A 57,671-nucleotide genomic window follows, 5' to 3' on the forward strand; every position below is an offset into this window, starting at 1 on the left:
AAAAGATAATGCGAAAGCTTAATGATAAATAAATAGATTACTATTGAAACTCAGGGGGAAATGAAAATGGGAACAATCGTATGCCAAGTATGTGAAGGAACAATTGGACATTTTGAAGATGAAAAATCAACAGTACTATACGGGAAATGTGGATCTCATTGCGAATGTGACCATAAAGAACATACAAAAGCTTAATAATAAGAAAAAGCGCCTACATGTGTAGGCGCTTTTTTAATAAATTGTAGTTGTATGACCAACTGTTGCAACGATTGCATCATCCCTAATCGGAATAAAGCTTATGGAGGTCTGTGGTGTACTAGAAGAAGCGTATTGGCTCATTATACGACTATCGATACGGGTAATAGTATCGGTCAAGAAAGCTGAAATAAAAGCGTAAGGGACTCGTCGTTCATTTAATGAATAAATAATTTCTTCTTTTGTTTTTACACCTACGCCATGCCCGTAAAAAAAGAAATTTCCTAAATAGATTGTATTTTCTCCTTGCCATTCAATCGTAGCTGGATTTACTTGTGGGTTTTTAAAGTAAACGAGGTCACCTGGAACAAGATCGCCACCGTTTTTTGTTATAAGCCTTAGATCTTGGTCGTAGTCCCATGTATAAAGTAAAAGGTTTGCAAATAGACGATTGAAAGTTTCTTCCTCATACAATGATAGTAAAGCTTTATAAAAAATAATGATCATAGCGGTTGCGCATTCAGTTCCATATAGTTTTCCGTTTTTGAAAATATCCTGTATGGCAATAGAAGGTGGTATGTTTGGAAGAAGCTCGAATCCCCCAAGAGACGTTCTTTTCCAATACTGGGGGTTGCAAAAGGATTGTTGAAATGTACGAAACTGAAATCCACTTTGAAAAAGCTCTAGTGCAGAGATAATAATATTAACTCGTAAATTGAGATCAAAGCTGAGTTCATCAGCTGTTCGGAAGGAATAAACTTCTTGATTTCCTGCCATTATTGATAAAATTTGTTGTTTCTCTGCTGCAAATGGCTCATATTCATTTGTAATATAAGGATGTACAATAGAACGGCCTATTACAATCATAATAGTATCCCCACCTATACGTTACATTCTTAAGTATCGTATGAAGAAAAGGAAAAAAGGTGAAAAAAAAGCCTATCAACTGATAGGCTTGTACTCTTTAATAACACGTAATGTTTGTAATGTCATATCTTCAGGACCTTGTACAGGTAAACCTGCTTCTAAGTTTTTACGAATATACTCTAAGTTTTCTTGTGTAATAATTTCCCCCGGAGTAAAGATTGGAATCCCTGGCGGATAAACCATAACAAAATCAGCTATAATACGACCCGCTGCATTTTCAAATGGAATGACTTCTGTTTCCGAATAAAAAGCATCTCGAGGAGAAAGTGCTAGCACTGGAATTTCTGGAATCTCTACTTGTACTTGAACACCTTTATCTGCCCTATTTCTAAATGTTGCTGCTAAATCTTGTAATGCTGCAATAAGTGTATTTGTATCACTTTCTGTATCTCCCAAAGTGATAAGACATAGTATGTTGTATAGATCTGAGAGTTCTACTTCAATGTTATATTGCTCTCTAAGCCATACTTCAGCTTGGTGGCCGGTAATACCTAGATCTTTTACAGATACAATTATCTTTGTAGGATCATAGTTAAAGGTAGCATCTGTACCTAACATTTCTTTTCCAGGACAGTAAAGATGCTCAATAGAATTTATAGCATCACGAACATGCTCAGCTAATTGTATTGTTTGTTCTATGAGTGCTGTTCCTTCTGTAGCAAGACGTTTTCTCGCAACATCAAGGGATGCTAACAAGATGTAAGAAGTTGATGTAGTTGTAAGCATGCTAATAATAGATTGGACATGCTTTACATTCACTAAGCCTTCTTTCACATTAAGAATAGAACTTTGAGTTAAAGAGCCTCCTAATTTGTGAACACTTGTTGCTGCCATATCCGCACCAGCTTGCATCGCTGACATAGGTAATTCATCGTGAAAATGAATATGAACACCATGAGCTTCGTCGACTAGTACAGGGATGTCATAAGAATGTGCTAATTGTACAATCTGTTCTAAGTCTGCAGCAAACCCAAAGTACGTTGGGTTAATAACAAGTAAGCCCTTTGCATCTGAGTGCTCTTCAAGTGCTTTTTTGACAGATTGAATTGTGATTCCATGAGAAATACCGAGCTTCGGATCGATTTCAGGATGCATGAAAATCGGTTTTGCACCTGAGAAAATAATAGCTGACATTACTGATTTATGCACGTTTCGTGGTACTAGGATTTTGTCACCAGGACCGCAAACGCTCATCACCATTGTCATAATAGCGCCACTTGTACCTTGAATAGAAAAGAAAGTATGATCTGCACCGAATGCGGCTGCTGCTAAATCTTGTGCTTCTTTAATCATACCTTTTGGATGATGTAAATCATCGAGTGGCGCAATATTAATTAAATCAATTGCTAATGCATTATGCCCAATAAATTCGCGAAATGTAGGATCCATGCCCTGTCCTTTTTTATGACCAGGAATATGGAATTGAATTGGATTTCGCTTACTGTGCTCAACTAAAGCGGTAAACAATGGTGTTTCGTATTGGGACAATCTATACACCCCTTCTTCTTCATAATATTTAGTGTAATTTGTTTTATATAATCCTGCTCTAAAAAAGTGTAGCCCTTTTTAGAATAAGGCTTGTTTTTCTGCCATTCAAAAAATCGTTTTTGAGATGGTAGCTTCACTTTATTTTCTATAAAACAAAAGCATTATATCACCAATAATTATAGATGTATAGAAAAAAATCTTTTTAAGGTGAGTATGTTTAATAGTTAGCCTCAACTAATGAATAGAGGAAGACAATTCCATTAAAATGAATAAATAGTGTATAATGCAGAGTGGCTATAATGAAGAATAAAATATTCTCTTTAAGATAGCATAATGAAACAAGAAGAAATGATAAATGAGGTGCGAAATGGAATATCAATATCCGTTAGATTATGATTGGTCAAATGAGGAAATGGTTACAATGGTGAAGTTTTATGAAGCGATTGAGAAAGCTTATGAAAAAGGAATTATAAGAGAAGAGTTAATGGGTTTATATCGTCGTTTTAAAGAGATTGTTCCATCGAAAGCAGAAGAAAAGAAAATTGATAAAGAATTTCAAGAAGTAAGTGGATACTCTATATATCGTGCTATTCAAAGGGCAAAAGAAGTCGAAGAACAAAAGCTTGTAAAAATGTAAAAAATATTTTGAAAAATAAAAACTGAAGTGATATAATGTGATAACAACTAAAAACGGACAATATAAATTGTCCGTTTTCTACTATCGATTACAAAGTGCATATAAAGGAAGGAGTGATTGCATCGTAGATTCAATCTTAGCAAGGAATTGTTCGTTGGTCATTGCTGAAAACTCCTCTGGTGATATATGAATACCAACTAATAATTCTGCTTTTTTTACAGTAGCTAATCGTTCAATCATCTTTTGTAAGTCTTCGGTTTCAAGTGTTTTATGTAATTTCACACTTGGTTTAGTATGGTCAATGGACCAAACGAAGTCATTTGGAATATTTGTTTTTAAATCATTTAAATGTTCTAAGAAGGCATGAGCCGTCTCAACTTTTTGTGGACACTCATAGATTAAACCAAAGTATATGAAGGCATGAGTACCCCATAAGCCGATTTGGAAATGCGGTAGCATTTTATATCCTCGTTTATTTGTTGAAAAAGCAACCCAAGTATCGTTTGGTGGATTGACTTTGCGGCGTGCGTGTTTTGCAACATGATAAAAAAAGTTCTCATCAGTTTGTTTGGATAAGTATTCTGCAAATTGTTCCCCTAAAGCTTCTAGCTTAGGATGAATGTTCGTTTTAATTGCACTCATTCGTTCTTCGAGACCATCAACTGTAAAGACATCAAAATCAGTTGACTTGAATGTTTGAATTGTCATGATTGTTCCTCCAACTCCTATTTTGCTTTTATTTTAGCATAGCTTGTACTATTCATAAAAAAAACAGCACAAAAAAATTTAAATAAAAAAATATAATTTTGTTGCATAGATGATTTATCCAACATAGTATAGTATAAAACAAAAAATCAGAAAATTGAATTAATTCTAGTCCGAGGGCAGACGAATATTGGGAGGAGGCAAATAATATGAGACAGGTGATTAATGCGTTAAAGAGAACAGATGCTGAAAAGAGAATACCGGTGCTACGTTTGGAGCTAGATTATGAATTAGCAACTTTATATGATGCGATGATGGAAGATGATAACCAGAAAAAAGAAGAGTGTGTACAAAAGTTAGAAGTGTTAAGACTTGAAATGATTCGTTTAGAAGCGTAATAATAGTATATGTATAAAAAATTAGTTGGTGCGAACCTTATAAAGGGTTCGTTTTTTCTGTGAACAGTATAGATCGGAGTGTTTAAACATGCAAGAAGTATGGAAAGACATCGATGCACACGCCAAACGGTGGATTCGGGATGCAGGAGAGCATTTAATGGCATCAATGAAAAAAGCACTTATTATAGAAACAAAATCAAATGCAGCTGACTTAGTTACAAATATGGACCGAGAGATAGAACAGTTTTTAATTGGGAAAATTAAAGAAACATTCCCGAATCATAATATTTTAGGAGAAGAGGGTTATGGAGACGAGATAACGTCTTCTGACGGGGTTGTTTGGTTAATTGATCCAATTGACGGCACGATGAACTTTGTTCATCAAAAAAGAAATTTTGCGATTTCAATTGGGATTTATGAGAACGGTATCGGAAAGATTGGACTTATATATGATCCAGTGCATGATGAACTATATCATGCAGTCAAGGGATCTGGAGCTTTTTGTAATGATATATCAATTCCTCCATTGGAAAAAGGAACTGTAGAGCAAGGTATTGTAGCTTTAAATGCGATATGGCTTACAGATAATCCATTGCTTAATATGGAAAGTATGATGGCACTTGTTAAGAAAGCAAGGGGCACAAGGTCATATGGCTGTGCAGCGTTAGAGATGGTATACGTTGCAACAGGAAGAATAGATGCATATGTAACGCCGAGATTATCACCATGGGATTTTGGCGGAGGGCAGATAATTGTAGAAGAAGTTGGAGGTAAGGTGACGACATTCTCTGGAGCGCCACTTTCTATCATAGAGAAGAGCAGTGTGTTAGTTGCAAAACCAGGAGTGTATGAAGAAGTGTTATCGTTTATATGAGAGCAACAAAAAAAGTAAGAGGCTGTGTATAAGCTTCTTACTTTTTAGCGTTATTGTGATTTGCGCATTTTTCTTTTTGTTACAAAACCGTATCCAACTGTAACAAATGTGCCGATAATGCAAATAATAATACCGATTGGACTATTTTCAGCAATCATAATGCCGATACCGATTAAGAAAATAACACCGATAATTGCAGTTAATAAAAAGCGATATTGAATGTGTTCCATTTCTTCACCCTCCAATCTCATTTTACTTTCACAAAAGTAAGAATACAACTATATTTTCATTCTTGCTTTTATTTTAATTGCTATTGTATCCCCTTCGCTCTTATAATAGAGAAGGATTAAAAAGACATTAGGAGTTGGACATGTTGAAAAAACGACAAGATTTACGTAATATAGCAATTATTGCCCACGTTGACCATGGTAAAACAACACTTGTTGACCAGTTATTACGTCAAGCGGGGACTTTCCGTGCGAACGAACACGTTGAAGAACGCGCAATGGATTCAAATGATCTAGAAAGAGAACGCGGTATTACAATTTTAGCGAAAAATACAGCGATTCACTATGAAGATAAAAGAATTAACATTTTAGATACACCTGGTCACGCTGACTTCGGTGGAGAAGTAGAACGTATCATGAAAATGGTTGATGGTGTTTTACTTGTTGTTGATGCATATGAAGGTTGTATGCCACAAACACGATTTGTTTTAAAGAAAGCTCTTGAGCAAAACTTAACTCCAATCGTAGTTGTAAACAAAATTGACCGTGACTTCGCTCGTCCAGATGAAGTAGTTGATGAAGTAATCGACTTATTCATTGAGCTTGGTGCAAACGAAGATCAATTAGAGTTCCCAGTTGTATTTGCATCAGCAATGAACGGAACAGCAAGCTTAGATTCAAATCCAGCAAATCAAGAAGAGAATATGAAATCATTATTCGATACAATTATCGAACATATTCCAGCACCAATTGATAACAGCGAAGAGCCACTTCAATTCCAAGTAGCACTTCTTGATTACAACGACTACGTTGGACGTATTGGAGTTGGTCGCGTATTCCGCGGTACAATGAAGGTTGGACAACAAGTTGCTTTAATGAAAGTAGACGGAAGCGTGAAGCAATTCCGCGTAACGAAATTATTCGGTTACATGGGATTAAAACGTCAAGAAATTGAAGAAGCAAAAGCAGGGGACTTAGTAGCCGTTTCTGGTATGGAAGACATTAACGTAGGTGAAACAGTATGTCCAGTTGAACATCAAGATGCGTTACCATTATTACGTATTGATGAGCCAACACTACAAATGACGTTCCTTGTAAATAACAGCCCATTTGCAGGTCGTGAAGGTAAATACATTACATCTCGTAAAATTGAAGAGCGTCTTCGTTCACAATTAGAAACAGATGTAAGTTTACGTGTAGATAATACAGATTCTCCTGATGCGTGGATCGTATCTGGACGTGGGGAACTACATTTATCTATCTTAATTGAAAACATGCGTCGTGAAGGTTATGAATTACAAGTATCTAAGCCAGAAGTAATCATTAAAGAAGTTGATGGCGTAAGATGTGAGCCTGTAGAGCGCGTACAAATCGATGTACCTGAAGAATACACTGGTTCTATTATGGAATCTATGGGTGCACGTAAAGGTGAAATGTTAGATATGGTGAATAACGGAAACGGTCAAGTTCGCCTTACTTTCATGGTTCCAGCACGTGGTTTAATTGGTTACACAACAGAATTCTTAACATTAACTCGTGGTTACGGTATTTTAAACCATACATTCGATTGCTACCAACCAGTACACGCTGGACAAGTTGGTGGACGTCGCCAAGGTGTTCTAGTTTCACTTGAAACAGGAAAAGCATCACAATACGGTATTATGCAAGTTGAAGACCGTGGTGTAATCTTCGTTGAACCAGGTACAGAAGTATATGCTGGTATGATTGTCGGAGAACACACTCGTGAGAACGACTTAACAGTTAACGTTGTGAAAATGAAACAACAAACTAACATTCGTTCTGCGACGAAAGATCAAACTTCAACAATGAAGAAACCACGCCTAATGACTTTAGAAGAATCATTAGAGTACTTAAACGATGACGAGTTCTGTGAAGTAACTCCAGAATCAATTCGTCTACGTAAAAAGATTCTTGATAAGAGTGAGCGCGAAAGAGCTGCTAAGAAAAAGAAATCTGTTGAAGCGTAAAAATAAAAAAACAACGCCCTTTATAAAGGGCGTTGTTTTTTTATTTTGTTTATTTTTTAGAATATTTACTCTTTTTTGTGGACAGTATTTTTTTTGCGAGTTACTCTTGTATTAAGTGTATAAAGAAAATTGCATTTTACTGCTAGGGGGGAAGAGTGTGTTAGAAAGGATGTCTTTTTTTGCAAAATTGTGTAAGGTAGATGAAAATCCAGAGTTAGGAATGTGGTTACTTTATGGGACGATTATTATATTAAGTGCTCTCGTTTATAATTTAGGGTTTGCTAGAAAGTTGTCTGTACTAAAAAATATTGTGATATACATATCATTAGCAATTGGATGCACAGTATTAACCTTTTTTGCTGTGTTTTTACCTGTTGGAGAAGGACTTGTTGTAGCGGCAATTGTACTTGGAATTTATAGACTGCGTTTGCGTCAAGCGAAACAACAAAAAGCAGGATAAGAAAGGGGAGTTTTCATGCGTTCAGTGCAAGATGCACTATATAATTGGTTAACAATTAAAACAGTTGCGGAAGCACGTCCAGATGATAGTGCTGCAAAAGAAACATATTTGTTATTTCAAAATATGGTATATGAAGAACATAAATTAAGAAATGTGGAAGTCGAAAAGAACGAGGAAATGTATTTAATTACATATGAAATAAATGGAGAACGGAAATCTGCAAGGTTTCCGTTAGAAGCCATTGATTGTTTTTTGGATCAGATGAATCGTGAACCAGAAAAATATAAATAAGTCCTTATCTATATGAGTAAGGACTTATTTACATTTTACCAATCATCTTCGATTTTTTTATCACGATATAATCGGAAATTACCACTTGCATGACGTTCCATTGTACGCTCTGCAATTCGTTCCGAACATTCCATGCACATATATGTATGAATAGGGCGATTACGCAGTTTTTTTGCCATAGGATTTTCATCATCTAACATATCTTTTTTATCACAAATCATACATTTGACTCTCATTTCGTCACCTCAATACGAATTCTATCAGTATAAGTATATCATGGAAGTATAATGTTTTTGAATAATAGTGGGAAAAAATAATATTTTCGCAATTCAAAAAATAAGTTATGATAAGGATATACCAAGTATATTTGGAGGTGAAAATATGGCGAATGTAGTAGAGCCTACCTTAACAGAGGATTTAGTACAAACGTTGCGTAAAGAGTGTATTGTTATGATAGCAACGACAGATTTCGAAAAACAAGTTCCTAACGTAAGTGCTATTTCTTGGGTGTATGCAGTGAGTAAAACTAGTATTCGATTTGCAGTAGATCAACGTTCACGTATTGTGGAAAATATACGTCATAATACAGGTGTGGTATTGACTATAATGGCGAATGAATCCGTATTTTCTATAAGTGGTGCAGGTGAAATTTTGACAGATAGAATGGAAGGTATTTCTCTAAAATTAACTGTAATAGAAGTAAAGGTGCAAGAAGTGCGTGATGTTATGTTTTATGGAGCGAAACTTGCAATTGAACCAACATATGAAAAAACATATGATCTTCGGGCAGCGAAAAAGCTGGATAACGAAGTCTTAGTAGGGATAAGAGAATTATAAAGATGCTAAATAAGAAATTCGTTTATTCACTTTTGTAGTCGGTTATTGTGATTTAACGTTAATAATTATAATAAAAAGTAATATATTGAATAGAAATGAATAAAGAATAAATAAAAGGTTTAATGACTATGATTTTCGATTCTACCTCGTTTACACGGTACATATAATTATAACAATGGTTCGTCCATATTTTATGGATGAAACCCTTGTTCTACAAATTTAAAAGTGGAGTCAGGGGGTAACAGGTTGGATAAAATTTATGTGTTAGATACGAATGTACTTTTGCAGGATCCTTTATCTATTTTTTCATTTGAAACCAATGAAGTAGTGATTCCAGCAGTTGTATTAGAAGAGGTTGATTCGAAAAAACGTTATATGGATGAAGTAGGAAGAAACGCTCGTTATGTATCTAAGTTAATAGATAAATTTCGTGAAATAGGAAAGCTGCATGAAAGTATCCCGCTAGAAAACGGCGGAACATTTCGTATTGAATTGAACCATCGTTCATTTGTGCAACTACAAGATATTTTTGTAGAAAAAACAAATGATAATCGAATTTTAGCTGTAGCAAAAAATCTATCTTTAGAAGAACAGGAAAAAGAGGACGGGAAGTCTGTTATTTTAGTAAGTAAAGATGTACTCGTAAGGGTAAAAGCTGATGCAATTGGTTTGAAGGCTGAAGATTATTTAAGTGATCGCGTAATTGAAGTAGAAAATATATATTCTGGTTTTTTAGAAGGATATATATCAAAAGAACAATTGGATTATTTTTATGAGAAAGGTGAATTGCCTCTATCTGAAATTGCGAATCATCCTTTTTACCCAAATCAATTTGTAGTAATGAAAGATGCATTAGGGGGCTCTAGTTCTGCGCTTGGCATTGTGGATCACTTAGGGAAGAAGGTAAAGAAACTTATTTTTCACAATGAACAAGTGTGGGGGATACGACCACGAAACGTGCAGCAAATTATGGGATTAGAATTGTTGCTTCGTGAAGATATTCCGCTTGTAACGTTAACGGGGAAAGCCGGCACAGGAAAAACGTTACTTGCGTTAGCTTCGGGACTTATGCAAACAGAAGACTTAGGGTTATATAAAAAATTACTTGTGGCAAGACCAATTGTTCCAGTCGGAAAAGATATCGGTTATTTACCAGGAGAAAAAGAAGAAAAATTAAGACCATGGATGCAGCCAATTTTTGATAACCTAGAGTATTTATTTAATACGAAAAAGCCAGGAGAGTTAGATGCTATTCTAGCGGGAATGGGTTCGATTGAAGTAGAAGCCCTTACTTATATACGCGGGAGAAGTATTCCAGATCAGTTCATTATCATTGACGAAGCACAAAATTTAACAAAGCATGAAGTGAAAACGATATTAACTAGGGTAGGGGAAAAGAGTAAGATTGTATTGATGGGAGATCCTCAGCAAATTGATCACCCATATTTAGATGAATATAATAATGGCTTAACGTATGTTGTAGAGAAGTTTAAAGAACAGCGTATTAGTGGTCATGTGAAGTTTGTTAAAGGAGAGCGATCTAATTTAGCTCAACTAGCAGCAGATTTATTGTAAAAAGGAGTGAGCTTAAGCTCACTCCTTTTCTTTAAATAATTGTAAATTTACGGATGTTACGGATTGGATTTTGTTGATTAGATCCATCATTGAAATAGAGATGAACAGGCCCGTCTTCTTTTAATGGTTTTCCTTCTTTTGAAAAGCCTAGTATAGCATTTTTGACAGTTTCTAATGGAAGTGTCATTGTATGATCTACCGTTTCAATTTCAACTTGCGTAGCGTCCTCTAAAATTTCAGCGTTAGCAAGGAATGGATGAAATGGTATACCAAATGTTCCAGTAATCAGCTGTTCTTTTTTATATTTCTTCACACTTTGTTGTATTGGAGGAAAAGCGGCACCATCACGGATTTCGCGATCCCAATGTTCTGAAGTGTTTTTTAAATAAGTTTCTAGTTCAGACGTGTTTTCTCTAGTTTCATCAAAGTAAGTTGTCAAATCTACTTTTCGATCATCAAAGATCCAAACAGTTGGATCAATAGTGATTGGAAAACGTACTTTTCCGTTAATAAATAAAATTTCGCTCATTGTTGTTCCCCCATTTGTGTTATACTCCCACTTTTCAGTATAATAGTATTAGACACTGTTGTCACAAAAAATGTTTCTATTGCAATTTATTAAAACTATCGCTAATATTAATAGATAGGATAGAGGAGAGTAGGACGGAAACGGAGGGAATCAATTTGGCGTCTGAGACAGTAGCAAATCATCAGGAAAAGGCACTAGCCCTTCTACAAGCGGATGCAGAGAAGATTTTAAGACTTATTAAGGTGCAAATGGACCATCTTACAATGCCGCAATGTCCATTATATGAAGAAGTGTTAGACACACAAATGTTTGGACTATCCCGCGAGGTCGATTTTGCAGTTCGCCTTGGTCTTATTGCAGAAGAACAAGGGAAAGCAATGTTAGGTGAGCTCGAACGTGAGTTATCTGCACTTCATGAAGCATTTACAAACAAACAACAATAACGGGTTCAAATAAGGGGGCTCAAACTAAATTAGTTTGAGCTTTTTATTTGTATAATAAAGCAGGAAGAATCAATGTACATATGGAATACAACAATAATTAAATTGAAACAGAAAGAGGAAATGAAATGAAAAAAGTATGGAAATCAATGGATTATTCATTGTTACTTCCTCTTGTTATCTTATGTGTGCTGGGGGTAATAATGGTATATAGTTCTAGTTCCATTGTTGCGATTTCGCGATTTGATAAACCAGCAAATTTCTTTTTTAAAAGACAATTAATTACTTTAGTTGCTGGGACAATAGTATTAATAATTATTGCTACTATCCCATATAAAGTTTGGAGAAAACGAATTTTTTTGTTGGGGAGTTACGGTGCTAGTGTTGCTTTATTAGCTGCAGCTGCCTTTTTCACTAAGTCAGTAAACGGTGCAAACGGATGGATATTTGGAATACAGCCTGCGGAATTTGTAAAGATAACGGTTATCCTCATATTAGCTCATTTTTTTGCGAAAAGACAAGAAACGAATACACCTGTTTTCAAAGGGTCAGGTCCAGTACTCATTGGTGTTGGTATAATCATGTTTTTAATATTAAAGCAAAATGATTTAGGTACTGATTTGTTAATTGCAGGAACAGTAGGAATTATGTTCCTTTGTTCGGGAGTACAGGTTAACTTATGGATTAAACGAATTGCTTTAACTTCTATAGTATGGATTCCGGCACTATATCTTCTTGGCAATTATGCATTAAATCCATATCAAAAGGCACGTTTTTCTGTTTTCCTTGATCCGTTTAATGATCCTCAAAAGGATGGATTCCAATTGGTAAATTCATTTATTGGAATTGCTTCTGGAGGGCTTAATGGTAGGGGATTAGGAAATAGTGTGCAAAAGTATGGTTATTTACCAGAACCACAAACGGATTTTATTATGGCAATTATATCGGAAGAACTTGGTTTTATAGGCGTAGCAATCATTTTGATTTGTTTATTGCTTATAATTATTCGATCATTTAGAGTCGCACAAAAGTGTACAGATCCATTTGGAAGTTTAATAGCTATCGGAATTGCAAGCTTGTTTGGAGTTCAAACGTTTATTAATGTTGGTGGTATGTCTGGAGTAATACCACTTACCGGAGTACCATTACCGTTTGTCAGTTACGGTGGTAGTTCTTTATTAGCTAATCTACTTGCGATGGGGATACTACTCAATATTGCTAGTCACGTGAAACGACAAGAGAAACAACAGAATGGATTAATGAAAGAAAAAGAACAAAATGGACCACATCTTGTAGTTGTAAAATAAAAACACATTGTGCTTTAGAGCATGATGTGTTTTTATTTTTAAGTAGTTTTAAATGTGATGTATTAATATATCTTTCGGTTAAACGATATATCACATTTAGTTTAATGTGATATACAATTAAGTTGTTAGAAAAGGAAGAGGTATGCTATACTATTTTTGTGAAACAAATTGCACAGAAAACTTATCATTTGTTAAAAAATAAGGTATGATGGATAAAAATAAAGTGAAGCTTTCTAAGTATAATATAATGTGGAAAGTGAAGAACTTCACGCTTTTTAAGGTGTGTATATATTTTATCTCTAGAGTGGTAGGAAAGTAGAGGGGGAAAATCATGACAAAGCTGCAACGTATTCAAAAAGTATTGGTAGCTAACCGTGGAGAGATTGCAATTCGTGTGTTTCGAGCTTGTTCGGAACTTGGATTAAAAACAGTTGCAATCTATTCTAAAGAGGATAGTGGTTCTTATCATCGCTATAAAGCCGATGAGTCCTATTTAGTTGGGGAAGGAAAAAAACCAATTGATGCTTATCTAGATATTGAAGGCATTATTGAGATTGCAAAAAGTAATCATGTAGATGCAATCCACCCTGGATATGGTTTCTTGTCAGAAAATATTCAATTCGCTAAACGTTGTGAAGAAGAAGGAATTATCTTTATCGGTCCGAAAAGTAAGCATTTAGATATGTTTGGAGATAAAGTGAAAGCAAGAACACAAGCGCAGCTAGCACAAATTCCAGTTATACCTGGTAGTGATGGTCCAGTAAATTCATTAGAAGAAGTCGAAAAATTTGCTGAAAAGTATGATTACCCGATTATTATTAAAGCATCCCTTGGGGGTGGCGGTCGTGGTATGCGTATTGTGCGTACTAGTGAGGAATTAGGAGAATCATATAATCGAGCGAAATCAGAAGCGAAAGCAGCCTTTGGTAATGATGAAGTTTACGTCGAAAAATTCGTTGAAAAACCTAAACATATAGAAGTACAAATTTTAGCAGATGAAGAAGGCAATGTTGTTCATTTATACGAGCGTGACTGTTCTGTACAACGTCGTCATCAAAAAGTTGTAGAAATTGCACCGAGTGTATCACTTTCAGATGATCTGCGTCAGCGTATTTGTGATGCTGCTGTGAAGTTAACGAAAAATGTAAATTATTTAAATGCAGGAACAGTAGAATTCCTTGTAAAAGATGATGAGTTTTACTTTATTGAAGTAAATCCACGTGTTCAAGTAGAACATACGATTACAGAAATGATTACGGGAGTAGATATTGTTCAATCACAAATTTTAATAGCTGATGGACATGCATTACATAGCAAAATGGTAGGTGTTCCGAAGCAAGAGGAAGTAGTTGTACATGGATTTGCAATTCAATCTCGTGTAACAACTGAAGATCCGCTAAATAATTTTATGCCGGATACAGGAAAAATTATGGCGTATCGATCAGGCGGTGGTTTTGGTGTACGTCTTGATACAGGAAATAGCTTCCAAGGTGCAGTTATTACACCGTACTACGATTCTTTACTTGTAAAAGTTACAACTTGGGCACTTACTTTTGAGCAAGCTGCTGCAAAAATGGAACGTAACTTAAAAGAATTCCGTATTCGTGGTATTAAAACAAATATTCCATTCCTAGAGAATGTAGTAAAACATAAAAACTTCTTATCAGGAGAATATGATACTTCATTTATCGATGCGTCACCTGAATTGTTCTTGTTCCCGAAACGTAAAGACCGTGGAACGAAAATGTTAAATTACATTGGTACAGTAACAGTAAATGGTTTCCCAGGGGTAGGTAAAAAAGAAAAACCAATATTCCCAGATGCTCGTATTCCATGTTTAAAACATTCAGAGCCAATCCAAAATGGAACGAAACAAATTTTGGACGAGCGTGGAGCGGACGGATTAGTAAAATGGGTACAGGATCAAAAGCGTGTACTTTTAACGGATACAACATTCCGTGATGCACACCAGTCATTACTTGCAACTCGTATTCGTACAAAAGATTTACATCAAATTGCGGAGCCAACAGCGAGAATGTTACCGAACCTATTCTCAGCGGAAATGTGGGGCGGTGCAACATTTGACGTTGCGTATCGTTTCTTAAAAGAAGATCCATGGGAACGATTACTAGATCTTCGTGAAAAAATGCCGAACGTGTTATTCCAAATGTTACTTCGTTCTTCAAACGCAGTTGGATACAAAAACTATCCAGATAATTTAATTCAAAAATTTGTGGAATGTTCTGCTCAAGCAGGCATTGATGTATTCCGTATTTTTGATAGCTTAAACTGGGTGGAAGGCATGAGAGTTGCAATTGACGCTGTACGAGACACTGGTAAAATTGCAGAAGCAACAATGTGCTACACAGGGGATATTCATGATCCACTGCGTAGTAAATATGATTTAAATTACTATAAAAATTTAGCAAAAGAGTTAGAAGCATCAGGAGCTCACATTTTAGGTATTAAAGATATGGCAGGCTTACTAAAACCAAATGCAGCATATGATTTAGTTTCTGCATTAAAAGAGACAGTGTCGATTCCAATTCATCTGCACACGCACGATACGAGTGGAAATGGTATATTAACGTATACGAAGGCAATTGAAGCGGGTGTTGATATCGTCGATGTAGCAGTGAGTTCTATGGCTGGTCAAACGTCACAACCAAGTGCGAACACGCTATACTATGCATTAGGTGGAAACGAAAGACAACCAGATGTTAATATAGATTCTTTAGAAAAACTATCTCATTATTGGGAAGATGTACGCAAATACTATGCACCGTTTGAAAGTGGTATGAATGCGCCGCATACAGAGGTATATATGCATGAAATGCCGGGTGGGCAGTATAGTAATCTTCAGCAACAAGCGAAGGCGGTTGGTTTAGGAGATCGCTTCGATGAAGTGAAAGTAATGTACCGCCGTGTGAATGACATGTTTGGAGATATTGTAAAAGTAACGCCATCATCAAAAGTTGTTGGTGATATGGCATTATTTATGGTTCAGAACCATCTGACAGAACAAGATGTTTTAGAGCGTGGACATGCGATGGACTTCCCAGGGTCTGTTGTTGAAATGTTCTCTGGTGATTTAGGTCAACCGTACGGTGGTTTCCCGAAAGAATTACAAAAGATTATTTTAAAAGGGAAAGAGCCATTAACAGTAAGACCAGGTGAATTACTAGAGCCAGTAGATTTCGAAGCGTTAAAAGAAGAATTATTCCATAAACTTGGACGCGAAGTAACGATTTTTGATGTAGTGGCATATGCTTTATATCCAAAAGTATTTATGGATTATGAAAAAGTTGCTGAGCTTTATGGAAATGTATCTGTACTTGATACACCGACGTTCTTCTATGGTATGAGACTAGGTGAAGAAATTGATGTAGAAATTGAACAGGGTAAAACATTGATGGTTAAACTAGTATCAATTGGAGAACCTCAGCCGGATGGAAACCGTGTTCTTTACTTGGAATTCAACGGTCAACCACGTGAAATTATCGTGAAAGATGAGAGTGTAAAAGCAACAGTTGCACAACGTGTGAAAGGAAACCGTGAGAATCCAAATCATATTAGTGCAACGATGCCAGGAACGGTAATTAAAGTAGTTGTAAAAGAAGGCGACGAAGTGAAAAAAGGCGATTCTATGGCAATTACAGAAGCGATGAAAATGGAAACGACAGTTCAAGCGCCGTTCAATGGTAAAGTGAAGAAAGTATATGTTAACGATGGTGATGCAATTCAAACGGGTGATTTACTTATTGAATTAGATCACTAAAATAAAAAAAGGGCTGTGTAAATACAGCTCTTTTTTTATTGCAAAAAAATCCCTTGCCAATTCGGCAAGGAATTTTAGTTTTATATTATTTTGTTTGTTTAGAAGTTGATGCAGCTTCTTTTGCATTCACTTTACTTCTTGTTCCTAACATAACTAAATAGCATAGTACAGCAAACAAGCAAGAAATAAATAGAGAATGTAACAATGCCATCGCTAAACTAGCGTTTGTAAATACAACTAAAACTCCTACTACAGCTTGAAGTGTAACAAGGATAAATGAAATGATCCATCCCAAATATACGACAGGTTGCTGTTTGTAATGGCGAATAGCGAGAATCATCGCGTATAGTATCCAAGCGAAAATTAACATCGCTGCAACTCTATGGCCCATTTGAACCCATTCATGTAGTTGAGTTGGCATAGGTCTGTTTTTGCTACATAAAGGAAAGTCTGGACAGGCTAAGCTAGCTCGTTCGTGACGTACTAAAGCGCCTGTGTAGACGACGATATAACTGTAAATTGTTACACCATAAATATGAAATTTCATTTTTTTGTCCATAATAAGTGAACGTGCATCAAATTTTTGGTCAATTTCAAAGATAAGACACGTTAATAAAATGACAGAAGCAAATGAAATTAAGGAAATACCGAAGTGGATAGCAAGTACAGCGGGCATTTGGCCCCAAACAACTGCTGCTGCTCCCATTAATGCTTGTGCAACTAAAAATACGAAGGATAAAATTGCTAACGTTTTTGTTTCACGCACATGTTTATAATATTTCCAGGACAAAATACAAAGGAGAGTGACAAGAATTCCAGCTGATCCTGATGTTAATCGGTGGCTAAGTTCAATAATAGTTTCCATTGATAAATTAGATGGAACAAATTCACCGTTACAAAGTGGCCATGATTTACCACAACCTTGACCAGAACCTGTTTTTGTAACTAAAGCGCCTCCTAATAAAACTATTAATAAATCAAGGCTTGTAATGACTGCTAACCATTTAATAAAGCGTTGCAATCTCTTTCACCATCTTTCTGCTATGAAGTTATTGCGAAATATTTTCATTCCATTATGTATAGAATAAAACGCGCTAGTTCCTATGATATATAAAAAATAATAAAATAGCAAAGAAATGGAGGAGGAAGGAAATGGGGAGAAAACAGGTGTAAAAACAGGGTTCCTAAGGAAAATTTTGGGTGAAAAATAGGCTATTTTGAAAAGAAATGGGGAGAATACGTGTTAAATAGGACAAAATAGTTTATTATAGAAGGTAACATCATGTTATGATAAGGACAAGTCAGAATGAAGTTTTTTATATTCGACACAAAAAGTTCATGTTTTCTTCACAAAATGTTCGGGAAATATGATTTAATATATTGGAGTATGAGCGTAGATTAGTAGTAGAATGGGTTAACAATGTTTCTACTGTAATAATATTGCTATATAGAAGCGAATTATTTCATTTGAAATATGCGCAAAAAGAAAGATGAAAGTTTTAAGAGGGGGTTAGAGTGATGAACCATGCAACAAGTGAGCTGCATGATGAGTCCGCTGTTACAAGTGTACCGGAAACAACTCGGTTACAAGATTTAAAAGCACTCGTTAAAATGGGGATTGTAAACTCAAATACACTTACTGTATTTACAGGATTTTGGTTGGCATTACACTTTAATGGATTAAGTGTAATGGACAATCTGGATAAGTTATTCTTTACAATCGTTGGTTCTGGATTAGTTATGGCAGGGGTATGTTGTTTAAACAACTACATTGATCGAGACATCGATCCATTAATGGAAAGAACAAAGACCCGTCCAACGGTTACTGGAAAGTATAAACCAGGATTTGCACTTACATTTGGACTAGTCATATTACTTCTTGGTTTTGTATTTTTATTATTAACAACACCAATGGCAGTCTTAATGGGATTTATTGGTGCTTTCACATATGTTGTTCTATATAGTTTATGGACAAAGAGAAAGTATACACTAAATACTGTTGTAGGTAGTATATCTGGTGCAGTTCCTCCTTTAATTGGATGGGCAGCAATCGATCCATCTTTAGGCCATCCAATTGCTTGGATGTTATTTTTAATTATGTTTATTTGGCAAATCCCACATTTCCTTGCATTAGCAATGAAACGTGTTGATGAATATCGAAATGCAGGAATTCCAATGCTTCCTGTAGTTCATGGATTTGAAATTACGAAACGCCAAATTATGATTTGGACAGTATGTTTATTACCACTACCATTTTATATGAGTGGACTAGGGATAACATTTATGGTAATTGCAACACTGCTTAACATCGGATGGATCGTTTTAGGATTTTATGGCTTCCGTAAGAAAGATGACATCAAATGGTCCGTGCAAATGTTTGTTTATTCCCTAAATTATTTAACAATCTTATTTGTATCAATGATTGTAGTTACATTCTTCTAAGACAACGACATAATTGGATTTCTTTACGTTGAGATTTACTTTACTTAACTATAAAGTACAATCTAATTCACAAGGAAAGTGGGGGTTGTTTGTATGAAGAAACAGTGGCGACTGCTTTCGTTCGTTTCACTGCTGGCTTTACTGTTAGGGGGATGCGGTAAAGCCTTTCAATCTACTTTAATTCCGCAAGGAGAAGTAGCAAAAATGCAATATGATTTACTTCTACTGGCGAGTGCAATCATGGTAGGAGTAGTACTAGTAGTTACTATTATTTTCTTATATGTAATTGTGCGTTTCCGACAAAAGAAAGGTCAGGAAGATTATATTCCAGAGCAAGTTGAAGGGAATCACAAGCTAGAAATTATATGGACAGTTATTCCGATTATTCTTTTACTAATCTTAGCTGTTCCAACAGTTACATATACATTCAAACTTGCTGATGTAAGTGCGATGGAGAAAAAGAATATTGATAAAGATACTATCGTTGTTGATGTAACAGCGAATCTTTATTGGTGGGAATTTTCTTATAAATCAGAAAAGATAGTAACTTCGCAAGATTTGGTCATCCCCACAGGTAAGAAAGTGTATTTAAATTTGAAGGGTGCCGATATTAAACACTCATTTTGGGTTCCATCTTTAGCAGGGAAAATGGATACAAATACAGACAATGTGAACAAAATGTGGTTAAAGGCAGATAAATCGGGCACTTATAATGGTTTTTGTACAGAATTTTGCGGCCCATCACATTCTTTAATGCAATTTAAAGTGAAAGCTTTAGATGAAAGCGAGTACAAAAAATGGCTTGCTGATATGAAGAAGATTGATGGGAAGAAAGAAGTAGCTTCAACAAAGGCGCAAGAGGGCCAAGAAATATTTAATAAAAGCTGTATTGGTTGTCACGCAGTTGGATCTAATGATAGTAGACCACCTTCCGCTCGTATCGCACCAAACTTAGCAAACTTTGCGGATCGCGATATGGTTGCCGGTATTGCCGAAAACAATGAAGAAAACTTAAAAAAATGGCTGAAAGATCCTGAAAATATGAAGCCAGGAAACAAAATGACTGGCAAATATGGCAACTTAACGGATGATCAAATTGATGCATTAAATGCATACTTACAAACGTTAAAAGTTGAAAAGTAAAGAGGGACTATTCGCGAAGGGGAGGTTGAAAACGTGAGTTCTGTAGCAAAAAAACAGGGGATGGGTGCTGTCATATGGGATTATTTAACGACAGTAGACCATAAAAAGATTGCCATTCTCTATTTAATTGCAGGTGGATTGTTTTTTGTAATAGGCGGAATAGAAGCTCTATTTATTCGCCTTCAATTAGCGATTCCTAACAACGCTTTTCTTGTTGGGGATGCTTATAATCAAGTATTAACGATGCACGGTACAACAATGATTTTCCTCGCAGCTATGCCACTCGTGTTTGCATTTATGAACGCCGCTGTACCACTTCAAATTGGTGCACGTGATGTAGCGTTCCCGTTTTTGAATTCACTCGGATTTTGGTTATTTTTCTTTGGTGGAGTATTTTTAAATTTAAGTTGGTTTTTAGGTGGAGCACCTGATGCAGGATGGACATCTTATGCATCTTTAGCTTTAGCCTCTAAAGGTCATGGTGTTGATTTCTATGTACTCGGCTTGCAAATCTCAGGTATTGGTACACTAATTGGAGGAATTAACTTCCTTGTAACCATTATTAATATGCGCGCTCCAGGAATGACGTATATGCGTATGCCGATGTTTACATGGACAACATTTGTAACATCTTCGCTTATATTATTCGCTTTTCCGCCGTTAACTGTAGGATTAGGACTTTTAATGTTAGATCGTTTATTTGGAACAAGTTTCTTTAATCCGGCATTGGGCGGGAATACAATTATATGGGAGCATTTATTCTGGATTTTCGGTCATCCAGAAGTATACATTCTTATACTCCCAGCTTTCGGAATATTCTCGGAAATCTTCGCAACATTTTCGAAAAAACGATTGTTTGGTTATTCATCGATGGTGTTTGCGACTGTATTAATTGGATTTTTAGGATTTATGGTATGGGCGCACCATATGTTTACTGTTGGACTTGGTCCAGTTGCTAATGCTATTTTCTCAGTTGCAACAATGGCGATTGCGGTTCCGACTGGTATCAAAATATTCAACTGGCTCTTTACAATGTGGGGCGGAAGTATTCGTTTTACGACACCAATGATGTGGGCAGTAGCTTTCATTCCATCATTCGTAATGGGTGGAGTTACAGGGGTTATGCTAGCATCTGCACCAGCTGATTATCAATTTCATGATAACTATTTCGTAGTAGCGCATTTTCATTATGTAATCGTTGGCGGTGTTGTATTTGGTTTACTTGCAGGAGCTCATTATTATTGGCCACTGATGTTTAATAAAGTATTAAATGAAACATTAGGAAAGATAACGTTTTGGCTATTCTTTATCGGCTTCCATTTAACTTTCTTTATTCAGCATTTCCTTGGCTTGATTGGTATGCCACGCCGTTACTACACATATCTTGAAGGGCAAGGGTTGGAAATGGGGAATATGATTAGTTCCATCGGAGCGGTGTTTATGGCTCTTGGAACGATTGTTCTTCTATTCAATGTAATTAAAACGACAGTATCAAAAGAAAAAGCTGGTCGTGATCCGTGGGATGCACGTACATTAGAATGGACAATGCCAGCACCGACACCAGAATATAACTTTAAACAATTACCATTTGTTCGCGGATTAGATCCGTTTTGGATTGAAAAACGTGAAGGTAATAAAGAAATGACAGCAGCGGAACCAGTTGGTGATATTCATATGCCAAATCCTTCGTTTTCACCATTTGTCATTTCTTTCGGATTGTTTATAGCGGCATTTGGTGCGATGTATATGCAGGGCGGAAAAGATAAGTTCTGGTTATTAGTAGCAATTATTGGTTTAATCATTACATTTGGCACAATGTTCCTACGTTCAGTAATTGATGATCATGGGTATCATATTCATAAAGAAGATTTAGAGGATAAGGGGGGCAAGGCATAATGCATGTAGATGAAAAATTAACGAATGAAACATTTCCAGCAGAGCCTGAAAAAGCAACCCTTGAAGGGAAAAATAAGTTTGTCGGTTTTTGGTTATTTCTTGGAGGCGAAACAGTGTTGTTCGCTTCCTTATTCGGAACATATTTAGCGTTAAAGAATTCTACAAATGGTGGACCAACATCTCAAGAGATGTTCCAAATGCCACTCGTTTTCATTATGACGATGCTTTTATTAACGAGTAGCTTAACGAGTGTATATGCGATGTATCACATGAAAAACTTTAACTTTAAGAAAATGCAGCTTTGGTTACTAGTAACAGTATTGCTAGGTTTAGGGTTTTTAGGATTTGAGATATATGAGTTTTATCATTATACACATGAATTTAAGCATACTATGAGAAGTAGTGCGTTTGGCTCTGCGTTTTATGCTCTTGTTGGTACACATGGACTCCACGTATTGTTTGGGTTATGTTGGATTTTAACATTAATCTTTAGAAATGCGAAGAGAGGTCTAAATTTATACAATGCACCGAAGTTTTATGTTGCATCGATTTATTGGCACTTTATTGACGTAGTTTGGGTGTTTATTTTCACTGTAGTATATTTAATGGGAATGGTGGGATAAACAATGGCGATAAAGCAAACGAATAATCCTAAAGTTGATCTTGTTTATCGGAAGAGAAAAAGTGCGGAGGAAATGAGGCATCAAGTTATTACGTTTGCATTAATGATTTTTTTAACATTAGTTGCATTTGTAGCGGTGGCGTATCCAAAAACTTTTAGTCCGATTTTCTCTGTACCGTTTATTTTACTATTAGCAGTGGTACAAGTAATTTTTCAATTGTATTATTTTATGCATATGAGTCATAAAGGACATGAAGCAGCAAGTTTCTTTCTTTACTCTGGTCTGCTAATAGGGTTAATTACAATTTTAGCTTTTATGACAATCGTGTGGATTTGAAAAGTGAAAAATAAGGGAGCTTGTGTTGTCACAGCTCCCTCTTCATATTATGAGATAACCTTACGAAGGTAGGTGTGAAAATGAGTAACTTGTGGATATTTGGTTTTCAGGCTTTATGGAGTCCAATCTTTTTATTATTTATGCTTTCGATTCTTATTGGGTACTTCTTAATTATTGGGCCATATAGAATGCGATTTGAAAATGCGACGAAGGTAAGTAAGAAGCAAATTTTTTATTTTACGACTGGTATTGTTCTTTTGTATTTTGTAAAGGGAGGGCCTATTGATTTAATTGGCCATATTATATTTAGTGCTCATATGTTTGAAATGGCAGTCATGTATATTGCAGTTCCACCGTTACTGTTGCTTGGTATACCAATTTGGTTATATCGTTACATTACTTCTTTTAAGTTTGTTCAAATTATATTAAAGGCATTTGCTAAACCGCTTATTGCGTTATTTGTATTTAACGGCCTGTTTTCTTTTTATCATTTACCAGTTGTTTTTGATACGGTAAAACAAAGTCAAATAGCTCATCCTATTTGTCTCGCTATATTGTTTTTTACAGCAATCATGATGTGGTGGCCGATGTTAAATCCATTACCAGAATATCAAACGTTAAGTGATATAAAGAAACTTGGTTATATGTTTGCTAACGGCATATTATTAACGCCTGCATGTGCGTTAATCATTTTTGCGACAGCCCCGTTATTTGCAACGTATACGGATCCGGCTGCTTGGATGAAAGCGATGGAACTATGTGTACCAGCGGGCACTTTATCAGATTTAAATATAACGGGACCAGAATTTTTGCACTGGATGCCAGTCGTACAAGATCAGCAAACTGGTGGTATCATAATGAAAATTGTCCAGGAAATAGTGTACGGTACAATTATAGGCTATGTATTCTTTAGATGGGCACGTAGAGAACGTGAAAAGGATAAGGAGCAGTTGCAACAATTGCCGCCGTATTTACAGATTAAGTAAAAAAGTGTATGGGATTCCATGCGCTTTTTCTTTTTAGCTACCTTAAAAAGATTGAATTTTCTAACTTTTTATGTTAAGTTAGTGTAGGCGTGTACTAAAAGTGGAGATAAAATTTACTACTAGCTTTCATGCGTAATAATTCCATATGTAGTGCAAGTTTTTTAGAGAGTTACAAATATATATTGTTATCTTTAATAAACACGAACTATTTTAAGGGGGAGTTTAAATGGGTAGTAGTGGAAGTATGGTAAAGCCGATTAGTGGTTTTTTGACAGCACTAATTCAATATCCAGTACCAGTAGTAGAATCGCGTGCAGACATTGATAAACAAATTCAACAAATCATAAAAACAATTCATTCGACCAAATCAGGTTACCCTGGTTTAGAATTGATAGTATTTCCTGAATATAGTACACAAGGGCTCAATACAAAAAAATGGACTACAGAAGAATTTTTATGCACAGTGCCTGGGCCAGAAACAGACTTATTTGCTGAGGCATGTAAAGAATCTAAAGTATATGGTGTTTTTTCAATAATGGAGAAAAATCCTGATGGTGGAGAGCCATATAATACAGCAGTTATTATTGATCCACAAGGTGAAATGATTTTGAAGTATCGTAAGCTAAATCCTTGGGTGCCAGTCGAGCCTTGGAAAGCTGGAGATTTAGGCTTACCTGTTTGTGATGGACCTGGAGGAAGTAAATTAGCTGTTTGTATTTGTCATGATGGCATGTTCCCTGAAGTAGCTCGTGAAGCGGCCTATAAAGGTGCAAATGTCTTAATTCGTATTTCTGGATATAGTACACAAGTTAGTGAACAATGGATGCTAACCAATCGTTCAAATGCATGGCAGAATTTAATGTATACATTGTCGGTAAACTTAGCGGGTTATGATGGCGTATTTTATTACTTTGGTGAAGGACAAGTATGTAATTTTGATGGGACTACTTTAGTACAGGGACATCGAAATCCTTGGGAGATTGTTACTGCTGAAGTATATCCAGAACTAGCAGATCAGGCTAGATTAGGATGGGGATTGGAAAATAATATATATAATCTAGGTTCAAGAGGATATGTAGCAACTCCTGGTGGGGTGAAAGAAAATCCATATACGTTTGTAAAAGATTTAGCTGAAGGTAAATATAAGGTTCCTTGGGAAGATGAGATTAAAGTAAAAGATGGATCTATTTATGGATATCCAGTAAAAAAAACGATTCATTCTTAGGGAAGGGAAATAAAACAAGCGCATCATATTGATGCGCTTGTTTTTGTTAATCAATAATTTGAAATTCTTTTAACTCTTTTTCGACATTTTGTAGGAGTTGTTCGCTTTTTTGAAGTACATTCGTTGGGAAAGTCTCATCATCACCATATTCAACGCCGTGAGGATAATAATGTTTTCCTAATAAGGGGGGAAGTAGTTTTACTTCAGCGTGTCTACTGCCAATGTCACCTTCAACAGCAACTCCTTGCACTCGTAAATAATAAACATCCTTTAATATTTCAAATTTATAATCGTATGTAACTCGCTCATAATCCCACTGTCCGGCAAGTACGAAGTGGTTGTTTTCCATGATTTCAGTTAAAAGAGTTAATTCAACGACGGCTCCATTAAATTTCGTATTTTTAAATTGCATATAATACCTCCTTTTTTAATGTTACACCATTATTTTTATAATAGTATGAATAATAAGAAAGTGCAATTCATATTGAGAGAAAAGGGATAATCCAGACTTTTTTCACAAAAATATGATATAGTGAAAAGAGTACGGTACACACAAAAAGAAAGAAAAGGATTTGTGTATATCTCAATTTTATGTTTTGTTCAGGAGGTATATCGTTTGAAGAAATTATTGCGTATCGTAATGATTACATTTTTAATTTTAGCTGTTGATTTATACGGGAAATTACTCGTTTCACAATATATATTAACCCCATCTCAATCAAAGCAAGAAAATAAAATTGTGAAAAAGAAAAAGCAAATTAAGGAAGACTCCTCAGACACTGTTTTAAATATGATTGGTGAAGACTCTGAAAACTTATTAGCGAAGTGGGGAGAACCCTCTCGAATAGAGCCATCTGCATACGGATATGAATGGTGGGTATACAACCAGGATTTAACTCAGTATGTTCAATTTGGAGTTTCTGAACGTAAAGTTGTAACGGCATACGCAGCTGGTGAACAAGTTAAGGTTCCACCTTATTATATAAATGAAAAATATGAAGAAGTATATAAAAAAAGTCCGCTTTCGCATGAAATTTCATTAAAAAGAGGGAAAAATAGTTATCAATTTGAGCTATCTGATACCGAAGTCATGGAACAACCGTTAATACCTGTAGAAGATGGATGGGCGCAATTGTATTTTGATCAATTTACACATGAGCTTGTTGGTGTTCGTTATATGGATGATGAAACTTTATTACGCCAAAGACCGTATCAGCTCGTTTATTCAGGTGAATTAATAGCAGAACAACCATTGACTCCAGAAAAAATAAAACAAGTAGAAAATGGGAATATGCAACAAATTTTTGATTTAACAAATATCATTCGAAGTCGTCATAAATTACCATTATTAACATGGGATCAGGAAACAGCAGATGTTGCTGTTGGTCACAGTAAAGATATGAAAGACAATAATTATTTTTCTCATGACTCACCTACATTAGGTACACTAGGAGATCGTTTGCAGCGCGGGAAAGTAGGATTTCAACTTGCTGGTGAGAACATAGCGGCGCAACATAGTGATGGAATTGCGGCAGTGCAAGGTTGGTTAAATAGTGAGGGGCATAGAAAGAATTTATTAAATGAACAATTTACAGGATTAGGTGTTGGTGTATACGATAAATTTTATACACAAAACTTTATTCGAAAATAAAGTGAAATTGTAAGCGGTGGGGTGTTAACATCACCAAATTAGTTACTTCGTATTCACTGAATTGTAGGTGGGAATCTGACCGTATGCAAATAGCAGAAAAAAAGGTGCATGAATCGTCTAAAAATAGGCGAACCATGCGCCTTTTTTTTCTTACTATATAGTAGATATACATGGAGAGGTGAGGATTATGCCAACAACAAAAGGACCGTTACATCCATCGGTTCAACAGTTTAAAGAATTTGTAAACCATCACCCTAAAATGGTTCATGAGGTTAGAAGTGGTCATAAAACATGGCAACAATTTTATGAAGAATGGTACTTACTTGGTGAAGAAGATCCAATATGGGCAACTTATAGACCGGATGGAGCGCCTGCGTTTTCTTCGGTAAAAGAAAATAAAAAAGAAAAAGATAATCGAACTGAAGAGGAAAAAACTGCTGATGTGATGGGGCAAATGCTTTCTTTTTTTAAAAAGTTGGACGTGGAACAAATGCAGAACCATTTAGCCAATGTGACGAGTGCAATTGGGAGCGTGCAACAAGTTATTCAGCAATTTCAAGGTAACCGTACGCAGGAAGAGCAAAGTACTTCAGAAAATAACCCGTTTTTCTTTCAAAAGGATTAGGGGGAAAGATGATGAGAGCAGAAATTATGGAGTTTATAAAGGCTGATGAGGATTTATCTCGCTATATTAGAGAGCAACCGTACTGGTATAGAAAATTAACACGAAATCCTGAAGAAAAAGAGGCTTTTGAGTTAGCGGCGATGCAACATTTCAAAAAAACAATACCAGATAAAGTGGAAAAGTTTCAAAATCAATTGGCCGTTGCTTCGATCATGATTGATATGTTTCAGTATATGAAGCAACAAAATGCAACCTAATTGGAAGTGAAAAATATGTCCGTCATGCAGAACTTTTGTTACAATAGAGGTTGATTATTTAAAAAGGAGTTGCAGCATGACGGAAATTTGTTTAGTACGACATGGACAAACTGATTGGAATTTTCAAGAAATTATTCAGGGGCGAGAAGATATTCCGCTTAATGAAGTTGGTAAGAAGCAAGCGAGTCAGAGTGCAGCTGCTTTACAAGAAGAAACGTGGGATATCATTATAAGTAGCCCGTTAATTAGAGCGCAAGAAACGGCTAATGAAATTGCAAAGACAGTTGGATTACAATCGATTTTATTAGATGAGCGATTTGTTGAACGGAATTTTGGAGAAGCTTCAGGGAAGCCGGTTGCGGCTGTTAGAGAGTTGATTGCTGAAGGTAAAGTAGAAGGTATGGAGCGAGATGAAGAGATTGTAGCTCGTTGCTTTGCTGCTTTAGAAGATGTTGCGACAACTCATTTTGGCAAACGTATTATTATTGTTGCTCACTCACACGCGATAAAAGCGATTTTACATGCCATTGAACCAGATGAAATTACATTTAAGACACCATTAAAAAATGCGTGTATTAGTTATGTGAAACAAAATAGTGGAAAGTGGGATGTTCTTAAATATAATATAGCGGAACATATTAATGTATAAGTGTGTACGGATATAGTGTAAAAATAGTTTCATTATATCTTTCTTTTGAGTAAGTCACTTCAATTAGTAGTTCTAATCTAAATGTGGTATGATGGATACTCGGAGGTGTCTCTCATGATTGTAGCGACGCTAGAAAGCGTATTAATATTAGATAAGGCAGAGCAGCTTGCAAAAGCGATTATCTGTTCAGATATAGCAGAAGATTATCGTAAGTATTATAGAGAATTACATGAAGATATGGAACTTCAGACGCTCATTCAGCAATTTACAGCGATGAAAGAACGGTATGAGGAAGTACAGCGTTTTGGAAAATACCATCCTGACTATACTACCGTGTCAATGAAAATGAGAGAATTAAAGCGTTCTGTGGACTTACATGATAAGGTTGCAGCTTTTAAAAGAGCAGAAACTGCTTTGCAGAAGTTATTAGACGAAGTTAGTGTAGCAATCGGTTCGGAAGTGTCTTCTTCCATTAAAGTGCCAACAGGAAATCCATTCTTTGATGCTGGTGGCTGTGGTGGAGGTTGTGGTACTGGCGGAGGTTGTGGTTGTAAAAAAACGGGGTGATGTACCCCGTTTTTTAGAAGTTGGAAGAAAACGTATACAGAGTTTGTCCTGTAATGTTATAAATTTCTGATTGGTTTTCATAGAATATAAAATATATGTTTTTAAAAGGAGAAGATGGAGAAGATTATGTTCGGGCAACGACAAAGTATGATTGTTTATTTACATTCATTGAAACATGCCAAGATTTTAAGGAAATATGGTAACATACATTACATATCAAAACGATTAAAATATGCTGTAGTATATTGTGATATGGAACAAATTGAGCATATGATGCATAAGTTGAACAAACTTCCTTTTGTGAAAAAGATAGAACAGTCGTATCGCCCGTATTTAAAAACGGAATTTGAAAATTCCCGTCCTGATCGAGCAAAAGAATACGATTATAGCTAATAGAAAAAATCCCCGGCTAAATTTAGCCGGGGATTTTTCACTTGAAATAACGTGTTATTTCATCGGAGGAATGAAATTGTTCATTCGTAAAATACCAATTAAATGATTAAAAAATAGTTCTTTTTCTGGGAAAGTTGTAGATGGTTTTACAGTAAAGGTAGCCACTTTTTTTCCGAGTTGTTCCGCCGTTTCTTCAAATAAAATGACACGTTTACTTTTTTTATTTTCAAATACAGGAATGCCTTCACGACATATGTATAATGGTTGGAAATCACCAGTAGTAGTTGGTTTTAATATTACAACAAGCGAACATACTTTTTTATCGTTTTTTATCGTTTCAAATTGTAACATATGTGCTATACGTTCTTGATTTGTTTTGGCAATTTCAAGTAATTCATATAAATCAGAGTAGCCTTCTCCAAGTTCTATAAAGCGTTGAATCATATCTTTTCCTCCTCTTTCTTTTACTGTACCATTTCACTTTTTAAATGAAAAGCACACAAAGAAAAAAAACCCTGCATAGCAGGGCCCTTCTTATACTAGCATGTACTAGTAAGAAGGCAAAGGGAGAGGAGAAACCGGAGGAAGAACTTATGGGGAAACGTAAGTCTTCTCCGCGGTTGGCAACAACATCGAAGGTGATGTTGTTATAATTATTTATGTCCAATCTAAATGAAGATATACATAATGAAATTAAATTTTATGTTGGGCTTTTTATTTTTCTTTTTTTTATTTTGTGATAGGATAAAAAAGATAAAGTGGAACTAATATACATATTGGGTTCATATTAGTGAATGATGAGATGAATACATAAAAATAACGAGAGGTTATTTGAGGCCGAGTTTTCCTATAGTTAGGTGAATGTGGTTTGTTAACGGTTACCGAAGTGGGAATGGCTTTCTATAATCGCTCGATAGATTGAAATAAAGGTAGTGACAACAGATGAGAGTAGTTTCAGGAAAATGTAAAGGACACCCACTTAAAGCGGTTCCTGGTAATACAACACGTCCAACGACAGATAAAGTAAAAGAATCTATTTTTAATATGATAGGTCCTTATTTTGATGGTGGTATCGCCCTTGATTTATTTGGTGGTAGTGGTGGTCTTGGAATTGAGGCTTTGAGCAGAGGGATTGATAAAGCAATTTTTGTTGATCGGGATAGTAAAGCGATAAAAGTAATTCATCAAAATTTAGAAAGTTGTAGAGTACAGGAACAAGCTGAAGTATATCGAAATGATGCTGAACGTGCAGTAAAGGCGCTAATAAAACGTGAAATGTCATTCGATCTTATATTGATAGATCCTCCATATAAAGAGCAAAAAATTGTATCTTTAATTAGTATAATGGATCAACATGGATTGCTACATAGTGATGGATTAATTATGGCAGAGCATGGTAATGATGTAGTTTTACCTAATTCAATAGGAAGGCTTGTAAAAGTACGAGCTGAGAATTATGGGATTACTGCAATATCGATTTATAAGTATGAAGGTGAGGGGACAGAATGACAAGTATAGCTATTTCTTCAGGAAGTTTTGATCCAATTACCCTTGGGCATCTGGATATTATTAAAAGGGGAGCAAAAGTATTTGATGAGGTGTACGTAGTCGTTTTAAACAATTCATCAAAAAAACCATTCTTTTCAGTTGAAGAGCGATTAGAATTAATTCGAGAAGCGACAAAGGATATCCCGAATGTAAAAGTAGATTCGCATAGTGGGCTATTAGTAGAGTATGCAAAAATGCGTAATGCAAATGCAATATTACGTGGTTTACGAGCAGTTTCTGATTTTGAATATGAGATGCAAATTACTTCTATGAATCGAAAATTAGATGAAAATATTGAAACATTTTTTATTATGACAAACAATCAATATTCATTTTTAAGCTCGAGTATTGTAAAAGAAGTTGCGAGGTATGGAGGAAGTGTAGTAGATCTTGTACCTCCTATTGTAGAACGTGCTTTAAAAGAAAAGTTTCAAACCCCGTTAAAGTGAACGGGGTTTTTCTTTATATGTGCGCAAAAATAATAAAATAACATATAAGTATAGACAAAATAATGTGAAAATTGGTCCATAATGTATAAAAGATGTCCAAATTTCATGTAGTATAGAAGGATGCTCGGATAAAAATACAGGAATATCTTTTGGCATAGGCGAGAAAGAACTCACTTTCTCATAAAATGGTGTCCAAAATACAAATGTAAAAATAGGGGCAAGAATACTTTGAATAATTCGTGCGAAAAAATAGGGTTTAAATCGGATATCTGTTTCAGCTAATATGCTAGCAACTTGTGCCTGAATAGAAAGACCACTAAATGCTAAAATGAAGCTTGTTACCATAGCTTGTTGTAAGAGCGGTGTTTCATTTATTTGACTAATCATTTGGCTTCCGAGTGTCATTTCGAAAATACCTGATAATATAGGTATACTAAAATCTGTACTTAGTTGGAAGAATGATAAAATATGTTGCATAATAAAAGAAAGAGCTGCTGTAATGTGAAATACAGTAATCATTTTATTTAACACAGAGAATAAAATAATAAATCCGCCAATCATAAGTAATGTTTGAATAGAAGAAACAATGGCATCCCCAAGTAATTTACCAATTGGTCTTTTTTCTTGTAAGCGTGTCTCGTGAAGGATTAAAAAAGGGTTTTGAAAGCGACGTTTTTTTGTAGTGTGTGTATTAATTTTGTAAGCGGTATTATCGCCGTAAAAACGCATAATTAATCCGACAGCAAAGTTACTGAAATAATGGGCAGCGGCTAATATAATTCCTAATTTCGGATTATTAAAAAAACCGATAGACACAGCACCGAAAATAAAAAGTGGATTAGAAGAATTTGTGAAAGAAACGAGGCGCTCCGCTTCAATCTGAGTTAAAAGATTGCTTTTTCGTAGTCTAGCGCTTAATTTGGCGCCTGCAGGGAAACCAGAAGCCATTCCCATCGCCCAAACAAATCCGCCTATCCCTGGAACGCGAAAAAGTGGGCGCATGAGTGGTTCTAATATAACGCCAATAAATTTTACAACACCGATACTAATTAGAAGTTCCGCAATGATGAAAAACGGTAGTAGTGAAGGGAATACAACTTCCCACCATATATTTAACCCGCGAATAGAAGCTTGCAAAGCGGCTTGGGGGTGGAGTACAAGAGAAAAGGTTAAAAATAGCGTTGATATGGTAAGGAAAGCGGTTTTCCATTTTTCATACATGTAAGTAAATCCCCCTTTGTCCCAAAAAACGTTCATTTCAGTATACGTGGATACGTAGTGAATTTAGACCATAAGTATGAAAAAGGAATGAAAAAAATTAAAGGGTGAGAAAAATGAAAGAACCAAAGATTGGTTTAGCACTTGGGTCTGGAGGAGCGAAAGGGTTTGCTCATATTGGTGTAATAAAGGTTTTAAGGGAAGCGGGTATCCCTATTCACATGATTGCAGGAAGTAGTATGGGGGCGCTAATAGGTACGTTTTATGCGGCAAGTAGCAACGTTGAAAGATTGTATAAATTGGCATCTGTTTTCAAGCGGAAGTATTATTTAGATTTCACGGTACCGAAAATGGGATTTATTGCTGGAAAACGTGTCAAAGATATGATTAAAATGTTTACATATAATAAAAATTTAGAAGAGTTAGATATCCCGACGGCTGTTGTGGCTACTGACATATTGAAGGGGGAAAAAGTGGTTTTTACAAGTGGGCCAGTTGCAGATGCGGTGAGGGCTAGCATATCTGTTCCTGGAGTGTTTGTACCAGAAAAAATAGATGGAAGATTATTAGTGGATGGTGGAGTCATTGATCGCATCCCAGTATCGGTTGTGAAAGAGTTAGGGGCCGATATTGTTATCGCTGTTGATGTATCTCCAATTAAGGTAAATGGCGATGTTACGTCCATTTATGACGTAATCATGCAAAGTATTGAAATTATGCAGCATGAGCTTGTAATGAATCGGCAAATTGCATCGGATTTAATGATGCGACCAGCTGTAGAGCAATTTAGTTCACGTGCTTTTACAAACATTGAAGACATTATTCGAGTTGGAGAAGTAGAAGCAGAAAAACATATTTCAAATATTTATTTATTAATTGAGCAGTGGAAGGAGAAACATAATGTTTAAGCGTTTTCGGTTTATATATGCAATCTTAATAGGGGTTATATTGGCGATGTTACTTGTTTACGTACGTTTACCGTATTATATAACAAAACCAGGAATGGCTGCCAAATTAGAGCCTTATGTTCAAGTTGAGGGTGGAACGAAAGAATCTGGTGATTTTATGCTTGTTACGGTTTCAATGGGACCAGCAAATGTGGTGAATTTAATAGCGGCACAGTTTAATAAATATACACATATTTCGAAAGCGGAAGAAATATTGCAAAAAGGTGAGAGTGATGAAGAATATCAATTTCGCCAAAATTATGCGATGAAAGATTCACAAAATGCAGCAATTTATAATGCATATAAACGTGCAAATCGCTCAGTATCTTTTGAAAATAAAGGTGTATTAGTTGCTGGTGTGGCAAAAGGAATGCCGTCAGAAGGAAAGCTTAAGCTTGGTGATGTTATTATAGCTGTTGACGGAAAAACGTTTGAAAAGACGGAGCAATTTATTGAATATATGACAGGGAAAAAAGAAAATGATGCTGTAAGTATTGAGTACATGAGAAATGGAAAACAATTGAAAGAGAATTTAAATGTAAAGACGATTCCTAATGGGAATGGACGTGTCGGTATAGGTGTTTCTATCGTTACGGAAAGAGAATTAGTGGTCGATCCGAAAGTGAAAATTAATTCTCATGAAATTGGTGGACCATCCGCAGGTTTAATGTTCACATTAGAAATATATAATCAACTTGTGGAAGAAGACTTAACGAAAGGACATGAAATAGCTGGAACAGGTACAATTAATGAAAAAGGAGAAGTGGGCCCGATTGGTGGTATAAATCAAAAAGTGGTGGCTGCTAGCGATGCTGGGGCTGAAGTGTTCTTTGCGCCAAATGAAAAAGGTGTGGAGAAATCGAACTATAAAGATGCACTTGAGACTGCAAAGGATATTAAAACAAAAATGAAAATTGTACCAGTGGATACGCTGGATGATGCGTTAACATATTTAGAAAAGATGGATAAGGAAAAAACCTCTCTGAAATAGAGAGGTTTTTTATAGGAATTTTGTAGTTGTTTCATCATAGCGAATAGGATGGTGTGTTATATCCTGTTTTAATAGTTGTGTGCGTAACGGTTCGTGCATGATGGAGAAATATACAGAGTTTGCTTTTTTCTCTATATCTAAAGCGGCATGGTCGAATGTTTTTGTATGAGTAAGGATTGGAAGTTCGATTTTTTTCTTATTTTTTGAAAGGTAAGTTTGTCCTTTTTGTGACATGCCTAGCAGGCGAATATATGGTGCGTGTTGTTCTATATTTGCGCTACGTATATCCTCTTTTGTTGTGTTTGTTAAAATGTGTGTACAAGCTCTTTGTAATCTAGTCCATGTATAACGTTTTGTTTTTAATGCTTCCATGAATGAATAGAAGGAGGAACTGTTTTGTATTTTTGATAAAATACGATGCTCTAAACCTTCTTCTATTTCATATATATGTCGTAAGTCCCCTGGAGACATCGTCATGAGTCTATATTTAAAAAATGAAAAGTATTGTTCCCAATTATGTAATATCCCGTAGTTTTGTTTGTAATTTGCTAAAAGCGAAGTGGTTGCCTGTGGGAGAAAAGGTTCAATTGTTGTAAATGATCCTTCTTCGCTAAAGAGTTGTTTTCGGATGCTTGTCGCGCTTGCAATATGTTGGTCATTAAATGTTTCATCGTGATAATGAGAGGCAAATCTTTTTATAGTTTGAGCTTGTATAGAGCTATTTTGTGACAGAATTGCTTTCATATATTGGAAGCCTAAAATATTATTTGGTTGTGACATATCTATGTTTTTTTCAGATGTTAAAATGTGTGAGAAAGCATCCGATGTTGCTTTTGCATAACTATTACCAGCGTCCATGAATTGTTTTACAAGGCAGTTAAAAGTCTCTTCTTCGTTTTTTTGTATGGAGATGGTATTATAAAAATTTTCGATTTGTCCATCCTCACTACCGAAACAAATTTCGGAAACACGTAGGGCATTTAAAATGGAAATAGCACCATTTGCGAAGGTTTCAGCCTTTTGTGTTGCAAAGACGTATGGAAGCTCTACAACAAGGTCTACGCCGTTTGCTAAGGCCATTTTAGTGCGATACCATTTGGAAATGAGTGCGGGCTCACCACGCTGTAAAAAAGGACCACTCATAACGGCAATTATTATATCGGATTGTGTTAACTTTTTTGTCTGTTGCACATGATAAAGATGACCGTTATGAAAAGGGTTATATTCAACAACAATACCACCAGCTTTTATGGTAATCTCTCCTTTCGATGTAGCATCTTTTTGAAAAACGTGATACTCTATATATTATTTACTATGATGACTTCATTATAGTGTAAAGAAAAAACATTGACAAATATAAAATGGCTAGCTATAATTTTGTTTGTTGCCTTGAGGTGATATGATATGAAATGGTCCATCCATCAATTGAATAAATTGAGAAATAAAGGATTGACATTGGATGAGATGGTAGATGTAAGTGAGCTAAAAGAGGTCGAGAAAGATATTCGTGAAATTAATCCTGTTCATGTAACGGGAAGAGTTGATTTTGGCTCCGGTAAGTTTACGTTTCATCTACATATAACTGGAAGCATGGTTTTACCATGTTCTCGCTCTTTAGTAGATGTGACATTACCATTTGACATTAAAACAACTGAGGTGTTCCAAACTTCACAAGAAGAATTTGAAACTGAAGCTGAAATTCATTCTTTAGAAGGAGAAGTACTTGACTTACTGCCCGTAATCAAGGAAAATATACTTTTGGAGATTCCAATGCAAATTTTCAGTGATGATGTTTCTGGTGGAGCACCGACGCAAGGTCAAGACTGGCAAGTGATTTCGGAAGAAGACAAAGAAAAGACTGTTGATCCAAGATTGGCAGGACTTGCAAAGTTTTTTGACAAATAATCGGAAGACTGGTTCAGGCCTTCATATGAAAATAACTATTTCTTTTAAGGAGGTGGGAAGAATGGCTGTACCTTTTAGAAGAACTTCTAAAACAGTAAAAAGAAAGCGTCGTACGCATTTCAAATTATCAGTACCTGGTATGGTAGAGTGCCCAAGCTGTGGTGAAGCGAAATTAGCTCACCGTGTATGTAAAGCATGCGGTACTTACAAAGGTAAAGAAGTAATCAGCAAGTAATTGCGGGAAAATAAACGCAGAAGATATCTTCTGCGTTTATTTTTTTTGTCTTAATCTTTAGTTGTTGTATTCTATCTTTTCTAGTAACTGCATATGCTTAATAAAAAATGCATAGGGAGGACTAGAGAGATGGCGACAACAAGACAAGATGCTTGGACTGATGATGAAGATTTGCTTCTGGCAGAAGTAGTACTCCGGCATATTCGAGAAGGTGGAACACAACTTTCTGCCTTTAAGGAAGTGGGAAAAAATTTATCTCGTACACCAGCAGCATGTGGGTTTAGGTGGAATTCTTACGTAAGAAAGCAATATAAAGAACGTATTGAGGAAGCAAAGCAACTTCGTAAAGTAGAACATTATGAAGTGAAAGAGACAAAGGTGTTAGAACCTACGTCAATTACGTTGAATGATGTTATTGATTTCTTGCAAAATTATAAAGATGAAAACTCTTTAACGGTGTTGCAACAACAAGTTGAATCATTACAAACAGAAAGAGAGCGCCTTCTGGAGCGATTATCAGTATATGAAGAAGAGTATAGAACATTACTTGATTATATCGATCAAAAAAGAAGTGTAATGGTAGCGGAAAGAAACAATGCTCGCTCGAATGAGAAGTTAGAGAAGCTTAAGAAATAAAAAACAGCTGTTATACAGCTGTTTTTTTATTTCTTAAGCCGATTCTTCGTTTGTAACCGCATTCAAATTTGTTTCTGGATGCCAAATATAAAAATCACCATCAGTTACTGATACGGGGTTGAAATTTAATTTATCCCAAAAACCAGCTGAATGAATACGTGCTATTGTTTTAATAGGAAATTGCATTTGTTTCGCATGATTTACAAGCATTTGCCCGAATCCTTGTTTTTGAAAAGTTGGTAATACTTCAAGTTTATAAAGTTCTAGGTAAGGACCTGTAATTTCGAATGGTTCTCCGCCGTTTCTTTTCATATATAGACTCATACGTGCGATTAGTGATCCACCATAATAAATGCCGTAAAATGGAGATTCACTGTCGTTTTCAATAATGTTTGCTTGCAATTCTTCCAGCATAGATAGTTCTTGGGCTCCGCACCCTTTAAATTTTTTGAATTCATCTAACGTTTTATAATTGATGAGCAAGCGCTCAACTTTTGGGAATCCCATTACATCACATCCTTTTGTTATCTTGTTGAATGCAGAAAAGTAAAAATATTTACAATAATAGTATAACTCATTTTTTTATTTTTATGAAGAAGATAGTATATTTCTTTTATTATTTTTTTGAGGATTTGCTAAACTAAGAGTATAAGTGTATTAATAGGCAGTATTATACATAGCGAAAAAAGAGAGTGTATTTGTTTGGCAGAGGACAACGAAATTATAGGGCGTGCTCATGTACTTTAAAAAGATATAAAAAGGAGGGGAGGCAAGGGCGCTTAATGTGAATCCCTTGTGTGAAAATGAAAATTGGAATTGTCGGACCAGGTGCTATTGGTCTATTGTATACATTTTATTTACAAAAAAGTAACCAAGATGTTACGTTGTTTACAAGAACGGCTAAGCAGGCTGAAGAGTTGAATGAAACAGGTGTAACTTGTATTAGAGATGGAAGATGTGAAACAGTATATCCATCTGTTTTACCGATAGAAAGTATGGTAGCACAAAATTTAGATTATATATTTATTTCTGTGAAGCAATATCATATAGATGACGTACTACCGTTTGTGGAAGGGGCATCATCATTAATCTTTTTGCAAAACGGAATGTCGCATCTTCAAAAGATGCTGAAAATAGGGAGTGAAAATATAGCTGTTGGTATTGTAGAACATGGTGCGAAAAAAGAGGGAGGGCATATCGTTCATCATACTGGGATAGGGGTAACAAAATTTGGAGTGGTTTGTGGTCAATCTATACATTTCAAGAAAATATTCCGTTATTTTCCTGTTACTTATTTTCCAGTTCAAATAGAAACGGATTGGGAAGAGATTATGCACAAAAAATTAGTAGTAAATGTATGTATCAATCCATTGACAGCACTATTGGGAGTTAAGAATGGTGAATTAATCACGAATCGTTTTTTTTATCAAATGATGGAGCAAGTGTTTCAGGAGGTCGCATTTCTTATTAGAGGAGAAAAAGAAATGGTATGGCAAATGGTACGAAATGTGTGTGAAGGAACGTCTCGTAATACATCCTCTATGTTAGCGGATGTAAGAGCGAATAGACAGACGGAAATTAATGCGATTGTTGGATATGTATTAGAAGAAGCTAAGAAACAGCAACTACCAGTTCCGACACTTCAATTTTTGTTCGATGCAATAAAAGGGTTAGAAACAAGAGTATAAGTGTTATTCTTTGCTTTTACGTGAAACATTGACTACAATGTGGATTGGTGAGAGAACTGGATACGAAAGGAAGAATTATATGGAGATAAAAGAAATCTCTGTTCCGCAACAAGGTGTTGTAGCGGACTATATGAACGGTAAAAAAGAGATACAGTCATGTTTTGATTATATGTTAACAGAAGATGCTTTTAAACAACGTTTACATGATTTGCGTGAAAGGGAGTTTTTCCGCCAAGATTTAGTAGCGCATTTATTAGAATATAATACAAAATTACAAGCGGGAGAATCTACACTTCAAAATGTAAAAGCGCTTGGAGATGAAAATACATATGTTGTTATAGCTGGACAACAAGCAGGGTTATTAACTGGACCGCTTTATACAATTCATAAAGTTATTTCAATTTTACAGCTTGCAAAGGAAAAGGAAGAAAGTTTAGGAGTTAAAGTTGTCCCTGTCTTCTGGATTGCGGGTGAAGACCATGATATGGATGAGATTAACCATACTTTTGTAGCGAAAAATAAAAAGATGAAAAAAACTATTTTTTATGACCGTAATCCGAAAAAGGCGAGTGCTTCTGAGTCTGAACTTTCTGTTGAAGATTGTAGAAATTGGATTGAAGAGATTTTTAAAACATACCCAGAAACAAATTTTACAAAGGATGTATTAAAATTTGTTGAAGATGCTTTGAAAAAATCGAATACGTATGTAGATTTCTTTGCTCATCTTATTACGAAAATCTTTGCTAATTCTGGTTTAATCCTTGTTGATTCACATCATCCTGAATTAAGAAAGTTAGAAATTCCATTTTTCAAGCGAATTATAAGTAAGTATAAAGAGATGCAAGAGGGGCTTCGTAATCAGCAAGAAGTAATTAAAGAACTAGGATACAAACCGATTATTGAAACGAAGTCTCATGCAGTGCATATATTCATGGAAATAGATAATGAACGAGTATTGCTTGAAGATCAACAAGGTAAGTTTGTTGGAAAGGATAGGGCGCATTCCTTTTCATACGAAGAGTTGATTGAAGAGATGGAGAGAAATCCGGCACGTTTTAGTAATAATGTTGTAACACGTCCTCTTATGCAAGAGTATGTATTTCCTACGCTCGCATTTATTGGAGGTCCAGGAGAATTAGCTTATTGGAGTGAATTACAACAAGTATTCCATACTGTCGGTTTTCAAATGCCACCTGTCGTTCCTCGTCTTACAATTACTTATGTGGAGAGAGATATAGCGACGGATTTATTTGATTTGCAATTGAGAGAAAGTGATCCGTTTTTAAATGATGTCGATAAATTGCGTGAAAACTGGTTGTCTAATCAAATAGAGGAACCGATTGATGATCATTTTGAAAAGGCGAAAAAAGAAATTGCCGATATTCATACATCTTTACAGCAATTTGTAAAGAAAATAGAGCCAGGGTTAGGTGCGTTTGCAGGGAAAAACGAATTGAAAATTAATGAACAAATTGAACTGCTGGAAAGAATGTTGAAAAGAAATGTTGAGAAAAAGTATGAGGTTCAGCTAAATAAATTCCGCCGTATACAATTCGCACTTCGTCCATTAGGTGCACCGCAAGAACGTGTGTGGAATGTATGTTATTATTTAAATCAGTTTGGTTTGGATTTCGTTGATCGTGTAATGGAAAACCCTTTTTCTTGGGACGGAAAACATCATGTTATAAAACTATAAAATCTTGCTCTTTGGAGCAGGATTTTATTTTTATTCCGTTGAATTTACTGTGAAGTGATTTTTTTCTGAATTATCAATCAAAAAAGTGTTAAATATGGCAATTGTGTTGGATACTTAAATATATGACAAAATAGCACAAAATGTAAACGTATTATTCGCTTTTTCGACAGTTTTTTATTTAAATTCCCGCAAAAGATGATAAAATTTAGTATATAATAAAAGAAAATAGCGATTTGTATAGTATGTTGCCTTTGTTGGTAAGTTAAATGAGTCGTTCTTTCGTATTATTTCATTCTCTAAGCGTGAAATATGTGTTTAGAGGAAGGGATACATTCAACATAATTAATTGGAAAAAGAGTAGGTGCAACAATGTTTAAACACGTAACAGTGCTTTTAAAGGAAACAGTAGACGGCTTAGATATAAAGCCAGATGGTACATATGTAGATTGTACACTGGGGGGAGGAGGACATAGTTCTTATTTATTATCCCAATTAACTGAAGGTGGAAAATTAATAGCGTTTGATCAAGATGAGATAGCGATTCAAAACGCGAAAGAAAAGTTCTCTTCATACGGTGAACAGTTTATAACAGTAAAGAGTAACTTCCGTTATTTAGCTGAAAAACTGCAGGAAATAGGTATAACAGAAGTAGACGGTATTTTATTTGATTTAGGTGTTTCATCCCCACAATTAGATACACCAGAACGAGGCTTTAGTTATCATCATGATGCACCGCTAGATATGCGGATGGATCAAGATGCCCCATTAACAGCGTACGATGTTGTAAATAGCTGGTCATATGAACAACTTGTAAGGATTTTCTTCCAATACGGTGAAGAGAAATTTTCAAAACAAATTGCAAGAAAAATTGAAGCTTATCGTGAGAATAAAGCTATTGAAACGACAGGAGAATTAGTAGAGCTAATTAAAGAAGGTATTCCGGCTCCTGCTCGCAGAACGGGTGGGCATCCTGCTAAGCGAGTGTTTCAGGCAATTCGTATAGCTGTAAATGATGAATTAAAAGTATTTGAAGAAGCATTGGAATCTGCTATTGAGATGGTTAAGCCAGGTGGAAGGGTTAGTGTTATAACATTCCATTCATTAGAAGATCGTATTTGTAAAACAACGTTTAAGCGAAATAGTACAACGCCACAATTGCCGCCAGGATTACCGATTATTCCTGATGAATTTAAGCCGAAATTAAAGCTTATTACAAGAAAACCGATTTTACCTTCTGATATAGAGCTAGAAGAAAATAATCGTGCGCGTTCTGCGAAGTTGAGAATCGCTGAAAAACGATAAAAGGGAGAGAGAGGTATGACTAATTTAGCTGTAAAGTACAAACAACAAGCGCAAGAAGAGGTGCAAATTCAAACGCCCCCACAGCAGATGGCTAAGCCGAAGGTTAAAGCGAAAATTACAAGAATCGAAAAACTGTTGTATGTAGCGTTTATTGGCTTTTTATTGTATGCCTGTGTCGCGTTTATTGGAAATAAAGCAGGCCTTTATCAAGTTAATGTAGAAGCAGCGACGATAGAAGAAAAAATTGTACAGCAGCAAAAAGAAAATCAAGAATTACAAGCTGAAGTAGAGAAGTTAAGTCGCTATGAACGGATCGCTGAAGTTGCAAAAAAACACGGGCTAGAAATTAATGCGAATAATGTGAAAGGCCTCAAATAAGGCAATAGGTGTGAAGGAACGATGAAGAAGAATATGACTAAATTTCATACCAATAAGGGAGCAGGTTATTTTATGATATTTTTCCTCCTGCTCTTTTTGCTGTTATTAGCCCGATTTTTTTACATACAATCAACAGGAACAGTTCATAATCAGGATTTAGATGCACTTGCTAAACAAAAGCATAGTAAAACAGGAGTTCTTGAAGCGAACCGAGGAACCATTTATGATCAAAACGGTCATGTGTTAGCGCAAGACGCAAACTCTTACAAAATGGTAGCTGCACTAAAAGGTGCTAACTCAGTTGAGAATAAAGAAGATACTGCAAAGAAAATTGCAGGAGTACTTGGAAAAGGCGAAGAGGATATTTTAGCTTCTTTAAACAAGGAAGGTAGAAGTCAAGTCGAATTTGGAACGTTAGGCAAGGATTTGACGAAAGAAAAGAAGGAACAAATAGAAGCGTTGAAGTTGCCGGGAATATCTTTTATTACAGAAAATGCAAGGGTGTATCCAAACGGTGATTTTGCATCTTACGTTATAGGTCATGCAAAACCAAATGAGAATGGAACCTCGGTAGGTCAATTTGGCATAGAGAAAAGCTTGGATAAATACTTAAGTGCTTCGAACGGAGAAGTAGCATATACAGGTGATCGTAAGGGTGTGTCCCTTGATGGGGGAAAAGTTAATGTAAAGGCACCTAAAAATGGAGATAACGCTTATTTAACAATTGATCAACGTGTCCAAAGTTATTTAGAAGACGCGATGAAAGCAGCAAGTAAGCAATATGAGCCAGAAAGTTTAATAGGGATTGTTGCAGATCCGAAAACTGGGAAAATATTAGCGATGTCTACTAAACCTAGTTATGACCCTAATGATCGCCAAATTAAATATTTCTTCAATGACGCGATTGCCAATGCATTTGAACCTGGATCAACAATGAAAATTTTTACGTTAGCGGCAGCTATTAATGAAGGTGTGTACAAAGGACAAGATTATTATCAATCCGGGACATATCAAGTCGGAAATAGGAAAATAAAAGATCATAATGGCGGTGCTGGTTGGGGCTCTATCACGTTTGATGAAGGGGTAGAGCGTTCTTCAAACGTAGCGTTTGCAATTTTAGGAGATCAAAAACTTGGTCCAGAACGTTTCCGAAAATATATTCATAGTTTTGGATTAGATGAAAAAACGAACATTGATTTATCAGGTGAAGGATCGAATACAATTTTATTTGATCAGCAAATACAACAAGTGACAACAGCTTTTGGACAAGGTTCCACTGTAACACCAATTCAGCTTGTACAAGCTGCAACGGCCATTGCAAATGATGGGAAAATGATGAAACCTTATGCAATTGATAAAATTGTAGATCCGATAACAGACAAAGTAAAATTAGAACATAAGCCAGAAGAAGTAGGAAAACCTGTTACAAAGGAAACAGCAGCGCAAGTAAGACAGTTATTAGAACGTGTTGTTACATCTCCGAAAGGTACAGGGACAGCTTATAAAATTGATGGATATTCAGTTGGTGGTAAAACAGGTACAGCGCAAATTCCGGATGGAAAAGGCGGCTATATGACAGGAAGACAGAATTATATATTCTCATTCTTAGGTATGGCACCAATGGACGATCCACAACTTGTCGTGTATGTAGCTGTTAAACAGCCGAAATTAAAAGATGACGAGAACGGCGCACAACCTTTAGCTGATATTTTTAAATATGTAACAAAAAATAGTTTAGAGTATTTAAAGATTAAGCCAAATGAAGTGAAAGATCCGAAAAAACATCTGAAAGAACAACAAACTACTGTTCCAGATGTAACTGGTAAAACGATGGCTGAAGCGGGGAAAGCGATTGATAAAGCAAAACTTCGTCCAATCGTACTAGGTGAAGGGAAAGTACAGCAACAAGTACCAAAAGCGACTGAACAAACATTAAAAGGCGACCGAGTCTTCTTGGTAGGAGATAAGCCTACAATGCCAAATATACAAGGATGGGCACTGCGTGATGTTATGAATTTAGCGAAGACATTACAGCTTAACTTGAAACCTTCTGGTACAGGATACGTAACAGAACAAAGTGTGGCGGAAGGAACATTATTACAACCTGGTACAGAATTAGGTGTCACACTCGTACCGCCACTCGAACCACAGCAAGAAGCAGAAAAGCCGTAATGGTAAAAGAGAATAAGTTCTAATTAAATAAGTACAAGCATATATTGGAACAAGCTAGGCGTAAGGGAGGCTTGTTCCGATATGCGTGTATCAAATGTAACAGTTAGAAAACGACTTATTTTTATACTTATATCAGGTATACTTATTTTCACTATTATCGATATTCGTCTTGGATATGTGCAATTTTTTCTTGGGAATATGTTAACGGATCGTGCGAAAGATTCATGGAGTCGTAATATTACTTTTGAACCCGAACGTGGGAAAATTTTAGACCGAAATGGTGTGGAACTTGCCACGAATAAAAGTGCTCCAACTGTCTTTGTTGTACCGAGGCAAATTGAAAAACCAGCAGAGACTGCAGAGAAGTTAGCTGCAGTATTAGGTGTGGAAAAAGATGAGATTTATAAAAGGATTACAAAAAAAGAATCGATTGTAAGGTTAGATAAAGGCGGAAGGAAAATATCACATGACAAAGCGAAAGAAGTACGAGGATTAAGTTTGAAGGGCGTGTATATCGCAGAGGATTCTATCCGGTACTATCCATTTGGAAACTTTTTATCACATGTATTAGGTTTTGCAGGTAGCGATAACCAAGGTCTTATGGGACTAGAAAAATATTATGATAAAGAGCTAAATGGGGACAAAGGTCATGTGCGTTTTTTTGCAGATGCGAAAGGACAAAGGATGCCTAATGTTGGTGATGATTTCAAAAAGCCAGAAGCTGGTTTAAATTTAGGATTAACAATCGATGCGCGTATTACAAGGATTATGGAAAGAGAAATGAATATTGCGGAGTCAACTTATAATCCTGACGGTATGATTGCGATTGCAATGAATCCTAAAAATGGTGAAATTTTAGGTATGTCTAGTCGACCGAGTTTTGACCCAGCGGATTTTCAAAGTGTCTCTCCAGAAGTGTATAACAGAAATCTACCTGTATGGAGTACGTATGAGCCTGGTTCAACATTTAAGATCATTACATTAGCTGCAGCATTGAATGAAAATTTAGTAGACTTAGAGAAGGATACGTTTTATGATGATGGAGCAGCTGAAGTAGGTGGAGCTAGATTGAAATGCTGGAAAGCAGGAGGTCATGGCAGTCAAACGTTTTTAGAAGTCGTTCAAAACTCATGTAACCCGGGATTTATTGAACTTGGTGATCGCCTTGGTAAAGACCGATTATTTAAATACATTCGTAATTTTGGTTTTGGGCAGAAGACTGGAATTGACTTGCAAGGTGAAGGCAGTGGGATTTTATTTAATTTAGATAAAGTTGGTCCAGTAGAGCAAGCAACAACTTCATTCGGCCAAGGGGTTTCTGTTACACCAATTCAACAAGTAGCAGCTGTAGCGGCGGCTGTAAATGGTGGAACATTGTATCAGCCGTATATAGCTAAGGAGTTTATTGATCCGAAAAATAATCAAGTTGTTAGTAAAAAGACACCTGTTGAGAAAAGAAAAGTTATTTCCAAGGAAACTTCAGAAAAAGTTCGTTATGCATTAGAGAATGTTGTAGCGAAAGGTTCTGGTAAAGGTGCTTATATTGATGGATATCGTGTAGGTGGAAAAACGGGTACTGCTCAAAAGGTGAAAGATGGTAAATATTTAGAGAATAATTATATAGTATCTTTTATCGGATTTGCTCCAGCGGATGATCCAGAGATTGTTGTGTATGTTGCTGTTGATAATCCAAAAGGGGTTACACAGTTTGGTGGAGTGGTAGCAGCTCCGATTGTCGGGAATATCCTTCGAGATGCGCTTCCTGTTATGGGAGTGAAACCGAGAAAAGAACAAGTTGAGAAAGAATATAAATGGGGCGATACACCAACTGTGGAAGTTCCGAATTTAATTGGAATGAAAAAGAAAGACTTACAAACACAACTCGTCGATTTGAAGCTTGATATAAGTGGAGATGGAGAGAAAGTAATTAAACAATCACCAGAAGCGGGAGCTAAAGTAAAAGAAGGCTCAAAAATTAGAATTTACTTCGGGAATTAAAGGTAACATAGTACGTTTTATGGTACAATTGGTGGAAGTGAGTTCTTTATAGAACAGTTACTTAATTTGAGACAGTAAGTGTCTCATTCATAAATAGGTCAGTAGCACTTACCTCCTTATATAGGAGGTAATGTGTTGCTTACTGAAAAAAAGATAAATAAACAATGTAGAGAGGGTTTAGTGAAATGAAGTTGCATACACTTGTATCATGTTTGCATGATTTTCCAGTTGTTCCAAAAGAAAATCCAGAAATCACATCTATAGAAGCTGATTCACGTAAAGTGAAAGAGGGAAGCTTATTTGTATGTATGAAAGGATATACGGTTGATAGCCATGATTTTGCTAAGCAAGCAGCGGCACAAGGAGCGGCTGCTATTGTTGCGGAAAGACCAATTGATGTTGACGTTCCAGTTGTACTTGTGAAAAATACTTTTCGTTCGTTAGCGGTTTTAGCTGATTATTTTTATGGTCAACCGACACACAAGTTACATTTAATCGGAATTACAGGTACAAATGGAAAGACAACAACATCGCATATTATGGATGAGATTATGCGAGCACATGGTCATAAAACAGGGCTAATTGGAACGATTAATATGAAAATCGGTGATGAAACATTTGAGGTGAAAAATACAACACCAGATGCACTAACACTTCAACAGACGTTTTCAAAAATGGTTGAACAAGGTGTGGACAGCACGGTAATGGAAGTTTCGTCACATGCGTTAAATCTTGGTCGTGTACACGGATGTGATTACGATGTAGCGGTGTTTACGAATTTAACACAAGATCATTTAGACTATCATAAAACGATGGAAGAATATAAACATGCAAAAGGGTTACTATTTGCACAGCTTGGCAATAGTTATAATCATAATCGTGAAAAGTACGCTGTGCTGAATAGCGATGATAATGTAACAGAAGAGTATATGAGAAGTACTGCAGCAACAGTTGTAACATATGGTATTGATACAACAAGTGACATTATGGCAAAAAATATCGTTATGACGAGTGGCGGGACTACATTTACGCTTGTCACACCATATGAAAGTGTAAATGTTACGATGAAATTAATAGGTAAATTTAATGTATATAACGTACTTGCAGCAACAGCAGCAGGACTTGTTTCGGGTGTGAAATTAGAAACAATCATTGCTGTTATAAAGGATTTAGCTGGGGTTCCAGGACGTTTTGAAGTTGTTGATGGAGGGCAAAATTATACAGTTATTGTTGATTACGCACATACGCCAGATAGTTTAGAAAATGTATTAAAAACTGCAAAACAATTTGCAAAAGGTGATGTGTATTGTATCGTTGGTTGTGGCGGCGATAGGGACCGAACGAAGAGACCGATAATGGCAAGTGTTGCAACAAAATATGCAACTCATGCAATTTATACATCAGATAATCCAAGAAGTGAAGATCCAGCGGCTATTTTAGATGATATGGTACATGGTGCAAGCGGGAAAAATTATGAAATGATCATTGATAGAAAAGAAGCAATACACCATGCAATCGCTAAAGCGAAAGCAGATGATATCATTATTATTGCTGGTAAGGGGCATGAAACGTATCAAATTATTGGTAAAGAAGTTCATCATTTCGATGATCGTGAAGTTGCTAAAGAAGCAATTACAGGGCGTTTAAACAACGAAGAGTAACAACGTGAGAGGAGGACTACATGTGCTTGAGCAAGGTTTATTAGTAACGGCTGGGGTAGCATTCTTAATTTCTGTTGCCCTTTCGCCATTGTTTATTCCATTTTTAAGAAAATTAAAGTTCGGACAGAGTATTCGTGATGAGGGACCGAAGTCACATCAAAAAAAATCAGGGACACCGACAATGGGTGGTATCGTCATATACGTATCTATGATGGTAACTTCACTTATTATGGCGATTAAGTTTAATTATTTAGGTGCAGAGGTTTCGTTATTACTATTAGTGACGTTTGGTTACGGATTGATTGGATTTTTAGATGACTACATAAAGGTAGTTAAGAAGAGAAATCTTGGTTTAACATCAAAGCAAAAATTAGTAGGTCAGCTTGTTATTGCTATTGCATTCTTTTTAATTGGAAAAGGGCAAGCGTTCCACACATACATCATGATTCCGGGAACGGATGTTAAGTTTGAATTAGGTTGGGCGTATTTCGTACTTGTACTATTTATGCTTATTGGTGGATCAAATGCAGTTAACTTAACTGACGGTTTAGATGGTTTATTATCAGGAACAGCTGCTATTGCATTTGGAGCATTTAGTATTATTGCTGTGGCACAAGAGCAATTTGGAGTAGCGATATTCTGTATGGCAGTTGTAGGAGCTGTACTTGGATTTTTAGTATTCAATGCGAATCCAGCAAAAGTGTTTATGGGAGATACAGGTTCATTAGCTTTAGGTGGAGCCATTGCAGCTGTAGCGATTTTATTAAAACAAGAATTGCTACTTGTAATTATTGGCGGAGTATTCGTAATGGAAACTTTATCGGTTATCATTCAGGTCATTTCATTTAAAACAACAGGAAAACGTGTCTTTAAAATGAGTCCATTACACCATCATTATGAATTATGCGGTTGGTCAGAGTGGCGTGTTGTTGTGACGTTTTGGTCTGCAGGATTTTTATTAGCTGTGTTAGGAATTTATATCGGGGTGTGGATGTAATTGAAAACTGTAACTGAATTTCAAAATAAGAATATTCTTGTATTGGGTATTGCAAAAAGTGGTTATGCAGCAGCTACATTGTTACAAAAGCTAGGGGCAAATGTTATTGTAAATGACGGAAAGCCTTTAGCAGAGAATGTACTTGCTGCAGAATTACAAGCAAAAGGAATGGACGTTGTATGCGGTGGTCATCCTTTAGAATTATTAGAGAGAAATATTTCTCTTGTAGTAAAAAATCCAGGAATCCCGTATTCTAATCCAATATTAGTTGCTGCGAAAGAAAAACAAATTCCGATTGTTACGGAAGTTGAATTAGCATATCGTATTTCAGAAGCACCATTTGTTGGGATTACGGGGTCTAACGGTAAAACGACGACGACAATGCTGACATTTGAAATGCTAAAAGAAGGACAAAAGCATCCTGTAATTGCAGGGAACATTGGAACTGTAGCGTGTGAAGTAGCACAGGATGCAAAAGAAAATGAAGTTGTAGTTACAGAACTTTCATCGTTTCAATTGATGGGAGTAGAATTGTTCCAACCTAAAATTGCTGCGTTTTTAAATTTATTTGAGGCCCACTTAGATTATCATGGGACGAAGAAAGAATATGGTTTAGCAAAAGCAAATATTTTTAAAAACCAAACAGAAAATGATTATAGTGTAATAAATGCGGATGATGCAGATGTGATGGCTTTGTCTGCGTATTCTAAAGGTCAAAAAATCCTGTTTTCGACAACGAAAGAAATTGAAGATGGTGCGTGTATAAAAGATAACGCTCTTTATTTCAAAGGTGAAAAAGTTGTTGAAGTAAGCGATATCGTTTTACCTGGTCAACATAATCTAGAAAATATTTTAGCTGCGATGAGTATTGCGAAATTATTAGGTACTTCTAATGAAGCAATTACGGTCGTGTTAAAACGTTTTACGGGTGTAAAACATCGTTTAGAATATGTAACAACGATTAACAACCGTAAGTTTTATAATGATTCAAAAGCAACGAATATGTTAGCGACTGAGAAAGCACTATCTGCGTTTACACAACCGATTGTGTTACTAGCAGGTGGGCTTGATCGCGGAAATGAATTCGATGATTTAATTCCGTATTTCAAAAATGTAAAAGCGATTGTAACATTTGGACAAACAGCTCCTAAACTAGTAAGAGCGGCAGAAAAAGCGGGATTAGATATAATTGAAAGTGTCGATACTTTAGATGAAGCAGTGGTGAAAGCTTATGCTCATTCTAAAGATGGTGATGTCGTTCTTCTTTCTCCAGCGTGTGCAAGCTGGGATCAATTTAAAACATTTGAAGAAAGAGGAGACATTTTTATACAAGCTGTGCATAAACTTATATAAAGTAAATCAAAACATCAGTAGGCTAACACCTACTGATGTTTTGTTACATAGGGCAAAAGGTTCTGCCTAAAGAGGTGGTGTTTGTGGGTAATGAAGAAAACGCCTGATTTTATGCTCATCATCGTAACACTTTCATTGTTGACAATCGGAATGATTATGGTTTATAGTGCGAGTGCAGTTTGGGCCTCTTATAAAATGGGGGACTCATTCTTTTTTGCAAAAAGACAATTACTGTTTGCGGGTCTTGGTGTAGTAGCTATGTTTTTTATTATGAAAATTGATTATTGGGTGTGGCGTACGTATTCAAAAGTGATTTTGCTAGTTTGCTTCATTCTTCTTATTCTCGTTCTTATTCCTGGAGTAGGTCTTGTTCGAGGAGGAGCACGAAGTTGGATTGGAATCGGAGCATTTTCGATTCAACCGTCAGAATTTATGAAGTTTGCGATGATTATTTTCTTGGCAAAGTTTTTAGCAGAACGGCAAAAATTGATTACATCTTTTAAACGTGGTTTATTACCGGCTCTTAGTTTTGTGTTTCTTGCTTTTGGGATGATTATGTTACAGCCAGACCTTGGGACAGGAACGGTAATGGTTGGGACATGTATCATTATGATATTCATTTCGGGAGCGAGGGTCTTTCACTTTGCAATGTTTGGTTTGATTGGTGTAGCAGGATTTGTAGGGTTAATTGCATCAGCACCGTATCGAATGAAACGCATTACATCATATTTAGATCCGTGGTCAGATCCGCTCGGGAGTGGATTTCAAATTATCCAATCATTACTTGCAATTGGACCTGGTGGATTATTTGGGCTTGGACTTGGACAAAGTAGACAAAAATTTCTTTATTTACCTGAACCACAAACTGACTTTATATTTGCGATCTTATCCGAGGAATTAGGTTTTATTGGTGGTTCATTTGTGTTATTATTATTTAGTCTATTATTATGGCGCGGGATTCGTATCGCATTAGGAGCGCCAGATTTATATGGTACGTTTTTAGCAGTAGGTATTGTGGCGATGATTGCGATTCAAGTAATGATTAATGTTGGTGTTGTAACAGGACTGATGCCTGTTACGGGTATTACCTTGCCGTTTTTAAGTTATGGTGGATCAAGTTTGACATTAATGTTAATGGCAGTAGGTGTATTATTAAATATAAGTCGCCATTCTCGCTACTAAACCCTGTTTATAAGACAGGGTTTTTCGTATGTGTGTAAAAATGCAATATGTATATAGAAATAAATATAATGGAAATAAGAAAAGAGAAGCGGAGGAGTTAGTAGTGCGTGTATTAGTGAGTGGTGGGGGTACTGGTGGTCATATTTATCCAGCTCTTGCTTTAATTAGAGAAATAAAAAAGTTAAATCCAGAAGCAAGATTTTTATATATTGGTACGGAAAATGGACTAGAGAGTACAATCGTTCCAAAAGCAGGTATACCATTTCAATCTATTGTTATAAGTGGATTTAAACGAAAAATATCATTAGATAATGTGAAAACAGTAATGCGTTTTCTAAAAGGTGTACAGGATAGTAAACGATATATTCGTCGTTTTAATCCGGATATCGTAATTGGAACGGGTGGATATGTATGTGGACCAGTTGTATACGCTGCAGCCAAATTAGGTATTCCAACTATTGTACATGAACAAAATAGTGTACCAGGTGTAACGAACAAGTTTTTAAGCCGTTATGTTGATAAAGTTGCTGTTTGTTTTGAAGCAGCTATAGAGCATTTTCCAGAGTCAAAAGTGGTAATGACAGGTAATCCACGAGCATCAGAGGTAATGGATCAAAATGGAATGAAGGGGAAACGTTCAGTTGGGCTTTCTCTTCCTAAAAAGTCTGTACTTATATTTGGTGGAAGTCGTGGGGCTAGACCGATTAACGATGCCTTCGTTGAAGCAATTGAACAGTTTGGGAACAAAAGCTACGAAATACTATATGTAACAGGTGAAGTACATTATGACAAAGTGATGGAAGCCGTGAAGCAAAAAGGGAACCCAAGCAATGTTATTATTAAGCCGTTCATTCATAATATGCCAGAGGTACTAACTGGTGTAGACCTTGTTGTTTCAAGGGCTGGGGCAACAACACTTGCAGAATTAACAGCGTTAGGAAAACCAAGTGTGTTAATACCGAGTCCGTATGTAACAAATAATCATCAGGAAAAGAATGCACGTTCAGTTGTTGATAAAGGAGCGGCAAAAATGTTACTAGAAAAAGATTTAACAGCTGAAACGCTTATTCGTGATATTGATGAGATTTTATTAGATGCACAAACATTACAAAATATGAAGCTAGCTGCTAAGCAACTAGGTATTCCAGATGCAGCAAATAAGCTGTATGAAGTAATGAATAAGCTTGTAAAAAAATAAAGTGAGGCTTTAATCAGCGGGGAGTGATTCTCTCTCGTTGATTATTACCTTTCACTAATCGGATGTTTACTGGTATCCTCATTCCGCCTAATTTCTTTATTATCGCCTAATTTTGATTTAGGAGCTGTACTGCCCGTAAATAGAGGGATAACGTTAGGTGAATGCCCTGCATATTATTGTCATAAGGAGACTTAATATGGGGGAGATTGTCTATGGAACAATTAGTAAATGAGCTTATAGAAGCAGACGTTGGTCGTGTTTTAGTTAACGAGCCGTTAGCACGTTATACAACTATGAAAATAGGTGGACCAGCGGATATTTTAATTGTGCCAAAGCATGTAGCCGGTATTGAAAAAACATTACAGTTAGTAAAACAATACAAAACGAAGTGGACTGTAATTGGTCGCGGTTCAAACCTTCTTGTATCTGATCAAGGCATAGAAGGTGTTGTTATTCGTTTAGGAGAAGGATTAGATCACTTAGAGGTCGAAAAACATAAGGTAAGAGTTGGTAGTGGATATCCTCTTATTAAATTGTCAACTTTACTTAGTCGTCAAGGGTTAGCTGGATTGGAGTTTGCAAGCGGTATTCCAGGAAGTGTCGGTGGTGCAGTATATATGAATGCAGGTGCACATAAATCGGATATATCGAGTGTATTATCGAAGGCTCTCATTCTGTTTGAAGACGGTACAATTGACTGGTTAACGAATAAAGAACTGGAGTTTTCTTATCGGGCATCTGTATTGCAAACGAAACGTCCTGGTATTGTTTTAGAGGCGGTGTTTCAATTACAGGCGGGAAAACGTGAAGAAATTGTACGTAGCATGCAAAATAATAAAGATTACCGCCGTGAAACGCAACCATGGAATCACCCGTGTGCAGGAAGTGTATTTCGGAATCCAATCCCACATTTTGCAGGAGATTTAGTAGAAAAAGCAGGGCTTCGTGGTTATAGGATTGGTGGAGCTCAAATTTCTGAAATGCATGGCAATTTTATTGTTAATACCGGGGGAGCTTCAGCGCAAGATGTATTGTCTTTAATTGAATTAATAAAACATACAATTAAGGATAAATTTGATGTAGATATGCACACAGAAGTAGAAATCATTGGAAGATAACGGTTATTCGTTCCGCTCATTATCATTTATGTTATAATAAGAAGATAAGAACGGCATGAGGAACATGCCGTTCTTTATGTTACATAGGGGGATCGTACATGAATAATAGTAAAGTGATTAAACTACAAGATCGTGTACCAAAATTGAAAAATCAGAAGAAAAAAAACAAAAAAAATGTTAATCATCGATTGATTTTATACATATCAATTTTATTTTTATTAGTGCTCTTTTTAATTTATTTTCGGTCTCCGCTTAGTAATATAAAAAAGATTAGTGTGTTTGGAAATCACTATATGACGGATGAACAAGTAATGAAGGATTCAGGCGTGACATATGATACAAGTTATTTCCGAGTGACAGCACATAAAGCTGAAGAAAACTTAACGAAGCGAAAAGAAATTAAAGCAGTAAATGTAAAAAAACGTTTTCCAAACAATATTGATATTCATATCGAAGAATATGTAACGATTGGTTATATAAATAAAGAGGGAAAATTACAACCGTTATTAGAGAATGGAAAAACACTTGATGTACTACCTAATGGAAAACTTCCTGTTGCAGCACCGATTTTCGAACCTTTTAAAGAAGAGAAAATGAAGGAGTTAATCGCTGAACTAGAAAAATTAACACCAGCTATTTTAAAATCTATTTCGGAGATTCGCTATTCACCAACGAATGCGAATGAAGATCATCTTACTTTATATATGAATGAAGGTTATGAAGTGAGCACTACAATTCAAAATTTCGCAAAACGTATGGAAGCCTATCCGCTTATTTTAAAAACAATTGAGCCAGGTAAGAAGGTATTAATTGACTTAGAAGTAGGTGCATATACGAAAGAATTAGGTGCAGAAGAAAAAAAAGAATAGAATGGTAGTTTTCGTTACTTATAGCAGAAAAAACGAAACGAATGTTCTATTATGTGTATACGAATTTAGAAGAATGGTTCATTTGATGAAAAATATGTAAAAATTCTTAGATTCATACTAGTATTGGTACAAGTTTCACTTTTCTATGAGTACATCTTAGTGTAGACTTATACTTGGCGGTAAACTTTACACTCGAAATAGAATTATTTCAAGATAAGCAGTTATTCATAGTTTACTGCGATATTCTTAATTGAATGCTAAATAAAAATAAGAAAAATATAGGGTTAAAAAAGGGAAACGTATAAAGACGTTGAATATTTTTCTTATAAATAGTAAAGTTGCGATTGTTGTTCCATATATTGAGTTGTATGGTATAAATAAAGAAGGAGGTGCCAAAGAATGAACAGCAATGAAATATATGTTAGTCTTGACATCGGTACATCCAATGTTAAAGTCATCATTGGTGAAATGGTTAATGACAGCTTAAACATTATTGGTGTTGGAAATGTAAAATCAAATGGTTTAAAGAAGGGATCGATAGTTGATATAGACGAGACTGTTCGATCAATTAAAAAAGCAATTGAACAAGCTGAGCGCATGGTGGGAATCCACATTGAGCAAGTTGTAGTAGGTGTCAATGCAAACCAGGTACAGCTACTTCCTTGTCACGGAGTAGTCGCTGTTTCAAATGAAGATCGTGAAATCGGGAATGAAGATGTCTTACGCGTTCTAGATGCAGCACAAGTTGTGTCAATTGCTCCAGAACGTGAGTTTATTGATGTGGTACCTCGACAGTTCATCGTAGACGGTCTTGACGAGATTAACGATCCACGCGGGATGATCGGTGTAAGATTAGAAATGGAAGGTACACTTATTACAGGCTCGAGAACTTTACTACATAACCTACTTCGTTGTGTAGAAAAAGCAGGTCTTGAAATTGTTGATATTTGTCTTCAACCTTTAGCGGCTGCAACAGTTGCAATATCTTCAGATGAAAAAAATAGAGGAGTAGCCCTTGTTGATATGGGGGGAGGATCTACAACTTTATCTATTTTTAAAGATGGAGAGTTACAAGCGACGAGCGTATTACCATTAGGTGGAGACCATATAACGAAAGATATTGCGATTGGGTTGAAAACTTCAACAGAAAATGCAGATCAAATTAAGTTGAAATATGGACATGCTTTTTATGATACAGCATCTGAAGAAGAGATGTTTACGGTTCCTATTATGGGAAGTGATCAAACAGAACAATATTCTCAGTTGGAATTATCGGATATAATAGAGGCTCGTGTAGAGGAAATTTTAATGTTTGTTCAAGATGAAGTGCGTAAGTTAGGAGTAAAGCAAGTGGCTTCTGGTTATGTACTAACTGGCGGAATTGCTTCTATGCCAGGTGTTCTTGATCTTGCATATGATATTTTACATGAAAATGTTCGTGTAGCAACTCCTGATTATATTGGTGTGCGTGAGCCCCAATATACAAGTGGAGTTGGATTAATTAAACATTCTTATCAAAAAGCTAAATTACGTGGGAAAAATGTGCAGGAAAAGCAAGAGCATTTTGAACCAGTACCAGCACCAGCACCAACGCCGGTACAACAGCAACCCACGAAACAAAAAACTCGTAATCAAAACAATAATAATCAAAATGATGACCGCATGATGTCAAAAGTAAAACGTGTATTCCGTTATTTATGGGATTAAAATTGGACACGAAAAATGAGGTTCTAGGGGGATTTCGACATGTTAGAGTTTGATACTACTCAAGATCAATTAGCGAATATAAAAGTTATCGGTGTCGGCGGTGGCGGAAACAATGCTGTAAACCGTATGATTGAACACGGTGTACAAGGTGTAGACTTTATCGCTGTGAACACTGATGCACAAGCATTAAATCTATCAAAAGCTGAAACAAAAATGCAAATTGGTGGAAAATTAACGCGTGGACTTGGTGCAGGCGCAAACCCTGAAGTAGGGAAAAAAGCTGCAGAAGAAAGTAAAGAACAGATCCAAGAAGCACTTCGTGGTGCGGATATGGTCTTCGTAACTGCCGGTATGGGCGGTGGAACTGGAACTGGTGCAGCTCCAGTTGTTGCTCAAGTTGCAAAAGAATTAGGTGCTTTAACAGTAGGTGTTGTAACACGTCCATTTACTTTTGAAGGACGTAAGCGTGCGACGCAAGCAGCATCTGGTATTGCAGCATTTAAAGAAAATGTAGATACTCTTATTGTAATTCCAAACGATCGCTTATTAGAGATTGTTGATAAAAATACGCCAATGTTAGAAGCATTCCGTGAAGCTGATAACGTATTACGTCAAGGTGTTCAAGGTATTTCGGATTTAATTGCAACGCCAGGTTTAATTAACTTAGACTTTGCAGACGTAAAGACAATTATGTCTAATAGAGGTTCTGCTTTAATGGGTATTGGTTCTGGTAATGGGGAAAATCGTGCTGCAGAAGCTGCGAAAAAAGCGATTTCTAGCCCATTACTAGAAACATCTATTGATGGAGCTCAAGGTGTTATCATGAACATTACGGGTGGCGCTAACTTAAGCTTATATGAAGTACAAGAAGCGGCAGACATCGTAGCTTCAGCTTCAGATCCAGAAGTAAATATGATCTTCGGTTCTGTTATTAACGAAGGATTAAAAGATGATATCGTTGTAACTGTAATTGC

At 35.9% G+C, this 57,671-nt stretch carries 60 protein-coding genes (2 of these 60 cut by a window edge); 48 read left to right on the forward strand and 12 right to left on the reverse strand.

Annotated features, from left to right (window positions below; translation table 11 throughout):
* Both HMAS_RS04715 and HMAS_RS04720 read left to right on the forward strand, forming a co-directional pair.
* On the forward strand, positions 1-22 hold the 3' portion of the coding sequence (locus HMAS_RS04715) for a GapA-binding peptide SR1P (protein WP_000536803.1). It extends 107 nt beyond the left edge of the window; 22 of the gene's 129 nt are visible here — the last part of the coding sequence; the start codon falls outside the window, past its left edge; it ends in the stop codon at positions 20-22.
* Between the two features lie 44 nt (positions 23-66).
* The gene (locus HMAS_RS04720) at positions 67-195 is read left to right on the forward strand and encodes a GapA-binding peptide SR1P (protein ID WP_000536796.1); all 129 of its coding nucleotides are present in this window, start codon (positions 67-69) and stop codon (positions 193-195) included.
* Positions 196-231: 36 nt separating this feature from the next.
* Here the strand turns inward: HMAS_RS04720 and HMAS_RS04725 are convergent, their stop codons facing one another.
* The gene (locus HMAS_RS04725) at positions 232-1,062 is read right to left on the reverse strand and encodes a protein-glutamine gamma-glutamyltransferase (RefSeq protein ID WP_000635337.1); all 831 of its coding nucleotides are present in this window, start codon (positions 1,060-1,062) and stop codon (positions 232-234) included.
* 75 nt (positions 1,063-1,137) lie between these two features.
* Positions 1,138-2,610 (reverse strand): arginine decarboxylase, encoded by a 1,473-nt coding sequence (speA, locus tag HMAS_RS04730; protein ID WP_000084899.1) that lies wholly within the window; start codon positions 2,608-2,610, stop codon positions 1,138-1,140.
* A 367-nt stretch (positions 2,611-2,977) separates the two neighbouring features.
* Here speA and HMAS_RS04735 point away from each other — a divergent pair, with 367 nt between their 5' ends.
* Positions 2,978-3,247, forward strand: coding sequence for a UPF0223 family protein (locus tag HMAS_RS04735; protein ID WP_000456562.1), 270 nt, complete (start codon positions 2,978-2,980; stop codon positions 3,245-3,247).
* An 81-nt stretch (positions 3,248-3,328) separates the two neighbouring features.
* Here the strand turns inward: HMAS_RS04735 and HMAS_RS04740 are convergent, their stop codons facing one another.
* Entirely contained in the window at positions 3,329-3,955 is a 627-nt protein-coding gene (locus HMAS_RS04740; RefSeq protein ID WP_000155317.1) for a YktB family protein, read from the reverse strand.
* A gap of 206 nt (positions 3,956-4,161) precedes the next feature.
* On the opposite strand from HMAS_RS04740, the gene HMAS_RS04745 reads away from it, so the two are divergent.
* Together HMAS_RS04745 and HMAS_RS04750 are read left to right on the forward strand one after the other, a co-directional pair.
* Positions 4,162-4,350, forward strand: coding sequence for a hypothetical protein (locus HMAS_RS04745; protein ID WP_001250165.1), 189 nt, complete (start codon positions 4,162-4,164; stop codon positions 4,348-4,350).
* Positions 4,351-4,438: 88 nt separating this feature from the next.
* Complete coding sequence (locus HMAS_RS04750) at positions 4,439-5,224, forward strand: inositol monophosphatase family protein (protein ID WP_001158701.1); 786 nt, start codon at positions 4,439-4,441, stop codon at positions 5,222-5,224.
* A 50-nt stretch (positions 5,225-5,274) separates the two neighbouring features.
* Here the strand turns inward: HMAS_RS04750 and HMAS_RS04755 are convergent, their stop codons facing one another.
* Complete coding sequence (locus HMAS_RS04755) at positions 5,275-5,454, reverse strand: DUF5325 family protein (protein WP_000400127.1); 180 nt, start codon at positions 5,452-5,454, stop codon at positions 5,275-5,277.
* 140 nt (positions 5,455-5,594) lie between these two features.
* On the opposite strand from HMAS_RS04755, the gene typA reads away from it, so the two are divergent.
* The 3 genes from typA to HMAS_RS04770 all read left to right on the forward strand — a co-directional run bounded on the left by typA (position 5,595) and on the right by HMAS_RS04770 (position 8,190).
* Entirely contained in the window at positions 5,595-7,439 is a 1,845-nt protein-coding gene (gene typA, locus HMAS_RS04760; RefSeq protein WP_000914762.1) for a translational GTPase TypA, read from the forward strand.
* Positions 7,440-7,596: 157 nt separating this feature from the next.
* The gene (locus HMAS_RS04765) at positions 7,597-7,899 is read left to right on the forward strand and encodes a YlaH-like family protein (protein ID WP_000893662.1); all 303 of its coding nucleotides are present in this window, start codon (positions 7,597-7,599) and stop codon (positions 7,897-7,899) included.
* A 15-nt stretch (positions 7,900-7,914) separates the two neighbouring features.
* Positions 7,915-8,190, forward strand: a complete 276-nt coding sequence (locus HMAS_RS04770; protein ID WP_001258151.1) for a hypothetical protein — start codon at positions 7,915-7,917, stop codon at positions 8,188-8,190.
* Between the two features lie 35 nt (positions 8,191-8,225).
* Here the strand turns inward: HMAS_RS04770 and HMAS_RS04775 are convergent, their stop codons facing one another.
* Positions 8,226-8,426, reverse strand: a complete 201-nt coding sequence (locus HMAS_RS04775) for a YlaI family protein (protein WP_002082250.1) — start codon at positions 8,424-8,426, stop codon at positions 8,226-8,228.
* A gap of 145 nt (positions 8,427-8,571) precedes the next feature.
* On the opposite strand from HMAS_RS04775, the gene HMAS_RS04780 reads away from it, so the two are divergent.
* Both HMAS_RS04780 and HMAS_RS04785 read left to right on the forward strand, forming a co-directional pair.
* Positions 8,572-9,027: a pyridoxamine 5'-phosphate oxidase family protein gene (locus tag HMAS_RS04780; RefSeq protein WP_000024596.1), complete on the forward strand. Its 456-nt coding sequence runs from the start codon at positions 8,572-8,574 to the stop codon at positions 9,025-9,027.
* A 246-nt stretch (positions 9,028-9,273) separates the two neighbouring features.
* A complete protein-coding gene (locus tag HMAS_RS04785; protein WP_000358083.1) occupies positions 9,274-10,602 on the forward strand; it encodes a PhoH family protein in 1,329 nt (442 codons plus the stop codon).
* 31 nt (positions 10,603-10,633) lie between these two features.
* On the opposite strand, the gene HMAS_RS04790 is transcribed toward HMAS_RS04785, so the two are convergent.
* Positions 10,634-11,131, reverse strand: coding sequence for a hypothetical protein (locus HMAS_RS04790; protein ID WP_001289809.1), 498 nt, complete (start codon positions 11,129-11,131; stop codon positions 10,634-10,636).
* 155 nt (positions 11,132-11,286) lie between these two features.
* Here HMAS_RS04790 and HMAS_RS04795 point away from each other — a divergent pair, with 155 nt between their 5' ends.
* The 3 genes from HMAS_RS04795 to pyc all read left to right on the forward strand — a co-directional run bounded on the left by HMAS_RS04795 (position 11,287) and on the right by pyc (position 16,656).
* Positions 11,287-11,574, forward strand: coding sequence for a YlaN family protein (locus tag HMAS_RS04795; RefSeq protein WP_000135694.1), 288 nt, complete (start codon positions 11,287-11,289; stop codon positions 11,572-11,574).
* A gap of 125 nt (positions 11,575-11,699) precedes the next feature.
* The gene (locus tag HMAS_RS04800) at positions 11,700-12,878 is read left to right on the forward strand and encodes an FtsW/RodA/SpoVE family cell cycle protein (RefSeq protein ID WP_016123290.1); all 1,179 of its coding nucleotides are present in this window, start codon (positions 11,700-11,702) and stop codon (positions 12,876-12,878) included.
* Positions 12,879-13,209: 331 nt separating this feature from the next.
* The gene (pyc, locus tag HMAS_RS04810; protein WP_000164085.1) at positions 13,210-16,656 is read left to right on the forward strand and encodes a pyruvate carboxylase; all 3,447 of its coding nucleotides are present in this window, start codon (positions 13,210-13,212) and stop codon (positions 16,654-16,656) included.
* Positions 16,657-16,741: 85 nt separating this feature from the next.
* Here the strand turns inward: pyc and ctaA are convergent, their stop codons facing one another.
* Positions 16,742-17,677 (reverse strand): heme A synthase, encoded by a 936-nt coding sequence (ctaA, locus tag HMAS_RS04815; RefSeq protein WP_116344708.1) that lies wholly within the window; start codon positions 17,675-17,677, stop codon positions 16,742-16,744.
* A 497-nt stretch (positions 17,678-18,174) separates the two neighbouring features.
* Here ctaA and ctaB point away from each other — a divergent pair, with 497 nt between their 5' ends.
* From ctaB to HMAS_RS04850, 7 genes are all read left to right on the forward strand, one after another.
* Positions 18,175-19,098, forward strand: coding sequence for a protoheme IX farnesyltransferase (gene ctaB / locus HMAS_RS04820; RefSeq protein ID WP_001015058.1), 924 nt, complete (start codon positions 18,175-18,177; stop codon positions 19,096-19,098).
* 93 nt (positions 19,099-19,191) lie between these two features.
* Complete coding sequence (gene coxB, locus HMAS_RS04825; RefSeq protein WP_000745268.1) at positions 19,192-20,241, forward strand: cytochrome c oxidase subunit II; 1,050 nt, start codon at positions 19,192-19,194, stop codon at positions 20,239-20,241.
* 60 nt (positions 20,242-20,301) lie between these two features.
* Positions 20,302-22,137, forward strand: coding sequence for a cytochrome c oxidase subunit I (gene ctaD, locus HMAS_RS04830; protein ID WP_153578907.1), 1,836 nt, complete (start codon positions 20,302-20,304; stop codon positions 22,135-22,137).
* Entirely contained in the window at positions 22,137-22,760 is a 624-nt protein-coding gene (ctaE, locus tag HMAS_RS04835) for a cytochrome c oxidase subunit III (RefSeq protein WP_000557861.1), read from the forward strand. The genes ctaD and ctaE overlap by 1 nt, the downstream gene beginning before the upstream one ends.
* A gap of 3 nt (positions 22,761-22,763) precedes the next feature.
* Positions 22,764-23,096, forward strand: a complete 333-nt coding sequence (ctaF, locus tag HMAS_RS04840) for a cytochrome c oxidase subunit IVB (RefSeq protein ID WP_000985706.1) — start codon at positions 22,764-22,766, stop codon at positions 23,094-23,096.
* Between the two features lie 80 nt (positions 23,097-23,176).
* A complete protein-coding gene (gene ctaG / locus HMAS_RS04845) occupies positions 23,177-24,082 on the forward strand; it encodes a cytochrome c oxidase assembly factor CtaG (protein ID WP_000069022.1) in 906 nt (301 codons plus the stop codon).
* A 226-nt stretch (positions 24,083-24,308) separates the two neighbouring features.
* Positions 24,309-25,307 carry a formamidase gene (locus tag HMAS_RS04850; protein ID WP_000535802.1) on the forward strand — a complete coding sequence of 333 codons (999 nt, stop codon included), beginning with the start codon at positions 24,309-24,311 and terminating at the stop codon, positions 25,305-25,307.
* 46 nt (positions 25,308-25,353) lie between these two features.
* Here the strand turns inward: HMAS_RS04850 and HMAS_RS04855 are convergent, their stop codons facing one another.
* Complete coding sequence (locus HMAS_RS04855) at positions 25,354-25,719, reverse strand: YugN family protein (protein WP_025709069.1); 366 nt, start codon at positions 25,717-25,719, stop codon at positions 25,354-25,356.
* 204 nt (positions 25,720-25,923) lie between these two features.
* Here HMAS_RS04855 and HMAS_RS04860 point away from each other — a divergent pair, with 204 nt between their 5' ends.
* The 6 genes from HMAS_RS04860 to HMAS_RS04885 all read left to right on the forward strand — a co-directional run bounded on the left by HMAS_RS04860 (position 25,924) and on the right by HMAS_RS04885 (position 29,449).
* Positions 25,924-26,958, forward strand: a complete 1,035-nt coding sequence (locus tag HMAS_RS04860) for a CAP domain-containing protein (RefSeq protein ID WP_000735378.1) — start codon at positions 25,924-25,926, stop codon at positions 26,956-26,958.
* 187 nt (positions 26,959-27,145) lie between these two features.
* The gene (locus HMAS_RS04865; RefSeq protein WP_116344709.1) at positions 27,146-27,583 is read left to right on the forward strand and encodes a YlbD family protein; all 438 of its coding nucleotides are present in this window, start codon (positions 27,146-27,148) and stop codon (positions 27,581-27,583) included.
* Positions 27,584-27,594: 11 nt separating this feature from the next.
* The gene (locus HMAS_RS04870) at positions 27,595-27,840 is read left to right on the forward strand and encodes a YlbE-like family protein (protein WP_001200990.1); all 246 of its coding nucleotides are present in this window, start codon (positions 27,595-27,597) and stop codon (positions 27,838-27,840) included.
* A gap of 76 nt (positions 27,841-27,916) precedes the next feature.
* Positions 27,917-28,489 (forward strand): histidine phosphatase family protein, encoded by a 573-nt coding sequence (locus HMAS_RS04875; protein ID WP_000134946.1) that lies wholly within the window; start codon positions 27,917-27,919, stop codon positions 28,487-28,489.
* 114 nt (positions 28,490-28,603) lie between these two features.
* Positions 28,604-29,056, forward strand: coding sequence for a YlbF family regulator (locus HMAS_RS04880; protein WP_000634366.1), 453 nt, complete (start codon positions 28,604-28,606; stop codon positions 29,054-29,056).
* 126 nt (positions 29,057-29,182) lie between these two features.
* Positions 29,183-29,449: a YlbG family protein gene (locus tag HMAS_RS04885; RefSeq protein ID WP_002082261.1), complete on the forward strand. Its 267-nt coding sequence runs from the start codon at positions 29,183-29,185 to the stop codon at positions 29,447-29,449.
* 54 nt (positions 29,450-29,503) lie between these two features.
* Here the strand turns inward: HMAS_RS04885 and HMAS_RS04890 are convergent, their stop codons facing one another.
* Positions 29,504-29,893, reverse strand: a complete 390-nt coding sequence (locus tag HMAS_RS04890) for a DUF7147 family protein (protein ID WP_000616017.1) — start codon at positions 29,891-29,893, stop codon at positions 29,504-29,506.
* A gap of 498 nt (positions 29,894-30,391) precedes the next feature.
* Between HMAS_RS04890 and rsmD the strand changes: the two genes are divergently transcribed.
* Both rsmD and coaD read left to right on the forward strand, forming a co-directional pair.
* The gene (gene rsmD, locus HMAS_RS04895) at positions 30,392-30,958 is read left to right on the forward strand and encodes a 16S rRNA (guanine(966)-N(2))-methyltransferase RsmD (protein WP_001266978.1); all 567 of its coding nucleotides are present in this window, start codon (positions 30,392-30,394) and stop codon (positions 30,956-30,958) included.
* Positions 30,955-31,446 carry a pantetheine-phosphate adenylyltransferase gene (coaD, locus tag HMAS_RS04900; protein WP_000200601.1) on the forward strand — a complete coding sequence of 164 codons (492 nt, stop codon included), beginning with the start codon at positions 30,955-30,957 and terminating at the stop codon, positions 31,444-31,446. Before rsmD ends, coaD begins: the two co-directional genes overlap by 4 nt.
* Here coaD and ylbJ read toward each other — a convergent pair.
* Positions 31,438-32,667 carry a sporulation integral membrane protein YlbJ gene (gene ylbJ, locus HMAS_RS04905; RefSeq protein WP_000273082.1) on the reverse strand — a complete coding sequence of 410 codons (1,230 nt, stop codon included), beginning with the start codon at positions 32,665-32,667 and terminating at the stop codon, positions 31,438-31,440. The two genes, coaD and ylbJ, sit on opposite strands and share 9 nt — an antisense overlap.
* Positions 32,668-32,780: 113 nt before the next feature.
* Between ylbJ and HMAS_RS04910 the strand changes: the two genes are divergently transcribed.
* Positions 32,781-33,572 carry a patatin-like phospholipase family protein gene (locus HMAS_RS04910; RefSeq protein ID WP_000662588.1) on the forward strand — a complete coding sequence of 264 codons (792 nt, stop codon included), beginning with the start codon at positions 32,781-32,783 and terminating at the stop codon, positions 33,570-33,572.
* On the forward strand, positions 33,565-34,602 hold the full coding sequence (locus tag HMAS_RS04915) for a SepM family pheromone-processing serine protease (RefSeq protein ID WP_116344710.1): 1,038 nt from the start codon (positions 33,565-33,567) through the stop codon (positions 34,600-34,602). The genes HMAS_RS04910 and HMAS_RS04915 overlap by 8 nt, the downstream gene beginning before the upstream one ends.
* 9 nt (positions 34,603-34,611) lie before the next feature.
* Here the strand turns inward: HMAS_RS04915 and HMAS_RS04920 are convergent, their stop codons facing one another.
* Positions 34,612-35,793 carry a nucleotidyltransferase gene (locus tag HMAS_RS04920; protein WP_002182932.1) on the reverse strand — a complete coding sequence of 394 codons (1,182 nt, stop codon included), beginning with the start codon at positions 35,791-35,793 and terminating at the stop codon, positions 34,612-34,614.
* A gap of 213 nt (positions 35,794-36,006) precedes the next feature.
* Here HMAS_RS04920 and HMAS_RS04925 point away from each other — a divergent pair, with 213 nt between their 5' ends.
* The 3 genes from HMAS_RS04925 to HMAS_RS04935 all read left to right on the forward strand — a co-directional run bounded on the left by HMAS_RS04925 (position 36,007) and on the right by HMAS_RS04935 (position 37,378).
* Positions 36,007-36,507, forward strand: coding sequence for a YceD family protein (locus HMAS_RS04925; protein WP_000872149.1), 501 nt, complete (start codon positions 36,007-36,009; stop codon positions 36,505-36,507).
* A 61-nt stretch (positions 36,508-36,568) separates the two neighbouring features.
* Positions 36,569-36,742, forward strand: coding sequence for a 50S ribosomal protein L32 (gene rpmF / locus HMAS_RS04930; protein WP_001984764.1), 174 nt, complete (start codon positions 36,569-36,571; stop codon positions 36,740-36,742).
* Between the two features lie 129 nt (positions 36,743-36,871).
* Positions 36,872-37,378: an RsfA family transcriptional regulator gene (locus HMAS_RS04935; RefSeq protein ID WP_000246467.1), complete on the forward strand. Its 507-nt coding sequence runs from the start codon at positions 36,872-36,874 to the stop codon at positions 37,376-37,378.
* A 33-nt stretch (positions 37,379-37,411) separates the two neighbouring features.
* On the opposite strand, the gene HMAS_RS04940 is transcribed toward HMAS_RS04935, so the two are convergent.
* Complete coding sequence (locus HMAS_RS04940) at positions 37,412-37,885, reverse strand: N-acetyltransferase (RefSeq protein WP_000506694.1); 474 nt, start codon at positions 37,883-37,885, stop codon at positions 37,412-37,414.
* A 296-nt stretch (positions 37,886-38,181) separates the two neighbouring features.
* Here HMAS_RS04940 and panE point away from each other — a divergent pair, with 296 nt between their 5' ends.
* The 15 genes from panE to ftsZ all read left to right on the forward strand — a co-directional run.
* A complete protein-coding gene (gene panE / locus HMAS_RS04945) occupies positions 38,182-39,066 on the forward strand; it encodes a 2-dehydropantoate 2-reductase (RefSeq protein WP_002182931.1) in 885 nt (294 codons plus the stop codon).
* A 79-nt stretch (positions 39,067-39,145) separates the two neighbouring features.
* The gene (bshC, locus tag HMAS_RS04950; protein WP_116344711.1) at positions 39,146-40,762 is read left to right on the forward strand and encodes a bacillithiol biosynthesis cysteine-adding enzyme BshC; all 1,617 of its coding nucleotides are present in this window, start codon (positions 39,146-39,148) and stop codon (positions 40,760-40,762) included.
* A 369-nt stretch (positions 40,763-41,131) separates the two neighbouring features.
* Positions 41,132-42,064, forward strand: coding sequence for a 16S rRNA (cytosine(1402)-N(4))-methyltransferase RsmH (gene rsmH, locus HMAS_RS04955; protein ID WP_000472508.1), 933 nt, complete (start codon positions 41,132-41,134; stop codon positions 42,062-42,064).
* Positions 42,065-42,079: 15 nt separating this feature from the next.
* The gene (ftsL, locus tag HMAS_RS04960) at positions 42,080-42,442 is read left to right on the forward strand and encodes a cell division protein FtsL (protein WP_000182804.1); all 363 of its coding nucleotides are present in this window, start codon (positions 42,080-42,082) and stop codon (positions 42,440-42,442) included.
* A 72-nt stretch (positions 42,443-42,514) separates the two neighbouring features.
* Entirely contained in the window at positions 42,515-44,614 is a 2,100-nt protein-coding gene (locus HMAS_RS04965) for a penicillin-binding protein (protein ID WP_006928288.1), read from the forward strand.
* Positions 44,615-44,695: 81 nt separating this feature from the next.
* Complete coding sequence (locus tag HMAS_RS04970; RefSeq protein ID WP_001266234.1) at positions 44,696-46,612, forward strand: stage V sporulation protein D; 1,917 nt, start codon at positions 44,696-44,698, stop codon at positions 46,610-46,612.
* Between the two features lie 185 nt (positions 46,613-46,797).
* Positions 46,798-48,273 carry a UDP-N-acetylmuramoyl-L-alanyl-D-glutamate--2,6-diaminopimelate ligase gene (gene murE / locus HMAS_RS04975; RefSeq protein ID WP_000766320.1) on the forward strand — a complete coding sequence of 492 codons (1,476 nt, stop codon included), beginning with the start codon at positions 46,798-46,800 and terminating at the stop codon, positions 48,271-48,273.
* A 22-nt stretch (positions 48,274-48,295) separates the two neighbouring features.
* Entirely contained in the window at positions 48,296-49,270 is a 975-nt protein-coding gene (gene mraY, locus HMAS_RS04980) for a phospho-N-acetylmuramoyl-pentapeptide-transferase (RefSeq protein ID WP_000893060.1), read from the forward strand.
* Positions 49,271-50,623, forward strand: coding sequence for a UDP-N-acetylmuramoyl-L-alanine--D-glutamate ligase (murD, locus tag HMAS_RS04985; protein ID WP_000860116.1), 1,353 nt, complete (start codon positions 49,271-49,273; stop codon positions 50,621-50,623).
* Between the two features lie 90 nt (positions 50,624-50,713).
* Positions 50,714-51,805, forward strand: a complete 1,092-nt coding sequence (spoVE, locus tag HMAS_RS04990) for a stage V sporulation protein E (protein WP_000753524.1) — start codon at positions 50,714-50,716, stop codon at positions 51,803-51,805.
* Positions 51,806-51,908: 103 nt separating this feature from the next.
* Positions 51,909-53,003, forward strand: a complete 1,095-nt coding sequence (murG, locus tag HMAS_RS04995; protein ID WP_025709060.1) for an undecaprenyldiphospho-muramoylpentapeptide beta-N-acetylglucosaminyltransferase — start codon at positions 51,909-51,911, stop codon at positions 53,001-53,003.
* 212 nt (positions 53,004-53,215) lie between these two features.
* Positions 53,216-54,121, forward strand: a complete 906-nt coding sequence (gene murB, locus HMAS_RS05000; protein ID WP_000437024.1) for a UDP-N-acetylmuramate dehydrogenase — start codon at positions 53,216-53,218, stop codon at positions 54,119-54,121.
* A 98-nt stretch (positions 54,122-54,219) separates the two neighbouring features.
* A complete protein-coding gene (divIB, locus tag HMAS_RS05005) occupies positions 54,220-54,990 on the forward strand; it encodes a cell division protein DivIB (protein ID WP_001065794.1) in 771 nt (256 codons plus the stop codon).
* Between the two features lie 399 nt (positions 54,991-55,389).
* On the forward strand, positions 55,390-56,697 hold the full coding sequence (gene ftsA / locus HMAS_RS05010; RefSeq protein ID WP_001087558.1) for a cell division protein FtsA: 1,308 nt from the start codon (positions 55,390-55,392) through the stop codon (positions 56,695-56,697).
* A gap of 39 nt (positions 56,698-56,736) precedes the next feature.
* On the forward strand, positions 56,737-57,671 hold the 5' portion of the coding sequence (gene ftsZ, locus HMAS_RS05015) for a cell division protein FtsZ (RefSeq protein WP_000888984.1). The gene runs 220 nt beyond the window's last position; only the first 935 of its 1,155 coding nucleotides appear in the window; the start codon lies at positions 56,737-56,739; the stop codon falls past the right edge of the window.

This window comes from Bacillus sp. HMA207 (assembly GCF_003402455.1).
Classification (GTDB): Bacteria; Bacillota; Bacilli; order Bacillales; family Bacillaceae_G; genus Bacillus_A; species Bacillus_A cereus.

What these genes read in the sequence shown, in the direction of transcription:
- ylbJ (WP_000273082.1), bottom strand. Translation starts at nt 32,667, where the DNA reads ATGTATGAAAAATGGAAAACCGCTTTCCTTACCATATCAACGCTATTT.
- HMAS_RS04780 (WP_000024596.1), top strand. Translation starts at nt 8,572, where the DNA reads ATGGCGAATGTAGTAGAGCCTACCTTAACAGAGGATTTAGTACAAACG.
- panE (WP_002182931.1), top strand. Translation starts at nt 38,182, where the DNA reads ATGAAAATTGGAATTGTCGGACCAGGTGCTATTGGTCTATTGTATACA.
- divIB (WP_001065794.1), top strand. Translation starts at nt 54,220, where the DNA reads ATGAATAATAGTAAAGTGATTAAACTACAAGATCGTGTACCAAAATTG.
- rsmD (WP_001266978.1), top strand. Translation starts at nt 30,392, where the DNA reads ATGAGAGTAGTTTCAGGAAAATGTAAAGGACACCCACTTAAAGCGGTT.
- murB (WP_000437024.1), top strand. Translation starts at nt 53,216, where the DNA reads ATGGAACAATTAGTAAATGAGCTTATAGAAGCAGACGTTGGTCGTGTT.
- HMAS_RS04875 (WP_000134946.1), top strand. Translation starts at nt 27,917, where the DNA reads ATGACGGAAATTTGTTTAGTACGACATGGACAAACTGATTGGAATTTT.
- HMAS_RS04870 (WP_001200990.1), top strand. Translation starts at nt 27,595, where the DNA reads ATGAGAGCAGAAATTATGGAGTTTATAAAGGCTGATGAGGATTTATCT.
- ftsL (WP_000182804.1), top strand. Translation starts at nt 42,080, where the DNA reads ATGACTAATTTAGCTGTAAAGTACAAACAACAAGCGCAAGAAGAGGTG.
- HMAS_RS04915 (WP_116344710.1), top strand. Translation starts at nt 33,565, where the DNA reads ATGTTTAAGCGTTTTCGGTTTATATATGCAATCTTAATAGGGGTTATA.
- HMAS_RS04740 (WP_000155317.1), bottom strand. Translation starts at nt 3,955, where the DNA reads ATGACAATTCAAACATTCAAGTCAACTGATTTTGATGTCTTTACAGTT.
- HMAS_RS04745 (WP_001250165.1), top strand. Translation starts at nt 4,162, where the DNA reads ATGAGACAGGTGATTAATGCGTTAAAGAGAACAGATGCTGAAAAGAGA.
- rpmF (WP_001984764.1), top strand. Translation starts at nt 36,569, where the DNA reads ATGGCTGTACCTTTTAGAAGAACTTCTAAAACAGTAAAAAGAAAGCGT.
- HMAS_RS04725 (WP_000635337.1), bottom strand. Translation starts at nt 1,062, where the DNA reads ATGATTGTAATAGGCCGTTCTATTGTACATCCTTATATTACAAATGAA.
- typA (WP_000914762.1), top strand. Translation starts at nt 5,595, where the DNA reads ATGTTGAAAAAACGACAAGATTTACGTAATATAGCAATTATTGCCCAC.
- ctaG (WP_000069022.1), top strand. Translation starts at nt 23,177, where the DNA reads ATGAGTAACTTGTGGATATTTGGTTTTCAGGCTTTATGGAGTCCAATC.
- HMAS_RS04790 (WP_001289809.1), bottom strand. Translation starts at nt 11,131, where the DNA reads ATGAGCGAAATTTTATTTATTAACGGAAAAGTACGTTTTCCAATCACT.
- ctaE (WP_000557861.1), top strand. Translation starts at nt 22,137, where the DNA reads ATGCATGTAGATGAAAAATTAACGAATGAAACATTTCCAGCAGAGCCT.
- HMAS_RS04775 (WP_002082250.1), bottom strand. Translation starts at nt 8,426, where the DNA reads ATGAGAGTCAAATGTATGATTTGTGATAAAAAAGATATGTTAGATGAT.
- ctaF (WP_000985706.1), top strand. Translation starts at nt 22,764, where the DNA reads ATGGCGATAAAGCAAACGAATAATCCTAAAGTTGATCTTGTTTATCGG.
- HMAS_RS04880 (WP_000634366.1), top strand. Translation starts at nt 28,604, where the DNA reads ATGATTGTAGCGACGCTAGAAAGCGTATTAATATTAGATAAGGCAGAG.
- HMAS_RS04720 (WP_000536796.1), top strand. Translation starts at nt 67, where the DNA reads ATGGGAACAATCGTATGCCAAGTATGTGAAGGAACAATTGGACATTTT.
- ctaB (WP_001015058.1), top strand. Translation starts at nt 18,175, where the DNA reads ATGAACCATGCAACAAGTGAGCTGCATGATGAGTCCGCTGTTACAAGT.
- HMAS_RS04965 (WP_006928288.1), top strand. Translation starts at nt 42,515, where the DNA reads ATGATATTTTTCCTCCTGCTCTTTTTGCTGTTATTAGCCCGATTTTTT.
- rsmH (WP_000472508.1), top strand. Translation starts at nt 41,132, where the DNA reads ATGTTTAAACACGTAACAGTGCTTTTAAAGGAAACAGTAGACGGCTTA.
- HMAS_RS04755 (WP_000400127.1), bottom strand. Translation starts at nt 5,454, where the DNA reads ATGGAACACATTCAATATCGCTTTTTATTAACTGCAATTATCGGTGTT.
- HMAS_RS04970 (WP_001266234.1), top strand. Translation starts at nt 44,696, where the DNA reads ATGCGTGTATCAAATGTAACAGTTAGAAAACGACTTATTTTTATACTT.
- ftsA (WP_001087558.1), top strand. Translation starts at nt 55,390, where the DNA reads ATGAACAGCAATGAAATATATGTTAGTCTTGACATCGGTACATCCAAT.
- coaD (WP_000200601.1), top strand. Translation starts at nt 30,955, where the DNA reads ATGACAAGTATAGCTATTTCTTCAGGAAGTTTTGATCCAATTACCCTT.
- HMAS_RS04935 (WP_000246467.1), top strand. Translation starts at nt 36,872, where the DNA reads ATGGCGACAACAAGACAAGATGCTTGGACTGATGATGAAGATTTGCTT.
- HMAS_RS04865 (WP_116344709.1), top strand. Translation starts at nt 27,146, where the DNA reads ATGCCAACAACAAAAGGACCGTTACATCCATCGGTTCAACAGTTTAAA.
- pyc (WP_000164085.1), top strand. Translation starts at nt 13,210, where the DNA reads ATGACAAAGCTGCAACGTATTCAAAAAGTATTGGTAGCTAACCGTGGA.
- HMAS_RS04735 (WP_000456562.1), top strand. Translation starts at nt 2,978, where the DNA reads ATGGAATATCAATATCCGTTAGATTATGATTGGTCAAATGAGGAAATG.
- HMAS_RS04910 (WP_000662588.1), top strand. Translation starts at nt 32,781, where the DNA reads ATGAAAGAACCAAAGATTGGTTTAGCACTTGGGTCTGGAGGAGCGAAA.
- ctaD (WP_153578907.1), top strand. Translation starts at nt 20,302, where the DNA reads ATGGGTGCTGTCATATGGGATTATTTAACGACAGTAGACCATAAAAAG.
- HMAS_RS04770 (WP_001258151.1), top strand. Translation starts at nt 7,915, where the DNA reads ATGCGTTCAGTGCAAGATGCACTATATAATTGGTTAACAATTAAAACA.
- HMAS_RS04925 (WP_000872149.1), top strand. Translation starts at nt 36,007, where the DNA reads ATGAAATGGTCCATCCATCAATTGAATAAATTGAGAAATAAAGGATTG.
- HMAS_RS04885 (WP_002082261.1), top strand. Translation starts at nt 29,183, where the DNA reads ATGTTCGGGCAACGACAAAGTATGATTGTTTATTTACATTCATTGAAA.
- coxB (WP_000745268.1), top strand. Translation starts at nt 19,192, where the DNA reads ATGAAGAAACAGTGGCGACTGCTTTCGTTCGTTTCACTGCTGGCTTTA.
- HMAS_RS04855 (WP_025709069.1), bottom strand. Translation starts at nt 25,719, where the DNA reads ATGCAATTTAAAAATACGAAATTTAATGGAGCCGTCGTTGAATTAACT.
- HMAS_RS04800 (WP_016123290.1), top strand. Translation starts at nt 11,700, where the DNA reads ATGAAAAAAGTATGGAAATCAATGGATTATTCATTGTTACTTCCTCTT.
- spoVE (WP_000753524.1), top strand. Translation starts at nt 50,714, where the DNA reads ATGAAGAAAACGCCTGATTTTATGCTCATCATCGTAACACTTTCATTG.
- bshC (WP_116344711.1), top strand. Translation starts at nt 39,146, where the DNA reads ATGGAGATAAAAGAAATCTCTGTTCCGCAACAAGGTGTTGTAGCGGAC.
- HMAS_RS04940 (WP_000506694.1), bottom strand. Translation starts at nt 37,885, where the DNA reads ATGGGATTCCCAAAAGTTGAGCGCTTGCTCATCAATTATAAAACGTTA.
- HMAS_RS04890 (WP_000616017.1), bottom strand. Translation starts at nt 29,893, where the DNA reads ATGATTCAACGCTTTATAGAACTTGGAGAAGGCTACTCTGATTTATAT.
- murE (WP_000766320.1), top strand. Translation starts at nt 46,798, where the DNA reads ATGAAGTTGCATACACTTGTATCATGTTTGCATGATTTTCCAGTTGTT.
- HMAS_RS04750 (WP_001158701.1), top strand. Translation starts at nt 4,439, where the DNA reads ATGCAAGAAGTATGGAAAGACATCGATGCACACGCCAAACGGTGGATT.
- HMAS_RS04850 (WP_000535802.1), top strand. Translation starts at nt 24,309, where the DNA reads ATGGGTAGTAGTGGAAGTATGGTAAAGCCGATTAGTGGTTTTTTGACA.